52 protein-coding genes (2 of these 52 only partly in view) are annotated in these 57196 nt (G+C 70.8%); 18 read left to right on the top strand and 34 right to left on the bottom strand.

Features of this window, described 5'->3' with window-relative positions; translation table 11 throughout:
* Together AB0N78_RS07775 and AB0N78_RS07770 are read left to right on the top strand one after the other, a co-directional pair.
* Window positions 1-71 carry the end of a YbjN domain-containing protein gene (locus AB0N78_RS07775; protein ID WP_363387944.1) on the top strand. 445 nt of this gene lie to the left of the window's left edge, so 71 of the gene's 516 nt are visible here — the last part of the coding sequence; the start codon falls outside the window, past its left edge; the stop codon is at window positions 69-71.
* On the top strand, window positions 68-565 hold the full coding sequence (locus tag AB0N78_RS07770; RefSeq protein ID WP_363387941.1) for a YbjN domain-containing protein: 498 nt from the start codon (window positions 68-70) through the stop codon (window positions 563-565). Before AB0N78_RS07775 ends, AB0N78_RS07770 begins: the two co-directional genes overlap by 4 nt.
* On the opposite strand, the gene miaB is transcribed toward AB0N78_RS07770, so the two are convergent.
* Complete coding sequence (gene miaB / locus AB0N78_RS07765) at window positions 562-2103, bottom strand: tRNA (N6-isopentenyl adenosine(37)-C2)-methylthiotransferase MiaB (protein WP_363387938.1); 1542 nt, start codon at window positions 2101-2103, stop codon at window positions 562-564. The two genes, AB0N78_RS07770 and miaB, sit on opposite strands and share 4 nt — an antisense overlap.
* A gap of 83 nt (window positions 2104-2186) precedes the next feature.
* Here miaB and AB0N78_RS07760 point away from each other — a divergent pair, with 83 nt between their 5' ends.
* Genes AB0N78_RS07760 through AB0N78_RS07745 form a run of 4 tightly spaced genes read left to right on the top strand, consistent with a single transcriptional unit; the run spans window position 2187 to window position 5403 of the window.
* The gene (locus AB0N78_RS07760; RefSeq protein WP_363387936.1) at window positions 2187-2951 is read left to right on the top strand and encodes an amino acid ABC transporter ATP-binding protein; all 765 of its coding nucleotides are present in this window, start codon (window positions 2187-2189) and stop codon (window positions 2949-2951) included.
* Window positions 2952-2974: 23 nt separating this feature from the next.
* Entirely contained in the window at window positions 2975-3817 is an 843-nt protein-coding gene (locus AB0N78_RS07755) for a glutamate ABC transporter substrate-binding protein (protein ID WP_363387933.1), read from the top strand.
* Window positions 3818-3826: 9 nt separating this feature from the next.
* On the top strand, window positions 3827-4528 hold the full coding sequence (locus AB0N78_RS07750) for an amino acid ABC transporter permease (RefSeq protein ID WP_363387930.1): 702 nt from the start codon (window positions 3827-3829) through the stop codon (window positions 4526-4528).
* Window positions 4525-5403: an amino acid ABC transporter permease gene (locus AB0N78_RS07745; protein ID WP_363387927.1), complete on the top strand. Its 879-nt coding sequence runs from the start codon at window positions 4525-4527 to the stop codon at window positions 5401-5403. The genes AB0N78_RS07750 and AB0N78_RS07745 overlap by 4 nt, the downstream gene beginning before the upstream one ends.
* Window positions 5404-5511: 108 nt before the next feature.
* Here AB0N78_RS07745 and rny read toward each other — a convergent pair whose 3' ends face one another.
* The 6 genes from rny to AB0N78_RS07715 form a co-directional block, all read right to left on the bottom strand.
* Window positions 5512-7026, bottom strand: coding sequence for a ribonuclease Y (gene rny / locus AB0N78_RS07740; RefSeq protein WP_363387925.1), 1515 nt, complete (start codon window positions 7024-7026; stop codon window positions 5512-5514).
* A 78-nt stretch (window positions 7027-7104) separates the two neighbouring features.
* Window positions 7105-8445, bottom strand: a complete 1341-nt coding sequence (locus tag AB0N78_RS07735; protein ID WP_363387922.1) for a RecX family transcriptional regulator — start codon at window positions 8443-8445, stop codon at window positions 7105-7107.
* Complete coding sequence (recA, locus tag AB0N78_RS07730) at window positions 8445-9488, bottom strand: recombinase RecA (protein ID WP_363387919.1); 1044 nt, start codon at window positions 9486-9488, stop codon at window positions 8445-8447. The genes AB0N78_RS07735 and recA overlap by 1 nt, the downstream gene beginning before the upstream one ends.
* A 260-nt stretch (window positions 9489-9748) precedes the next feature.
* On the bottom strand, window positions 9749-10537 hold the full coding sequence (locus AB0N78_RS07725; RefSeq protein WP_363387917.1) for an MBL fold metallo-hydrolase: 789 nt from the start codon (window positions 10535-10537) through the stop codon (window positions 9749-9751).
* Window positions 10534-12720 carry a phage holin family protein gene (locus AB0N78_RS07720; protein ID WP_363387915.1) on the bottom strand — a complete coding sequence of 729 codons (2187 nt, stop codon included), beginning with the start codon at window positions 12718-12720 and terminating at the stop codon, window positions 10534-10536. The genes AB0N78_RS07725 and AB0N78_RS07720 overlap by 4 nt, the downstream gene beginning before the upstream one ends.
* Before the next feature lie 27 nt (window positions 12721-12747).
* Window positions 12748-12981, bottom strand: coding sequence for a DUF3046 domain-containing protein (locus AB0N78_RS07715; protein ID WP_363387912.1), 234 nt, complete (start codon window positions 12979-12981; stop codon window positions 12748-12750).
* Between the two features lie 86 nt (window positions 12982-13067).
* On the opposite strand from AB0N78_RS07715, the gene AB0N78_RS07710 reads away from it, so the two are divergent.
* Both AB0N78_RS07710 and AB0N78_RS07705 read left to right on the top strand, forming a co-directional pair.
* A complete protein-coding gene (locus tag AB0N78_RS07710; protein ID WP_363387910.1) occupies window positions 13068-18035 on the top strand; it encodes an ATP-dependent helicase in 4968 nt (1655 codons plus the stop codon).
* 6 nt (window positions 18036-18041) lie between these two features.
* Window positions 18042-18854: a DNA-formamidopyrimidine glycosylase family protein gene (locus tag AB0N78_RS07705; protein ID WP_363387907.1), complete on the top strand. Its 813-nt coding sequence runs from the start codon at window positions 18042-18044 to the stop codon at window positions 18852-18854.
* A gap of 84 nt (window positions 18855-18938) precedes the next feature.
* Here the strand turns inward: AB0N78_RS07705 and AB0N78_RS07700 are convergent, their stop codons facing one another.
* From AB0N78_RS07700 to AB0N78_RS07685, 4 genes are all read right to left on the bottom strand, one after another.
* Window positions 18939-19274, bottom strand: coding sequence for a helix-turn-helix transcriptional regulator (locus AB0N78_RS07700; RefSeq protein WP_363387904.1), 336 nt, complete (start codon window positions 19272-19274; stop codon window positions 18939-18941).
* A gap of 341 nt (window positions 19275-19615) precedes the next feature.
* The gene (locus tag AB0N78_RS07695; protein WP_363387902.1) at window positions 19616-20107 is read right to left on the bottom strand and encodes a CinA family protein; all 492 of its coding nucleotides are present in this window, start codon (window positions 20105-20107) and stop codon (window positions 19616-19618) included.
* Between the two features lie 51 nt (window positions 20108-20158).
* Entirely contained in the window at window positions 20159-20809 is a 651-nt protein-coding gene (pgsA, locus tag AB0N78_RS07690; RefSeq protein ID WP_363387899.1) for a CDP-diacylglycerol--glycerol-3-phosphate 3-phosphatidyltransferase, read from the bottom strand.
* Between the two features lie 41 nt (window positions 20810-20850).
* On the bottom strand, window positions 20851-23541 hold the full coding sequence (locus AB0N78_RS07685; RefSeq protein ID WP_363387896.1) for a DNA translocase FtsK 4TM domain-containing protein: 2691 nt from the start codon (window positions 23539-23541) through the stop codon (window positions 20851-20853).
* Between the two features lie 84 nt (window positions 23542-23625).
* On the opposite strand from AB0N78_RS07685, the gene AB0N78_RS07680 reads away from it, so the two are divergent.
* On the top strand, window positions 23626-24789 hold the full coding sequence (locus tag AB0N78_RS07680; protein WP_363387893.1) for a crosslink repair DNA glycosylase YcaQ family protein: 1164 nt from the start codon (window positions 23626-23628) through the stop codon (window positions 24787-24789).
* 56 nt (window positions 24790-24845) lie between these two features.
* The gene (locus AB0N78_RS07675; RefSeq protein WP_363387891.1) at window positions 24846-25553 is read left to right on the top strand and encodes a DUF981 family protein; all 708 of its coding nucleotides are present in this window, start codon (window positions 24846-24848) and stop codon (window positions 25551-25553) included.
* A gap of 52 nt (window positions 25554-25605) precedes the next feature.
* Here the strand turns inward: AB0N78_RS07675 and AB0N78_RS07670 are convergent, their stop codons facing one another.
* The 6 genes from AB0N78_RS07670 to AB0N78_RS07645 all read right to left on the bottom strand — a co-directional run bounded on the left by AB0N78_RS07670 (window position 25606) and on the right by AB0N78_RS07645 (window position 32422).
* Complete coding sequence (locus tag AB0N78_RS07670) at window positions 25606-27291, bottom strand: ribonuclease J (protein ID WP_363387888.1); 1686 nt, start codon at window positions 27289-27291, stop codon at window positions 25606-25608.
* Window positions 27292-27302: 11 nt separating this feature from the next.
* The gene (gene dapA, locus AB0N78_RS07665; protein WP_363387885.1) at window positions 27303-28229 is read right to left on the bottom strand and encodes a 4-hydroxy-tetrahydrodipicolinate synthase; all 927 of its coding nucleotides are present in this window, start codon (window positions 28227-28229) and stop codon (window positions 27303-27305) included.
* A 144-nt stretch (window positions 28230-28373) separates the two neighbouring features.
* A complete protein-coding gene (locus tag AB0N78_RS07660; RefSeq protein ID WP_363387883.1) occupies window positions 28374-29117 on the bottom strand; it encodes a glycerophosphodiester phosphodiesterase family protein in 744 nt (247 codons plus the stop codon).
* Window positions 29114-30499 (bottom strand): extracellular solute-binding protein, encoded by a 1386-nt coding sequence (locus AB0N78_RS07655; RefSeq protein ID WP_363387880.1) that lies wholly within the window; start codon window positions 30497-30499, stop codon window positions 29114-29116. Before AB0N78_RS07655 ends, AB0N78_RS07660 begins: the two co-directional genes overlap by 4 nt.
* A 124-nt stretch (window positions 30500-30623) precedes the next feature.
* A complete protein-coding gene (locus tag AB0N78_RS07650) occupies window positions 30624-31409 on the bottom strand; it encodes a carbohydrate ABC transporter permease (RefSeq protein ID WP_363388261.1) in 786 nt (261 codons plus the stop codon).
* Window positions 31410-31537: 128 nt separating this feature from the next.
* Window positions 31538-32422: a sugar ABC transporter permease gene (locus tag AB0N78_RS07645; protein WP_363388258.1), complete on the bottom strand. Its 885-nt coding sequence runs from the start codon at window positions 32420-32422 to the stop codon at window positions 31538-31540.
* Between the two features lie 393 nt (window positions 32423-32815).
* Between AB0N78_RS07645 and AB0N78_RS07640 the strand changes: the two genes are divergently transcribed.
* Complete coding sequence (locus AB0N78_RS07640) at window positions 32816-33550, top strand: AzlC family ABC transporter permease (RefSeq protein WP_363387877.1); 735 nt, start codon at window positions 32816-32818, stop codon at window positions 33548-33550.
* On the top strand, window positions 33547-33879 hold the full coding sequence (locus AB0N78_RS07635) for an AzlD domain-containing protein (protein WP_363387874.1): 333 nt from the start codon (window positions 33547-33549) through the stop codon (window positions 33877-33879). The genes AB0N78_RS07640 and AB0N78_RS07635 overlap by 4 nt, the downstream gene beginning before the upstream one ends.
* Before the next feature lie 4 nt (window positions 33880-33883).
* Here the strand turns inward: AB0N78_RS07635 and AB0N78_RS07630 are convergent, their stop codons facing one another.
* Window positions 33884-34702, bottom strand: a complete 819-nt coding sequence (locus tag AB0N78_RS07630; RefSeq protein ID WP_363387871.1) for a thymidylate synthase — start codon at window positions 34700-34702, stop codon at window positions 33884-33886.
* Between the two features lie 62 nt (window positions 34703-34764).
* Between AB0N78_RS07630 and AB0N78_RS07625 the strand changes: the two genes are divergently transcribed.
* The 3 genes from AB0N78_RS07625 to AB0N78_RS07615 are packed head-to-tail and all read left to right on the top strand — an operon-like array spanning window position 34765 to window position 37526.
* A complete protein-coding gene (locus tag AB0N78_RS07625; protein WP_363387869.1) occupies window positions 34765-35430 on the top strand; it encodes a hypothetical protein in 666 nt (221 codons plus the stop codon).
* 58 nt (window positions 35431-35488) lie between these two features.
* Window positions 35489-36961, top strand: a complete 1473-nt coding sequence (locus AB0N78_RS07620; protein WP_363387866.1) for an NAD-dependent succinate-semialdehyde dehydrogenase — start codon at window positions 35489-35491, stop codon at window positions 36959-36961.
* Between the two features lie 4 nt (window positions 36962-36965).
* A complete protein-coding gene (locus tag AB0N78_RS07615) occupies window positions 36966-37526 on the top strand; it encodes a GNAT family N-acetyltransferase (RefSeq protein WP_363387863.1) in 561 nt (186 codons plus the stop codon).
* A gap of 34 nt (window positions 37527-37560) precedes the next feature.
* On the opposite strand, the gene AB0N78_RS07610 is transcribed toward AB0N78_RS07615, so the two are convergent.
* The 7 genes from AB0N78_RS07610 to AB0N78_RS07580 form a co-directional block, all read right to left on the bottom strand.
* Window positions 37561-38031, bottom strand: coding sequence for a hypothetical protein (locus tag AB0N78_RS07610; RefSeq protein WP_363387860.1), 471 nt, complete (start codon window positions 38029-38031; stop codon window positions 37561-37563).
* Window positions 38031-38786: a 4-hydroxy-tetrahydrodipicolinate reductase gene (dapB, locus tag AB0N78_RS07605; protein WP_363388255.1), complete on the bottom strand. Its 756-nt coding sequence runs from the start codon at window positions 38784-38786 to the stop codon at window positions 38031-38033. The genes AB0N78_RS07610 and dapB overlap by 1 nt, the downstream gene beginning before the upstream one ends.
* A gap of 40 nt (window positions 38787-38826) precedes the next feature.
* Window positions 38827-39615 carry a hypothetical protein gene (locus AB0N78_RS07600; RefSeq protein WP_363387857.1) on the bottom strand — a complete coding sequence of 263 codons (789 nt, stop codon included), beginning with the start codon at window positions 39613-39615 and terminating at the stop codon, window positions 38827-38829.
* 52 nt (window positions 39616-39667) lie between these two features.
* Complete coding sequence (locus AB0N78_RS07595) at window positions 39668-40993, bottom strand: pitrilysin family protein (protein ID WP_363387854.1); 1326 nt, start codon at window positions 40991-40993, stop codon at window positions 39668-39670.
* A gap of 1 nt (window position 40994) precedes the next feature.
* A complete protein-coding gene (locus AB0N78_RS07590; protein WP_363387852.1) occupies window positions 40995-43208 on the bottom strand; it encodes a polyribonucleotide nucleotidyltransferase in 2214 nt (737 codons plus the stop codon).
* Window positions 43209-43412: 204 nt separating this feature from the next.
* Entirely contained in the window at window positions 43413-43682 is a 270-nt protein-coding gene (gene rpsO, locus AB0N78_RS07585; RefSeq protein WP_169165871.1) for a 30S ribosomal protein S15, read from the bottom strand.
* A 96-nt stretch (window positions 43683-43778) separates the two neighbouring features.
* Entirely contained in the window at window positions 43779-44771 is a 993-nt protein-coding gene (locus AB0N78_RS07580; protein ID WP_363387849.1) for a bifunctional riboflavin kinase/FAD synthetase, read from the bottom strand.
* Between the two features lie 92 nt (window positions 44772-44863).
* On the opposite strand from AB0N78_RS07580, the gene AB0N78_RS07575 reads away from it, so the two are divergent.
* The gene (locus AB0N78_RS07575) at window positions 44864-45394 is read left to right on the top strand and encodes an NUDIX hydrolase (protein WP_363387847.1); all 531 of its coding nucleotides are present in this window, start codon (window positions 44864-44866) and stop codon (window positions 45392-45394) included.
* Between the two features lie 24 nt (window positions 45395-45418).
* On the opposite strand, the gene truB is transcribed toward AB0N78_RS07575, so the two are convergent.
* The 6 genes from truB to AB0N78_RS07545 all read right to left on the bottom strand — a co-directional run bounded on the left by truB (window position 45419) and on the right by AB0N78_RS07545 (window position 51913).
* The gene (truB, locus tag AB0N78_RS07570) at window positions 45419-46396 is read right to left on the bottom strand and encodes a tRNA pseudouridine(55) synthase TruB (protein WP_363387844.1); all 978 of its coding nucleotides are present in this window, start codon (window positions 46394-46396) and stop codon (window positions 45419-45421) included.
* Window positions 46386-46847 (bottom strand): 30S ribosome-binding factor RbfA, encoded by a 462-nt coding sequence (gene rbfA, locus AB0N78_RS07565; protein ID WP_363387841.1) that lies wholly within the window; start codon window positions 46845-46847, stop codon window positions 46386-46388. Before rbfA ends, truB begins: the two co-directional genes overlap by 11 nt.
* Before the next feature lie 114 nt (window positions 46848-46961).
* Window positions 46962-49781, bottom strand: a complete 2820-nt coding sequence (infB, locus tag AB0N78_RS07560) for a translation initiation factor IF-2 (protein WP_363387838.1) — start codon at window positions 49779-49781, stop codon at window positions 46962-46964.
* Window positions 49782-49954: 173 nt separating this feature from the next.
* Window positions 49955-50251, bottom strand: a complete 297-nt coding sequence (locus AB0N78_RS07555; protein ID WP_363387835.1) for a YlxR family protein — start codon at window positions 50249-50251, stop codon at window positions 49955-49957.
* 35 nt (window positions 50252-50286) lie between these two features.
* Window positions 50287-51381 (bottom strand): transcription termination factor NusA, encoded by a 1095-nt coding sequence (nusA, locus tag AB0N78_RS07550; protein ID WP_363387832.1) that lies wholly within the window; start codon window positions 51379-51381, stop codon window positions 50287-50289.
* Between the two features lies 1 nt (window position 51382).
* Window positions 51383-51913 carry a ribosome maturation factor RimP gene (locus AB0N78_RS07545; protein ID WP_363387829.1) on the bottom strand — a complete coding sequence of 177 codons (531 nt, stop codon included), beginning with the start codon at window positions 51911-51913 and terminating at the stop codon, window positions 51383-51385.
* 181 nt (window positions 51914-52094) lie between these two features.
* On the opposite strand from AB0N78_RS07545, the gene AB0N78_RS07540 reads away from it, so the two are divergent.
* Complete coding sequence (locus AB0N78_RS07540) at window positions 52095-53156, top strand: DUF4439 domain-containing protein (RefSeq protein WP_363387826.1); 1062 nt, start codon at window positions 52095-52097, stop codon at window positions 53154-53156.
* Between the two features lie 83 nt (window positions 53157-53239).
* Here the strand turns inward: AB0N78_RS07540 and AB0N78_RS07535 are convergent, their stop codons facing one another.
* Complete coding sequence (locus AB0N78_RS07535; protein ID WP_363387823.1) at window positions 53240-55048, bottom strand: proline--tRNA ligase; 1809 nt, start codon at window positions 55046-55048, stop codon at window positions 53240-53242.
* Between the two features lie 338 nt (window positions 55049-55386).
* Here AB0N78_RS07535 and AB0N78_RS07530 point away from each other — a divergent pair, with 338 nt between their 5' ends.
* Complete coding sequence (locus tag AB0N78_RS07530; RefSeq protein WP_363387820.1) at window positions 55387-56265, top strand: DNA-formamidopyrimidine glycosylase family protein; 879 nt, start codon at window positions 55387-55389, stop codon at window positions 56263-56265.
* Between the two features lie 6 nt (window positions 56266-56271).
* Here the strand turns inward: AB0N78_RS07530 and AB0N78_RS07525 are convergent, their stop codons facing one another.
* Window positions 56272-57192: a GNAT family N-acetyltransferase gene (locus AB0N78_RS07525; protein WP_363387817.1), complete on the bottom strand. Its 921-nt coding sequence runs from the start codon at window positions 57190-57192 to the stop codon at window positions 56272-56274.
* Window positions 57189-57196, bottom strand: partial view of a flavodoxin-dependent (E)-4-hydroxy-3-methylbut-2-enyl-diphosphate synthase gene (gene ispG / locus AB0N78_RS07520; RefSeq protein ID WP_363388253.1) — the 3' end only. It continues 1123 nt past the right edge of the window; 8 of the gene's 1131 nt are visible here — the last part of the coding sequence; its start codon lies off the right edge, out of view; the stop codon is at window positions 57189-57191. Before ispG ends, AB0N78_RS07525 begins: the two co-directional genes overlap by 4 nt.

The raw sequence follows: 57196 nt of genomic DNA, 5'->3' as shown, positions 1-57196 counted from the left end.
TGGGCAGCGCGAACAGCTTCTTCGACGCCATCGATGAGATGTACCCGGACCCGGCGGCGGTGGCCCCGTGACCGCGCGCTCCCCCGGGTGGTTGTCCCGGGTGCTCGGCGCACCGGTGGCCCCCGTGCGTCCGGTGCAGGACCGCCCCACCCGACTGACCCAGGATCGGGTGGCTGCGGCGTTGTCCAGCCACGACTACCACTTCCGGGTCGATGACGACGGTGACCTCACCGGGGTGTGGAACCAGAACCGCTTCTGGTTCTTCTTGCTGGGCGATGACAAAGAGCTGTTCCAGGTCCGTGGCCGGTGGCACCGCCAGCTGCCGGTCGAGGCGCGCCGTTCAGGCACGCTGGCGCTGAATGACTGGAACCGGGACCGGATCTGGCCGAAGCTCTACTTGCGCGAGGAGCAGGGCGAGCTCGCGGTGTACGCCGAGGTCTCGACCGACCTGGAGCACGGGGTCACCGCCGAGCAGCTCGACCAGCTGATCTCCTGCGGAATCGGCACCGGGGTGCAGGCATTCGAGGCACTGGACGCGCTGCTGCCGCCTGCCGGCACGGACTAGCGCCGAGTAGGCAGCCCGAGCAGCACCGGACCGGCCTGCCCTGCCCCGGTGCCGCAGGAGTCGCCACCACCGTGGTCGTGCTCGTCGCCGCGGGCCCAGGCGTCACCGGCCCGGGTGCGCCGCACCGCGAAGCTGCCACCGGTCAGAGCCGAGTCGGCGACCAGGTGATGCGGCGCGGCATGGGTGATGTCGACGGTGACCAGATCACCCGGGCGCGGACGGTCGACCTCCGCCAGCGACGGCGGCAGTGCGAAGTGCACCAGACGGTTGTCGGCGGCCCGGCCGGACAGGCGGTGGGTCTCACCGTCCTTGCGTCCCTCACCCTCGGCCATCAGGACCTCGACGGTGCGCCCGGTCTGCTTGCGCATCTCCTCCAGCGCGATCCGGTCCTGCAGGGCGATCAACCGCTCGTAGCGCTCCTGGACGACCTGCTTGGGCAGCTGGTCGGGCAGGTCCGCAGCGGGCGTGCCGGGCCGGATCGAGTACTGGAAGGTGAACGCCGAGGAGAACCGACTCTGCTCCACCACCTGGAGGGTCTGCTCGAAGTCCTCCTCGGTCTCGCCCGGGAACCCCACAATGATGTCGGTGGTGATCGCCGCATCCGGCATCGCAGCACGCACCCGCTCCAGAATGCCGAGGAACTTGGCCGACCGGTACGACCGGCGCATCGCCCGCAGTATCCGGTCCGAACCGGATTGCAGCGGCATGTGCAGGCTGGGCATCACCGTCGGGGTCTCCGCCATCGCGGCGATCACGTCGTCGGTGAAGGACGCCGGGTGCGGGCTGGTGAACCGCAGCCGCTCGAGCCCCGGGGTGGCACCGGCGGCGCGCAGCAGCTTCGCGAAGGCCTGCCTGTCACCGAACTCGACGCCGTAGGAGTTCACGTTCTGACCCAGCAGCGTGACCTCGATGGCACCCTGGTCGACCAGCGCCTGGACCTCGGCCAACACATCGCCGGGTCGGCGGTCGCGCTCCTTGCCGCGCAGGTGCGGCACGATGCAGAAGGTGCAGGTGTTGTTGCAGCCCACGCTGATCGACACCCACCCGGCGTAGACCGACTCGCGCTTGGTCGGCAGCGTGGAGGGGAAGACCTGGAGGGACTCGGCGATCTCCACCGCAGCGTCCTGATTGTGCCGGGCGCGTTCCAGCAACACCGGCAGCACGTCCAGGTTGTGGGTGCCGAAGACGACATCCACCCACGGTGCCCGCTCGACGATGCCGGTGCGGTCCTTCTGTGCCAGGCAGCCGCCCACGGCGATCTGCATCCCCGGACGGTTCCGCTTGATCCCGGCCAGACGACCGAGGTTGCCGTACAACCGGTCGGCGGCGTTCTCCCGCACCGCGCAGGTGTTGATCACGATGACGTCGGCCTCCTCGGCGGCGACTGCCTCCGGGGTCGCCGCGACATAGCCGGCCTGCTCCAGGAGCCCGGCCATGTGCTCGGAGTCGTGGACGTTCATCTGGCAACCGAGGGTCTTGACCAGGTAGGTGCGAGCCTCCTGGCCGACGGCGGATGCGGGGGGCGTCATCGTGCTCATCGCGGACCAGGGTACGTCGAGGTGTTACCTGCCTGTGACCGCACCGAATGGCGCAGGTCACACTCCGCCCCTACCGTCACGGAATGGTTCAGATCGACACAGAGCACGATGGCGTGCCCCTGGTGGTGCTCGACGGCGTACAGAAGCACTTCGGCGACCTGCATGTGCTGCGAGACATCGACCTGACTGTCGCCCAGGGCGAGGTGGTGGTCGTGATCGGCCCCTCCGGCAGCGGCAAATCCACCCTGTGCCGAACCATCAACCGGCTGGAGACCATCGACGCCGGCACCATCACCGTGGCCGGTCGGGAACTGCCCGCCGAGGGCAAAGAACTCGCCCGGCTGCGCGCCGATGTGGGGATGGTCTTCCAGTCCTTCAACCTCTTCGCGCACAAGACCGTGCTGGAGAACGTCACCCTCGGTCCGATCAAGTCCAAGCGGCAGTCCAAGGCCGAGGCCAGGCGGTCCGCGCAGGAGCTGCTGGACCGGGTCGGGGTCGGGAACCAGGCGCACAAGCTGCCGGCACAGTTGTCCGGTGGGCAGCAGCAGCGGGTGGCGATCGCCCGGGCCCTGGCGATGAAGCCACAGGTCATGTTGTTCGACGAGCCGACCTCCGCCCTCGACCCGGAAATGATCAACGAGGTGCTCGACGTCATGACCGACCTGGCCAAGGACGGCATGACGATGATCGTCGTCACCCACGAGATGGGCTTCGCCCGCCGTGCCGCGCACCGGGTGGTCTTCATGGACGGCGGTCAGATCCTTGAGGAAGGCACCCCCGAGCAGTTCTTCACCGCACCGCGCACCGACCGGGCCCAGGACTTCCTGTCCAAGATCCTCACGCACTGACGTCAACCGGAAGGAACCACGCCATGCACCGCATCGCTCGCACCGGAGCGGCCCTGGCCGCCGTGGGTCTCACCCTCGCGGCCTGCTCGTCCGGAGGGGACTCCGGCTCCGACAGCACCAGCTCCGACGGTGGCTCCGACACCCTCACGGTCGGGATCAAATTCGACCAGCCCGGCCTCGGCTTGCAGGAGGGCGGCGACTACACCGGATTCGACGTCGACGTCGCCCGGTACATCGCCGAGCAGCTCGGCTACTCCGAGGACCAGATCGAGTTCCGGGAGGCACCGTCGGCCCAGCGGGAGAACCTGCTGTCCAACGGCCAGGTGGACATGATCGTGGCCACCTATTCGATCACCGACGAGCGCAAGCAGACCGTGGACTTCGCCGGGCCGTACTTTGTCGCCGGGCAGGACCTGCTGGTCGCCGAGGACTCCGACATCACCGGACCCGAGGACCTGGACGGTCAGCTGCTCTGCTCGGTCACCGGCTCCACCCCCGCACAGCGGATCAAGGACGAGTACGCCGGGGACGTGCAGTTGCAGGAGTTCGACGGGTACTCCGAGTGTGTGGAGGCGCTGGCCGCCGGCACCATCGACGCGGTGACCACCGACGACATCATCCTGGCCGGGTTCGCCGCGCAGGACGCCTACGCGGGCACCCTCAAGGTGGTCGGCAACCCGTTCTCCGAGGAGAACTACGGTGTCGGGCTGCCCAAGGATTCGGACATGTGCCAGGACGTCACCGACGCGATCACCGCGATGATCGACGACGGCACCTGGCAGGAGTTGCTGGACGCGAACCTAGGTGACGCGAACTACACGCCAAATGCGGACCTGAACCCGCCGACGCCTGAGGCCTGCGGCTGAGGCCCGCCAATGGGTGACTACTGGGCGCAGTTCACCGAGTTGTTCAGCCAGTACGACGTCCTCGCCGCCTTCCGGACCACCCTGGTGCTCTCCGGGCTGGCGGCGGTGGGCTCGCTGGTCATCGGCACGGTCATCGCTGTGATGCGGGTCTCCCCCGTGCCGAGCATGCGGGCTGCCGGGGCGTTCTACGTCAACACGATTCGCAACACCCCGCTGACGCTGATCATCGTGTTCTGCAGCCTCGGGCTGTTCTACACGATGGGTCTGGCGCTGGCCTCGCGGGAGTCGCCGACCTTCCTGGACGACAACAACCTGCGACTGGCGGTGCTCGGGCTGTCCGTCTACCACGCGGCCTTTGTCGCCGAGGCGTTGCGCTCTGGGGTGAACACCGTGCCGGTGGGGCAGGCCGAGGCGGCGCGGGCGATCGGGCTCGGCTTCGGGCAGGCGATGCGGATCGTCATCCTGCCCCAGGCGTTCCGGGGCGCGGTGGCACCGCTGGGCAACGCGTTGATCGCGCTGATCAAGAACACCACGGTGGCCTCCGCCATCGGGGTGGCTGAGGCCTCCGCACTGATGAAGACCATGATCGAGTTCCGGCCCGATGTGATCTTCGCGGTGTTCCTGCTGTTCGCGCTCGGATTCGTGATCATCGTGCTGCCCACCGGCGTGCTGATCACCTGGGCCTCCCGGCGACTGGCGGTGCAGCGATGAGCGACCTGTTGTTCGACGCCCCCGGACCGCGCGCCCGGCGGCGGATGCTGATCGCGAACATCGTGGCGGCGGTGGTGCTGCTGGCCATCGCAGCGGTGTTCATCAAGGCACTGGTGGATAAGGACCAGCTCACCGCTGCCCGCTGGTCACCGTTCCTCACCGGCGAGGTCTGGCAGTACTACCTGCTGCCGGGGCTGCGCGGCACCCTGGTCGCCGCGGGGATCTCCATCGTGACCTCGCTGGTGTTCGGGCTGCTGTTCGGACTCGGCCGAGTGTCGACCCTCGCGCCGGTGCGCTGGTTCTGCGGGGCGGTGGTCGAGTTCTTCCGCGCCGTGCCGGTGCTGCTGATGATGGTCTTCGGCTGGTTGTTCCTCGGGCAGTTGCAGATTCTGCCGGTGGACCAGCTGCCGCTGGTGGCGGTCGTGGCGGGGCTGACGCTCTACAACGGTTCGGTGGTGGCCGAGCTGATCCGCTCCGGGGTCTACGGACTTCCCCGCGGTCAACGCGAGGCGGGGCTGGCGGTGGGGCTGACCGAGGGTGCCACCCTGCGCTCGGTCCTACTCCCCCAGGCTTTGGTCGCAATGCTGCCGGCGCTGATCAGCCAACTGGTCGTGATCCTCAAGGACTCCGCACTGGGATACCTGATCACCTACGTCGAGCTGCTGCGGCAGGGGCGACAGATCGGGACCACGTACCAGAACCTGATCCCAGCGCTGATCGTGGTGGCCCTGATCTTCATCGTGGTCAACGTGCTGCTGGGCACGGTGGCCCAGAAGCTCGCCGGGCGGTTGCGCGGGCGGACAGCAGGTCCGGTGCGGGCGGGAGCTCCGGGCAACGCCGTGGGGGTCGGCCGGTCGGACGCCACGGCGACCTGAGCGGTCCGGGGCTAATGCCGGTGCTGGCTCCGCTGCCTGTGCTGGCGCTGCTGCTGGGTGCTGGCCCTGGTGCTGGGCGGCAGCCCTGGTGCCGGGTGCTGGTGACGGTCAGCTCGCTGTCGCGGACGCCCGCACCTCGCGCACCACGGTCACCTTGATCTCGCCCGGGTAGGACAGGTCCTTCTCGATGTGCCGGGCAATCTCCACCGCCAGGCGGCCCATCGCCTCATCCGGCACCTCGGCGGGCTCCACGACCACCCGCAGTTCCCGGCCCGCCGCCATCGCCAGTGCCCGGCGCACACCGGCGTGCCCGACCACCAACGTCTCCAACTCGTCCAACCGCTCGATGTGCTGATCGATGTCCTCCCGGCGCGCACCCGGTCGGGCCGCCGACACGGCATCCGCCGCCTGCACCAGCACTGCCTCCACCGTCTCCGGCGGCACCTCCTCGTGGTGCGCGGCTACCCCGTTCACCACCGCGGCTGACTCGCCGTACCGCTCCACCAGCGCCGCGCCCACCTGGGCGTGCGTGCCGGGCTGCTGACCGGTCAGCGCCTTGCCGATGTCATGCAGGAAGGCGGCCCGGCGGGTTACCTGTACGTCGGCACCGACCTCGGTGGCCAGTTGCGCGGCGACCAGGGCGGTTTCCACCAGGTGTTCCAGGACGTTCTGGCCGTAGGAGGTCCGCGTCCGCAACCGACCCAGCGTCCGGATCAGTGCCGGATCCAGGCCGCTCACCCCGGCGCGCTCGGCCGCATCGTGCCCGGCCTCCTCATCACGCTGACCGGCACCCGCCTGCGCGGCGGCGACGGCGGACTCGATCCGCTGCGGATTGATCCGGCCGTCCGCCATCAGCTGGTCGAGGGCGACCTGCGCGATCTCCCGACGCTCAGCGTCGAAGCAGCTGAGCACCACCGACCCGGGCGTCTCGTCCACCAGGACGTTCACCCCGGTCAACGCCTCGAAGGTCCGGATGTTGCGGCCCTCCTTGCCGATGATCCGGCCCTTCATCTCATCCGAGGGCAGGGGCAGCACAGTCACCGTGCTCTGCGCGCTGGTCGCAGCGGCGGTCCGGAACAGCGCGGTGGCGATGATCCGGCGTGCGCGGGCGTCGGCGGAGCGCTTGGCCTGCGACTCGATCCGGCGCACGGTGGCGGCAGCGGACTGGGTGGCGTCGGCGGTCACCTGGCGGATGAGTTCGGCGCGGGCCTCGGAGGCAGTCAGCCCGGAGGAGGCCTCCAGCCGTTCGATGGCCTCCTGCTCGGCTGTGCGAAGCCGGTCGGCCAGGTCGCGCTCTGCCGTGGCGATGCGCTCAGAAGCCTCGCGCTGTGCGGCGGAGACCTGCTCGGTCTCGGCCCGGACGGCGCGCTCACGCCGGGTGACCTCGCTCTCGCGGTCGGACAGGGCGCGTTCCGCGGTGGACACCGCTTGCTCCCGCTCGGTCAGCCGCTCCTCACGCCGTTGCACATCGGCCAGTCCGGCGCGCGCCTCGTCCTTGATCGACTGCACGTCCTGCTGCGCCTGGCGTCGGAGTGCGGTGGCTTCCCGCCGCGCGATCAGAACCAGGATCAGCGCGACCAGGCATGCCGCCAGTAAACCGACGACGATCGCCATGTCGTGCATGAGTCCTCCTGTCGGGCACACCGGGACAGCCATTCTTCCCTATGACCAGGGGTGCGGGAGTCCCGTGGGGTCCGGCGATCAGCTCTCGGACTCCTCCGCTGCCAGTTCTTCCCGCACGACCCGAGACACCAACCCGCCCGCATACCCCTTGCGCCCGAGTGCGCCGTAGGCACGACGCATCCGAACCTCCCGCTCCAGGCCCCGGGTGGCGCGCAGCTTCTTGCGGGCCAGAGCGCGGGCGGCTTCCTCCTCATCGGCATCATCGACCTGATCGAGCGCCGCCGCGAAGTCCTCCGGGGACACTCCTTTGCGCCGCAGTTCTTGGGTCAGCGCCCGCCGGGAGAGGCCACGCTCGGCGTGACGCGAGCGGACCAGCATCTCCGCGTAGGCGGCGTCGTCGATCAGGCCGACCTCGGTGAAGCGGTCCAGCACACGCTCGGCCACGTCCTCCGGTACATCCCGCCGGGCGAGTGCCTCGGCCAGTTGGTGACGGCTGCGCGGTGCGGCAGTGAGCTGGCGCAGGACGATAGCCCGTGCGACGGACTCCTGGTCCGGTTCGGCGTCGACCGCGGCACTGCCGGCGTCGGGGGGTTCGGTCGCGGGCATCCGGCGGGTCGACCGTCGGGACCGCGCGCTGCGCCGCGTGGTCAGGGGCTCAACTGCTTCTGGGGCGTGGGGGTCGGCTGCGTCTGCGAGGTGCGGCTCGACGGTGTCGGGGGTGCGAGGCTCACCCGCACCGGGGAGGGCCGCGTCGCTGGCGGTCTCAGCGACCCGAGCAGCCAACATGCGGGCGACCCGCTCCTGCGCCTCGGTGCGAGCGCGCTCTTCAGCAACGGGGGTGGACCCGGCTCCGGGTGCCGGGCTCAGCGAGGACGCCGGGCGCAGGTGGGCGGCCAGGTCGCTGAGTGAGACTGGGTCGTCAGCTCCGGACCCAGCAGCCCGACCCGCGCGGCGCGACTGCGTCGCATCGCGGTCGGCGACGCGGCTGTCAGCGGCGGGGCCATCGGCGGCGCGGTTGCGGGCGGCGCGGCCATCGGTGGTGCGGTTGCGGGCGGTGCCGCTGCGGTCGGCACGGGTCCGCGACGCTGCGCCCGAGACGACCCGGTCGCTCCGCGTCGTGGGCACGGAGCTCCGGCCGTCATCGGCTGACGTCGCCCGCCGAGACCAGTCCCCCCGCGTCCGGGCTGGGGCCCGCTGGGGCGTGGTCCAGGCCGATCCGGACTCGTCCCCGGGCGGCGCGAAGGAGCCACCGGTCCATGCCGTGTCCCCGGTGGCGTCGTCCCAAGCCGAGCCGTCCTGGTCCGTCGACCAGGCGTCATCCGCCTCGGCGACCTCGACCCAGGGATCCTCTGCGACGGGCACCGGCGCCCAGGGATCGTTCCCCTGAGCGCCGGTGTCCATGCCGTGCTGTGTCGACATCAGAAGTCGACCTTGACCTCCTCGGCCTGGTCGGCCGATGCGGGGGCGACACCGATGCCCAGCTTCTCCTTGATCTTGCCCTCGATCTCGGCAGCGAGCTCCGGGTTGTCCCGCAGGAACGCGCGGGCATTCTCCTTGCCCTGGCCGAGCTGATCGCTCTCATAGGTGAACCACGAGCCGGACTTGCGGACGATGCCGTGCTCGACGCCCAGGTCGATCAGGCTGCCCTCGCGGGAGATGCCGACGCCGTAGAGGATGTCGAACTCGGCCTGCTTGAAGGGCGGGGCCATCTTGTTCTTGACCACCTTGACCCGGGTGCGGTTACCGACCGCGTCCGAGCCCTCCTTCAGCGTCTCGATCCGGCGGATGTCCATCCGGACGGAGGCGTAGAACTTGAGCGCCTTACCACCGGTGGTCGTCTCCGGGGAGCCGAAGAAGACGCCGATCTTCTCGCGCAGCTGGTTGATGAAGATCGCGGTGGTGCCGGAGGCGTTCAGCGCACCGGTGACCTTCCGCAGGGCCTGCGACATCAGGCGGGCCTGCAGACCCACGTGGCTGTCACCCATCTCGCCCTCGATCTCGGCCTTGGGCACCAGAGCCGCCACCGAGTCGATCACGATGATGTCGATCGCGCCGGAGCGGATCAGCATGTCCATGATCTCCAGCGCCTGCTCACCGGTGTCCGGCTGGGAGACCAGCAGCGCATCGGTGTCGACGCCGAGCTTCTTGGCGTAGTCCGGGTCCAGGGCGTGCTCGGCGTCGATGAACGCGGCGATGCCACCCTGACGCTGGGCGTTGGCCACTGCGTGCAGGGCGACGGTCGTCTTACCGGAGGACTCGGGGCCGTAGACCTCGATGATGCGGCCCTTGGGCAGCCCACCGATGCCGAGTGCCACGTCCAGCGCGATGGAGCCGGTCGGGATGACCTCGACCGGGGCGCGACCCTCCTCGCCGAGGCGCATGATCGAGCCCTTGCCGAACTGGCGGTCGATCTGGCTGAGGGCGGCCTCGAGGGCCTTCTCGCGGTCCTGGGGAGCGGGCATGTATTCCACCTCGTCGATTCGAGCAGCGTCTCTCGCTGCGCCTGCGGGGGCTGGTCTCTGATGTCGTGCGACGACGGTATGCCCGACCACCGACATGTCCTGCGGGAGCGTCCACAGGTCGCGGGAACACCCCCGGCTGGGGACGGTCCGACGACCCGCGCGGCCACCCGCCGGCGTCATCAGCGGCCACTGTAGCCGAACATCTGTTCGAGTGATCTGCGCGGCGCGTTCTGCGTGTCGGAACGGTGTCGGTGCGCAGGTCAGGGCGTTCCTTGCCCGCGTGTCGCCTCCACCCGGAGCAGTTCCCCGGGCTCCAGCACGCTGCCCGACAGCCCCCTCCGGGCCAGTGCGGCACCAAAAGCCGGGCCGCCTCGTTCCATCCACCCCGGGGGCAGCCGCCGCGCCGCCGGGGCGTGCAGTGTTCCCCAGTGGATCGGCACCGCATGCCGAGCCCCGACCACCGCGCAGACCTCTGCCGCCTGCACCGGATCGAGATGTCCGCCGGACAGCCGCGGCCCCCATCCACCCACCGGGATCAACGCCAGGTCGATCGGCCCACCCGCTAACTCCGGCAGGTCCCGCATCGCCGGATACGGGGCGGTGTCCCCGGCGAACCACACCCGCACCCCGGGTGCGGCGATCACGAACCCGTTGGCGGCATTGGGCCGGTGTGGCATCGGCCGGTGACCGTGCTCGGCGGTGACCGGGCGGATGCGGACGTCACTGCCCGGTACCGGCCACCACTCGTCCGGTACCACCCCCTGCGCACCACCCACCCCGTGCCCGGCGAGCCAGCGCGCATTCGACGGGGCGGACAGCACCGGGACATCGCCGAGCATCCGCAACGAGCCGATCTCGGCATGGTCGTAGTGCAGGTGCGAGATCAGCACGGCCGTCGGATCGGCCCAGTGCTCGGCGCGGGGCGCGGCCCCGTGACGGCGCAGCACACCGGCGTGCCGACGCAGCAGAGGGTCGGTGAGCACCCGAACTCCGCCCAGGTCGAGGACCACGCTGGCATGCCCGAGCCAGCGCACCGCCACCCCCGTCACGCCGTCTCCCCCTCGATTCCCTCGCGGAGCCCCAGCCGCGCGGCCCAGCGCACCAGTTGACGGTGCACCGCGTCGGCACCGACCAGGGTGCCCGCATCCGGGTCGAGCAGGTCGGGGTCGATCCCGAGTTCGGTCGGGTGCAGCAGCACGGCCGAGTTCTGCGCGCCGCCGATCCCGCCATGGGAGCCCACCTGCCCCTCGAAGGCGTACACCCACCCCTCCGGTGACAGTTCCGACAGCAGCACCAGGTCCCCGACCTCCGCCAAGCGCCCGAGCCGGAGCAGATCCGCCGCCGCATGGGGTCCGAACGGGGCCAACGGGTCGACACCCTCGACAAGCGGACCGCTCCGATGTGCCGTGCGGTCTGCGGTGCCGTCGGCCTGGGTCTGTGCTTGTCCACCGTCGTCGGCGCGTTCCAGCCAGGAGATCCCCTCCGGACCAACCGCCGCGAGTCCGTGCGCCGCGGTGTCGACCAGCACCACCCCCATACCCGGGGTGGCCGCCAGCCCACCGACCAGACCGGGCCAGCGCAGGTCGATCTCCTCCAGTGTGAGCCGCCGAGCGGCCCGCGGGAACCACACCATGCCGAGGTTCCCCGATCCGGTGACGGCCACATCCGGTGGCGGGGCATCGGTGCGCAGCCCGGCCGGTCGGCTGCGGTCCGCATGCCGCTCCCCGGAGCGCTCCTTGCCCTGTGGTCCGAGCACCACCGACCGGTCCTCGCCATGCGGTCGGACCGAGGCGAGGAACGCATTGAGCGGGCCCCACTCCTCGTCACCGGAGGCCTGCACCGTGTCCAGCATCGGGTCGGCCATCAACCGGTGCACGACCTCCGGGAGGGTGTGCCCGGTGACCTGGCGGAATGTCGGCCCCAGCGTCTGCCCGTGATCGGAGAGCACCACCACGCGATAGTCACGGGGGGCCACCTCCCGGACGCGGTCGAGGGTGCCGAGCACCCGGTCCAACCCCTCCAACGACCGCAGCGACTCGGGTCGGGTGGGACCGGCGTGGTGGGCGATCTCGTCGTAGTCGACCAGGGAGAGGTACAGCACCGGGACGCCGCGGACCAGTTGCTCAGCGGTCAGCGAGGTCGCCAGGTCACGCAGCAGCACGTTGGTGATCCCACGCAACAGCACGTACCAGCCTCGGCGCGGGACCCGGGGTCGGACATCGCGCACTCGCTGCCGCCGACCCTGGTACAGCTCCTTGACCACCTCGCCGAGAGTCAGGGACACCGCCCGGGCGAGCACGAACGGACTGGCGAAGAACCGCAGGTACGGGGCGCCGGGCCCGATGCCCCGTCGCGCCTGGCTCATCACCAGGAACTGCCGCTCCGCATCACCGGAGAACATCGTGGCCACCGCCGCTCCACCTCCGGCGAGCAGCCCACGTCCGTCACTGAGCCGCTGTTCGACCATCGCCGCGTCGTCGGGGTGGTTGGTGACCACCAGACGCCCGGCACGACGGTCCCACCAGCGGAAGGAGCAGATCCGGTCCGCAGCACCGTGCAGGATGCCCGCCTGGCTCGCCGGGGTGGTGGAGGGGATGCGCGCCCACCAGCGGTCGGGGCGGTGCGACCCGTCGGCGACCCAGTGCGCCATCGTCGGGACCAGTCCGGCATCGACCGCCTGATCCAGCACCGGCGCGGCCACCCCGTCCAGCTGCACCACCAGCAGCCCGGCTGGCCGCCCCGTGTCCACCCCGTCGCCGGTGACGGTGCCACCCTCACCGGCTCGCCTGGCCCGCGAGCGTGCCCGACGCAGCACATCGCCGACCACATAGTCCGAGTCCCCGGCACCCCAGATCCACCGCCCGAGCGCCATCGCCACCGCGGTGACCAGCAGCACCGCCACCGCGGACCACCCATTGCGCACCTGCACCCCGGGCACCGCCCACAGCGCCAGCCAGGTCACCAGCACCTGCGCGCCCAGTCCTGCCAGCAGCGCCCCCATCGCCCCGCCGACCCGGGCCAGCACACGCAGCGAGGGACGCAGCAGGAGGTCGCCGACACCAACCACCGTCGCGACCAGGAGCACCGAGCCGGGGTTGCTGGCCTTCACTCCGTCGACCAGCGCGATGCCGATCCCGAGTCCCAGCGCGGTGACCACCAGGCTGAGCAGCACATCCCCCAGGTCACTGAGCGTGACCGCCCACCAGCGGCGCAGGGGATGACGTGCGGTCATGGCCTCAGAGTGCCACGCGGGCGGTGGTCATCGACGGGGCGGGGCCTGACGGTGCTTGTCAGTGCCCCAGCGCTGGGCATCGGGCACATCCAACTCATCACAGAGCGCATGCCAGATGTCCCGGGGTTCCACGCCCCGGTCGATGGCCTGCTCGCCGGTCAGACCACCGAGGGTGGGCAGCACCATCTCCCGGACCAGTGTCCGCCCGTGCGCGCTGCCGAAGACCTCGTCGACCAGCTGCCAGAATTCCCGATACCGCACCCGCACACCCTGCCACGCCCACCGGTGCGGCTCACCCGCTGCCCCGTCCCGGCGCGGATGTCGGTGCTCCACGCCACAATGGCCCGGTGAGCCCGAGCAACCGCCCCGCACCCGATGACGTGCTACGACGGTTCTCCCCCGCCACCGAAGACTGGTTCCGTGGTGCCTTCGCCGAGCCCACCGCCGCGCAGGCCGGTGCCTGGGACGCGGTCTCCTCCGAACGCCACGCGCTGGTGGTCGCCCCCACCGGTTCGGGTAAGACCCTGGCTGCCTTCCTGTGGGCGTTGGACGGGATCCTCAGCGGCCGGCACGGAGCCGAGGACGACCCGTTGCAGCGCTGCCACGTGGTCTATGTCTCCCCATTGAAGGCCCTGGCCACCGATGTGGAGCGCAACCTGCGCTCACCGCTGGTCGGCATCCGGCAGGCGGCTACCCGACGGGGGTTGGAACTGCCCGACGTCACCGTGGGTGTGCGTACCGGGGACACGCCGCCTGCCGAGCGCCGGGCCTTCGCCACCAAGCCGCCGGACATCCTCATCACCACACCGGAGTCGCTGTTCCTGGTGCTGACCTCCGCGGCCCGATCCGGGCTGTCCGGGGTGCGCACTGTGATCGTCGATGAGATCCACGCCGTGGCGGGCACCAAACGCGGCGCGCACCTGGCAGCGTCGCTGGAACGGTTGGACGCCCTGCTCGACCGTCCCGGCGGCCCTGGTCCGGCGCAGCGGGTCGGCCTGTCCGCCACTGTGACCCCGGTCGATCGGGTCGCCGGGTTCCTGTCCGGGGCACGCACGCCGGCGGACGGTGGCCGGGAGGTCGTCGTCGTGCAACCCCCGTCGACCAAGGTCATCGATGTCGACGTGGTCGTCCCGGTGCCGGATCTGGCCGACCTGGCCACGGCACCGGACCTCGGCAGCACCGGGGCCGACGCCGACCGCATGCAGCCGCTGCCCGAGGGTGAACGCGATCTGACCGGACAGGCCGCCGGTCCGGGCGGCGCGGTCAGCCGCCCGTCGATCTGGCCGCATGTCGAGGAGCGGGTGGTCGACCTGGTCGCCGCACACCGTTCCACCCTGGTGTTCACCAACTCCCGGCGCGGGGCGGAGCGGTTGACCGCACGAATGAACGAGATCTGGGCCCAGCGGCAGGGCGTGGATCTGGCGGACCACGGCGAGGTACATCCGGCCCAGGCGATGGGCCAGTCCGGCGCGGCGGTGGGGGTGGACACCCGCGAGGCCGAGCAGATCATCGCCCGGGCGCACCACGGGTCGATGAGCCGGGCCGAGCGCACCCGCACCGAGTCGGAGTTGAAGGCCGGACGATTGCCCGCCGTGGTCGCGACCAGCTCATTGGAGCTGGGCATCGACATGGGCGCGGTGGACCTGGTGGTGCAGGTGGGTGCTCCCCCGTCGGCGGCGAGTGGATTGCAGCGGATCGGACGGGCCGGGCACCAGGTCGGTGCGGTCTCCCACGGTGTGGTCTTCCCGGCGTTCCGCGGCGATCTGGTGCCCGCGGCGGTGACGGCCGAGCGGATGCGCGCCGGATTGATCGAGCCGGTGTCGGTGCCGGCCAACCCGCTGGACGTGTTGGCGCAGCAGATCGTGGCGATGGTGGCCACCGAGGACTGGACCGTCGCGGATCTGGCCACGGTGCTGCACCGCTCCGCCCCGTTCGCCACCCTGGGCGAGGGCACCCTGCGCGCGGTGCTCGACATGCTGGCGGGGCGCTACCCCTCGGAGGAATTCGCCGAACTGCGCCCCCGCATCGTGTGGGATCGTGCCGCCGACCTGCTCAGCGCCCGTCCCGGCGCGCTGCGGTTGGCCGTGACCAGCGGCGGCACCATCCCCGATCGCGGGCTGTACGGCGTCTTCCTGGCCACCGGGGCCACCACGGCGGATGTGCCGGTCGATGCCGAGCGCTCCGGTGGCCAGCTGCGCGGCGGCAAACGGGTGGGCGAACTCGATGAGGAGATGGTCTACGAGTCCCGGGTCGGCGACACCTTCACCCTCGGGTCGAGTACCTGGCGGATCGAGGACATCACCCCGGACCGGGTGCTGGTCACTCCTGCTCCGGGGCTACCCGGCAGGCTCCCGTTCTGGAAGGGCGACTCTCAGGGCCGCCCCGCCACCCTCGGCCGGGCGATGGGCGCCTGGTCGCGCGACGTGGTGGCGCTGCCCGAGGAGCAGGCACGTGCGCGGGTCGCCGCAGCCGGTCTGGACACCTGGGCCGGTGACAACCTGCTGGCGTATCTGCGCGAACAGCAGGAGGCGACCGGGGCCCTGCCCAGCGACTCCACCCTGGTGGTGGAGCGGTTCCGGGACGAGCTCGGCGACTGGCGGGTGGTGCTGCACTCGCCGTACGGGGCGCGGGTGCACGCCCCGTGGGCGCTGGTGGTCGGTGCCCGGCTGCGCGAACGCTTCGGGGTGGACGCGGCGGCGATGCACGCCGACGACGGGATCGTCCTGCGTCTGCCGGACATGATCGCCTCCGGCGACTTCTTGGACGACGTGCTCGGCACCGGCGCGACACCCCCCGGGGGCGAGGAGTCCCCGGTCAGTACCGAGGACCTGCTGATCGAGCCGGAGGAGGTCGCCACCGCGGTGCGCGCCGAACTGGGCGGGTCGGCGATGTTCGGTGCCCGCTTCCGGGAGGCCGCGGCCCGTGCGCTGTTGCTGCCGCGACGACGCCCCGACCGGCGTCAGCCCCTGTGGCAGCAGCGGCAGCGCTCCGCCCAGCTGCTGTCGGTGGCCTCGCGTTACCCGGACTTCCCGATCCTGTTGGAGGCGGTCCGGGAGTGTCTACAGGACGACTTCGATGTGGACGCGCTGGTCGAGATCATGCGCGATGTGCAGGCCGGTCGAATTCGCGTGGTCGAGGTGACCACCACCCGGCCTTCGCCCTTCGCCCAGTCGCTGTTGTTCGGCTACACCGCCCAGTTCCTCTATGACGGGGACGCCCCGTTAGCCGAGCGGCGGGCGGCGGCGCTGACCCTGGACCCGGCCCTGCTGGAGGAGTTGCTCGGCGGTGGTGGGGACGCCGCCATCGCCGACCTGCTCGACCCGGAGGCGGTGGAGCGCACCGAGGCTGAGGTCAGCGGGCTCCATCCGGACCGTCAGGCACGTGACCTGGAGGGCCTGGCTGATGTGGTCCGGCGGCACGGCCCTCTGCCGCTGTCCGGTGTGCTGGCGCGGACCCGGGAGGACGTGCGCGACCAGGCCGCCGCGTGGTTGACGGAGCTGGAACACCGCCGACGGCTGATCCGGGTCCGACTGTCTGGGGTCGCCGAGTCCGAACAGTGGGCGGCGATCGAGGATGCCGGACGGCTGCGCGACGCGCTGGGCGTGGCGCTGCCGGTGGGAGTGCCGGAGGCCTTCACCGAGGTGCTGCCCGATCCGCTCGGCGACCTCCTACGACGGCATGCGCGCACCCACGGACCGTTCACCGCGGCCCAGGTCGGTGCACGGTTCGGTCTGGGCACGGCGGTGGTGCAGGCCGGACTGCGCGGATTGGAACGCACCGGGGCGGTGGTGCAGGGCCGGTTGCGACCCGACGCGCTCGGCGGCACCGGCGACGAGTACTGCGACGCCGATGTGTTGCGCACACTGCGACGGCGTTCTCTGGCCGCGCTGCGCTCCGAGGTCGAGCCGGTGCCGCAGCAGGCACTGGGACGCTTCCTCCCCGCATGGCAGCACGCCACCGGTTTGGCGGCCGGTGCCTCGACGCCGGGGCTGCGGGGCATCGACGGCCTGGCCCGTGCCGTGGAGCAGCTGGCCGGTGCCGTGCTACCCGCCTCCGCTCTGGAACAGCTCGTGCTGCCCGCTCGGGTCCGGGACTACCGCCCGGCGATGCTGGACGAGCTGACCGCCGCGGGTGAGGTGCTGTGGGCCGGACACGGCACTCTGCCCGGCAAGGACGGCCTGATCAGCCTGCACCTGGCAGCCACCGCCGACCTCACCCTGCCGCTGCCCCCCGAGGAGCTGCCCAGCACCGTCGACACCGACCTGCATCGTGCCGTGCTCACCGCGTTGGCCGGAGGCGGGGCGTACTTCCTCGGGGCGCTGGCTGATCGGGTCGCCGACCTCCTGGACCCAGAAGGGACCCCACCCACCCAGAGCGCGCTCACCGAGGCGCTATGGGACCTGGTGTGGGCCGGGCTGGCGACGAACGACGGTCTGGCTCCGTTGCGCGCCCGGCTCGGCGCGGGCAAGACCACCCACCGCACACCGGCCGCCCCGCCGCGGGCGCGCACGATGGCGGCCGGGCGCTACGGCGGTGCGTTGGGGCTGCGCGGCGGTATCCGGCCGCCCCGCCCGGTGGTCACCGGTCCGGATGCCGGTGGCCGTTGGTCGCTGTTGCCCCGTCCGGAGACCGACCCGACCCGGCGCGCGCACGCCCTGGCCGCTCAGCTGCTCGACCGGCACGGGGTGCTGACCCGTGCGGTGGCCCCGGCGGAGGGGGTCACCCGACAGTTCGCCGGGGTGTACCGCGTGCTGTCCGCGCTGGAACAGTCCGGGCAGGTGCGCCGCGGCTACTTCACCGAACACCTCGGCGGCTCACAGTTCGCCCTGCCCGGTGCGGTGGACGAGCTGCGCGGCGAGGCCCGCCGGATCGAGCAGATCACGCAGACCACACAGCCCGCCGACGCCGACCGCGCCGTGGTGCTGCTCGCCGCCACCGACCCCGCCAACCCCTACGGTGCCGCGCTGGCTTGGCCGTCCTCCCCCACCTGGGCGCAGGACGCCACCGGCCACCGACCCGGTCGCAAATCCGGGGCGGTGGTGGTGCTGGTCGATGGCGCGTTGGCGTTCTATCTGGAGAAGGGTGGCCGGACCGTGCTGACCTTCACCGACGACGTCGACGCCCTCCGACTGGCCACCGCTCGGTTGGCGGATGCAGTGCGCGAGGAGCGGCTCGGCCGGATCACGCTGGTCCGCGCGGACGGGGTGGACCTGCTCGCCGCCGCGGGCTCCGACCCGACCCCGTTGAGCCGTGCACTGGCCGAGGCCGGATTCGTGCCGACGCCCCGGGGTCTGCGCCTGCGCGGGGCACGGTGAGCCCGGGTGCCTGAGGGCGACATCCTGCGCCGGACCGCGACCCGGCTGGACGAGGCGTTGGCCGGACGGGAGCTGGAACGCGCCGATCTGCGCTGGCCCACTGCGGCCACGGTCGATCTGGTGGGCCGCACCGTGCTGGGAACGGTGCCCTACGGCAAACACCTGCTGACCCGGTTCGACGACGGCCGCACCCTGCACACCCACCTGCGGATGGACGGGTCCTGGCGGATCGCCCGCACCGGCTCCCCCGGTGCGGCAGCGGGCTCGCCGGTGGTGCGGGCCGTGCTGGCCAATCGGACCTGGACCGCCGTCGGGGAGCTCCTGGGCATGCTCGACGTGCTGCCGACCAGCCAGGAACACACCCTGATCGGACACCTGGGGCCGGACATCCTGGCCGACGACTTCGAGTCCGACGGGTTACCCGAGGTGCTGCGGCGCTGGGCGGAGCGCGGCAGCACCCCGGTGTGCGAGGTGCTGCTGGACCAGACCGTGGTCGCTGGCATCGGCACCATCTACATGGCGGAGTCGCAGTTCCTCGATCACCTGTGGCCATGGACGCCTGCCGACCAGGTGCCTGACCCGATTCGGCTGCTCCGGGTGGCGCGGGCGCTGATGCAACGCTCGGTGCGCACCCCCATGCCGACCAGCACCGGTGACGTCACCCGGGGCCGGGGCAGTTGGGTGCACTCCCGCCGGGGCGAGCCCTGTCGACGCTGCGGCACCCCGATCCGGCGTGGCACCGCCCGGCAGCCACCGCAGGAACGGCCGGTGTTCTGGTGCCCCCGCTGCCAGCCCGCACCAACGTCCACCACGGTCTAGCTCAGCGCAGACAGCGAACAGCCCCGCGACGCGGTGGCATCGCGGGGCTGTTCGAGGTTCTGGTGGTCGACCTGCCGACCGGGTTCAGCCGATCGGGGCGAGCTCGGGACGTCGCCGCCCCCAGGTCCCCTCCGGGCCGTCCCAGGCGGTGAGGTCGGCCGGCACGGTGTCCGGGATCAGCAGACCCTCGGCCACGGCGATCCGGTCACTGACCTCACGCAGGACGAGCGACATCGGGATGTCCAGGGCGTCGCAGATGCTGGCGAGCAGCTCGGACGACGCCTCCTTCTGGCCGCGCTCGACCTCACTGAGATACCCCAGTGAGACCCGGGCGGCGGAGGACACCTCACGCAGGGTGCGACCCTGCCGCTGGCGGGCATCCCGCAGCACGTCACCGATCTCACGGCGCAACACGATCATCTGGTGTCCCCCTCTCGTTCCTCGTTCATCCTGCCGCACCGTCGGGACCGGTCGACCCGGACGGGTCGGGCGGTTCCGCAGCACGGTTCCCTGGTGGCCCCGCTGGGGCAGGCTTCCACCGTACAGGTCGCCGCCCCCAGGGGCAGCGTCACGACGGGTGCTCGGCCGGGTGTTCATCACGGTGGTCACAACGCCCAAGGCCCGCCCCGTGTTCCCCAGGTCGTGGCTCACACCCGCCGAGCACCGCATATTCACCCGTCGCGCACCGACGCAGGCACCGCTCGAAGGCACCGCCCAGGACGCCCAGCGGTCGGCACGCACCGAACCACCGGCACCGCGCACTACCCGCCGCTGACCGCCAACCCCAGGGCCAGCACCGCGTCACGACTGACTGCGCGCACCTCTCCCCGGTCGCCGTCCACCGACAGCTCCCGCACCCGTTCCCCGTCGCGGGTGGACGCCGCGACATAGACCGTGCCGGGTGCACGGCCGTCCTGCGGGTCCGGTCCGGCCACCCCGGTGGTGGCGAGCCCCACATCCGCCCCCAACCGCTCGCGCACCCCGCGGGCCATCTGCCGTGCGACCTCCGGGTGCACCGCACCGTGGTCGGCGAGCAGGGCGGGCTCGACGCCGAGCAGCTGCGCTTTGAGGTCGGTGGCGTAGGCCACCACGGCACCACGGAACACCCGCGAGGCACCGGGCACGTCCACCAGTGTGGCCGCCACCAGTCCCCCGGTCAGCGATTCGGCCACCGCCAGCGTGCGGTCCTGGGCCGCCAACAGGTCCAGGAGTTCAGCGGCCAGCGCCGTCCCGTCGTCCAGCTCATGCGTCATCTCATTCCCCCTTGCGCTGCATCCAAACCGTCAGGGGGTGGTGCGGCAACTTCACTCGGTGAGGCCGTCCGGCGCGGTGGTGCCGGTGGCTGCGGCATGCCGGGTGGCCTCGTTGCCGCTGGCCAGGCCGCGCCGGTGCTCACCGTGCACCCGCACCGCAGTGCGCACGTAGTCAGCCCCGGTCAGCACCGTGACCACCACCGCGGCAACCATCAGCACCCACGCCACCACGGCGACGAATCCGGGTAGGTGGTCCAGCGGGAGCAGGAACAGCGTCAGCGCCGCGATCTGCAACACCGTCTTGATCTTGCCGCCGCGCGAGGCCGGCAACACCAGGTACTTGAGCAGGAAGAACCGCATCACGGTGATGCCGAGCTCGCGGGCCAGGATCACCGCCGGGACCCACCAGGGCAGTTCGCCTAGCACCGCCAGCAGCACCAGCGCCGCACCGACCAACAGCTTGTCCGCGATCGGGTCCAGCAGCTTGCCGAGGTCGGTGATCAGATCCATCCGGCGGGCCAGATGACCGTCGACCTGGTCGGTGATCGCCGCCAACACGAACAGACCGGTGGCCACCAGACGCCAGGTGACCGACTCACCACCGTCCACCACCAGGGCCCAGCCGAAGAACGGCACGACGACGATGCGCAGCACCGTCAGCACGTTCGCGACATTGAGCACGGGGGGTCGGTGGTCCACCACCGGACCAGAGTACGTGCCAGCGGGGCGGTCGATTCTCACGGTCAGCGCAGGTCGTCCGCGTCGTCGTAGTAGTCGACAGCCTCCGGCGGCTCACCGGGCATCTGACCGGCTGGCGCGGCATAGCGGTCGCCACCGGCGGTGGACTCCACCGGGCCGTCCTCGCCGCGCAGCATCGCCAGGGTGCCGGGCAGGTCGTCCGGTTGCACCAGCACCTCGCGCGCCTTGGACCCCTCGGACGGCCCGACGATCTCCCGAGACTCCAACAGATCCATCAGACGCCCGGCCTTGGCGAATCCGACCCGCAACTTGCGCTGCAGCATCGACGTCGAGCCGAACTGACTGGTCACCACCAGCTCCGCCGCCTGCAACAGCAGGTCGAGGTCGTCGCCGATGTCCTCGTCGACCTGCTTCTTGGCCGCCACCACGGTGACGTCATCCCGGTAGTTCGGCTTGAGCTGCTGCTTCACATGCTCGACAACAGCGTGGATCTCCGACTCGGCCACCCACGCACCCTGGGTACGCATCGGCTTGGCGGCACCCATCGGCAGGAAGAGCGCGTCACCCTGGCCGATCAGCTTCTCCGCACCGGGCTGGTCGAGCACCACACGCGAGTCGGTCAGTGAGGAGGTGGCGAAGGCCAGTCGGGACGGGACATTCGCCTTGATCAGACCGGTGACCACATCCACCGACGGACGCTGGGTCGCGAGCACGAGGTGGATACCGGCAGCACGGGCCAGCTGGGTGATGCGCTGGATCGAGGCCTCCACGTCGCGCGGAGCGACCATCATCAGGTCAGCCAGCTCGTCCACGATCACCAGCAGGTACGGGTAGGTGGCGATCTTGCGCTCGGAGCCCGGCAGCGGCTTCACCTTGCCCGCGCGCACGGCGGCGTTGAAGTCGTCGATGTGCTTGAAACCGAACATCGCCAGGTCGTCGTAACGCGCCTCCATCTCCCGCACCACCCATTCCAGGGCCTCCGCAGCCTTCTTGGGGTTGGTGATGATCGGGGTGATCAAGTGCGGGATGCCCTCGTAGATGGTCAGCTCGACGCGCTTGGGGTCGACCAGCACCATCCGGACCTGATCCGGGGTGGCCCGCATCAGGATCGAGACGATCATCGAGTTCACAAAGCTCGACTTACCGGCACCGGTGGCACCGGCGACCAGCATGTGCGGCATCTTGGCCAGGTTCGCGGTGACGTAGCCACCCTCGACGTCCTTGCCGACGCCGATCACCATCGGGTGGTCGCTGCGCCGGGCCACCGAGGAGCGCAGCACGTCGCCCAGCGACACGGTCTCGCGGTCGGTGTTCGGAATCTCGATACCGATCGCGGACTTGCCGGGGATCGGCGACAGGATGCGCACGTCGGCGCTGGCCACCGCATAGGCGATGTTCTTGCTCAGCGCGGTGACCCGCTCGACCTTGACGCCCTTGCCCAGCTCGACCTCGTAGCGGGTGACCGTCGGGCCGCGGGTGAACCCTGTGACCTTGGCGTCGATGCCGAACTGGTCCAGCACACCGGTCAGCGCCTCGACCACCCGGTCGTTCGCGGCGGAGCGGACCTTGTGCGGGGCGCCCTTCGCCAGCATGTCCTCGGTGGGGAGGATGTAGACGACATCGCCCTCGAGCATCGGCTGCTCGCCCGCGGGGACGCCGGTGGTGGGCGGGGCGGTCAGCTCCCGGGGTTCAGCGGGGTCCGTGGGTGCCACCGCGGTGACCGCCTGGGTCGGCGCGGTGGGCGCGGGCTCGACGGTCTCGTACTCATCAACCTCGGGGTCGAAGATCTCCGTGGCGTCGTCATCGGCCGGGGCGACGGCAGCCGCACGGGTGAAGGCCTCGTCCGCCTCGTACTCGTCCAGCAGGCGGGTGTCGTCGTCGCGCTCGCGGTCCTTGCGACGCCGGCCGAACAGTCGCTTCTTCTCCTTGACCGGCTCCTCATCGAAGGCGGTATGCCCGGCGTTGATCACCAACGGGGCGTCGTCGTCCTCGACCTCCTCCTCGCGGTGGTTGCCGGTCAGACGGTCGTAGACAGCGCGCAACCGCGGCACAATCTGGTTCACCGGGGTCGCGGTGACCACCAGGACCCCGAAGAACGCCAGCAACACCAACACCGGCACCGCGGCCCAGGCCGTGATCAGGGCGACCAGCGGGGCACCGACCAGGTAGCCGATGATGCCTCCGGCGTCGCGCACCGCCTCGAAGCCACCGGCGGGGGCGGGCAGATCGGCGGAGATGTGCACCAGTCCGCAGGCGGCCAGGGTGATGGCGGTCAGTCCGATGGTGATCCGGCCATTCGCCCCGTTGCGGTCCGGGTGCCGCATCAGCCGCACCGCCACCGCCACCAGGGCGACCGGCAGTGCGACCGCGACCCGACCGAAGGTGCCGGCGGAGACCACGTGCACCGCGTCGGCGGCCATCCCGTCCAGCCCCCACCACTCGCGGACCGCGACGACGACCGCGAGCGCCAGCAGCAGCAGCGCAGCACCATCCCGACGCAACGCGGGGTCAAGATCACGGGCCCCGCTGCCCACCTTGCGCGCACCGCCACCGATCATGTGCGCGATCCCCATCCAGGTGCCGCGGATCATCCGCAACGGGAGGGCGGGTCGACGCTCGGCGGGTGCGGCGGCGGAACTGCCACTGCCCCGTCCTCGGTTGGTGGCGTTCTTGGCCGCGGCACCCTTGGCACCACCGGTCGAGCGGGTGGCGGGGCTGGAGGCACGCGGGGACATGAGATCCACGGTAACTGTCAGGCCGCGCGTGGCCGGGGATCTGGCCGATCGCGGGGGCGTGTCGAGACGTGCCAGAGTGGGCCGATGACGACGGTGACCAGGGCACAGGCGCTCCGGTTCCGGGCCCGGGTCCAGCAGCTCGACCGCGAGTCGGTGCCGGACCGCGCGCTGACGGATGCGGCGGTGCTCGATCTGGGGGTGCAGGCGACGGGGCAGTCCGCCCACACCTGGGCGCTGGTGAACCGTGGTGTGCCGATCCACGACGATCCGGCGGCCTGGGGCGGGCAGCTGGCGCTGGCCTGGACGGTCCGGGGCGCGCCCCATGCCTACCGACGCGTCGATCTGCCGGCCGTGGAGCTGGCCACCCGGCCGTTCTCCGAGGCGGATGCGGGCAAGCGGATCTTTGACGCGAACCGCCCGCTGAAGCAGGCCGGTATCCCCGCCGTCGAGGCGCTGACCCGGGTGGCGTCCCTGATGCGCGAGCTGGTGGTGGACCCGCTGCCCAAGGGTGATCTGTCCACCGCGCTGAGTTCCGCACTGCCGGAGCCGTACCTGCGCTGGTGCCGCAGCTGCGGGGCGAGACACACCTATGAGCAGCCGTTCCGGATCGCCGCGCTGCACGCCGGGCTGGAGCTGACCCCGCAGACCTCACCGCCAGTGCTGCGCCGGGTGCCGGACTGGGACATCGACGCGCCGGAGTTGAACGCGCCGCCGGTGCCCGACCCGTGGGTGCCGGACGCCCGACTCGATCTGGTCCGCGCCGGGGTACACCTGTTGGGGCCGACCACCCCCGAACATGTGGCGGCGTATCTGGACGCCCCGGTGCGCGATGTGCGGGGTCGTTGGCCGGCGGACGCCGTGCAGGTGGTGGTCGTGGACGAGAACGCCGAGGCCTCCCCCGCCTGGGTGTTGTCCACCGACCTCGACGCGTTGGAGGGAGCCGTGGAGCCTGGGGACAGCCCCGTGGTGCGCCTGGTCGGCCCCCATGACCTGATGCTCCAGGTCCGCGACCGTGAGCTCCTGGTCCCCGATCCCGAGCGACGCAAGGAGCTGTGGCCCGTGCTCGGTCGCCCCGGCGCGGTGCTGGTGGACGGCGCACCGGTCGGGGTGTGGCGTCCACGTGCCACCGGCAAGAAGCTCCAGGTGCGCACCGACGCGTGGGGACCCTGGGGCCGGTCCGTCACCGCACGGGTGCGCGCCCAGGCCAGGCTGCTGGCCCGGCACCGTGGCTTGACACTCGCAGAGTGACTGACGAGACAGCTTCCTGTGTGCCCGGGACGTAAGTCCTGTGAGAGTGTCTGTATATGGCAACTGAAGCATTGGTGATCGATTGGGCGCAGATGCCCACGTACAACACGATCATGTCCGTCGCCGCCGGAGCCGGACTCCTGCTGGTGGTCGGACTGGGCCGGGCGGTGCTGCACCGTCCCAAGGAGGTCGCGGTCGAGGGCTGGGCGCTCGCCTTCGGCGTACTCGGTGTCCTGCTCACCACGACCGGACTGCACATGACCCTGACCTGGCCGCTGGCCGCGGGCGGGTTCCCCTTCGACAACGTGATCTTCGGTGAGCCGGCGCTCGGCTTCGGCGTGCTGCTGCTGGCCGCGGCGTTCTGGCTGTGGAAGCGCGGACGCGCCGCACTGGACGCCCCGGAGCCGCTGGCCGTGCTGCGTCGCACCGCCGGTCCGATGTCCGTGCTGATCCTCGGACTGGGCCTGGCGTGCTTCGCCATCGCCGCCGCCGGGGTCGGGTACGAGTTGTTCGCCGCTCCCCCGGAAGAGCCGATCAGCGGTGAGTTCGCCGACTACCCGATGATCGAGGCGGTCTTCATCTCCGGCCTGTACGTGCTGGTCGGGGTCGGCGCGGTGCTGTTCCCGGTCGCCCTGGCCAAGCCTCGCCGCTGGGTGCACCGCGTGATCGGGGTGGTGTGGGGGCTGGCCGGTCTGGCCTTCCTGCTGTTCGGCGCGCTGAACTACTTCACCCACATCGGGCTCATCGTCAACACGATGGGCTGAACACGACCGAAGCCCCCGGGGAACGAATTCCCCGGGGGCTTCGTCATGTCACTCAGGCCTCGACGACCACCGGCAGGATCATCGGTCGGCGACGCAGCCGGTTCGACACCCAGCGTCCGACCACCCGGCGCATGATCTGCTGCAGCTGGTGGGTGTCCACCGCGCCACCGCGCAGCGCCTCCTCCAGCGCGGCGGTCACCTCGGGCAGGATCGTCTGGAAGACGGCGTCGTCCTCGGCGAAGCCCCGGGCCTGGATCTGCGGCGGGGCCAGCACCGTCCCGTCCGCGGAGGACACCACCGCGAAGATCGAGATGAAGCCCTCGTCGCCGAGGATGCGACGGTCCTTGAGCTCGGCCTCGGTGATCGACCCGACGCTCGACCCGTCGACGTAGACATAGCCACAGGGCACGGCACCGACCACGGAGGCCTTCCCGTCCACCAGGTCGATCACCACACCGTCCTCAGCCAGCACCACGCGGTCGGCCGGAACGCCGGACTTCACCGCGAGGGCACCGTTGGCCACCAGGTGCCGGACCTCACCGTGCACCGGCATCACGTTCTTGGGACGCAGGATGTTGTAGCAGTAGAGCAGTTCACCGGCCGACGCGTGCCCGGAGACGTGCACCTTGGCGTTACCGGAGTGCACCACGCGGGCACCCAGCCGGGTCAGGCCGTTGATCACCCGGAAGACCGCGTTCTCATTGCCCGGGATCAGCGAGCTGGCCAGGATCACGGTGTCACCGGGGCCCACCGAGATCTTGTGGTCGTTGTTGGCGATCCGACTCAGCGCAGCCATCGGCTCACCCTGCGAGCCGGTGCACATCAGCACCAGCTCGTCGTCGCGCACGTCATCGATCCGCTTGGCGTCCACCAGGATGCCCGCCGGAACCTTGAGGTAGCCCAGCTCGGCGGCGATGGTCATGTTGCGCACCATCGAGCGGCCGACCAGCGCGACCTTGCGACCGTGGGCGTGCGCGGCGTCCAACACCTGCTGCACCCGGTGCACATGCGAGCTGAACGAGGCCACCACGATTCGGCGGGTGGACTCGGCGAACACCGAGTCCAGCACCGGGCCGATCTCCCGCTCCGGGGTGACGAAGCCCGGCACCTCGGCGTTGGTGGAGTCGACCATGAACAGGTCGACGCCCTTCTCCCCCAGCCGGGCGAAGGCGCGCAGATCGGTGATCCGACCGTCCAACGGCAGCTGGTCCATCTTGAAGTCACCGGTGTGCAGGACCGTGCCCGCCCCGGTGGTGACCGCCACGGCCAGCGCATCCGGGATCGAGTGGTTGACCGCGACGAATTCGCAGGAGAACGCGCCGATCTGCTCGGTCTGCCCCTCCTTGACCGCCAGGGTCAGCGGGGTGATCCGATGCTCCTTGAGCTTGGCCTCGACGAACGCGAGGGTGAGCTGCGAGCCGATCAGCGGGATGTCCGAGCGCAGCCGCAGCAGGTAGGGCACCGCGCCGATGTGGTCCTCGTGACCGTGGGTCAGCACGATCCCGTCGACCAGGTGCATCCGGTCCTTGATGTACTCGAAGTCCGGCAGGATCAGGTCGACGCCGGGCTGGTGGTCCTCGGGGAACAGGACACCGCAGTCGATGATCAGCAGGCGACCGTCGTACTCCAGCACGGCCATGTTCCGACCGACCTCACCGAGACCGCCGAGGGCGACGATCCGCAGCGCTCCCTTCGCGAGGGTCGGGGGCAGCGTCAGATCGGGGTGGGGATGGGACATGCTTCTCCTGGTCAGTGCTGCAGTGCCCGCGCCGGGGCGTCCACGTCGATCCCGGCGGCGCGCAATCCCGCGCGTACCTCCTGGACCTCAGCGTCGGACGCGGCGACCAACGGCAACCGCAGATGGCGGGATGGGATCAGACCGAGCGCCTGCACGGCGGCCTTCGCGGCCACTGCCTGGAACCCCCGGCCGTTCAACGCGTCGACCGCCGGTGCGATCGACAGGAAGATCTGGAGTGCGCGGGTGTGGTCCCCCGCGTCGTGTGCCGCGATGATCGCGGCCAGCTGGTCACCGACTACGTGCCCGGCCACACTGACGATGCCGACGGCACCATGCGCCAGGAACGGCAGCAACAGGCTGTCATCGCCGGAGTACCAGGCCAGCCCGGTGCGGGCGGCAGCGGTGGCGGCGGCGTAGACGTCACCGGTGGCGTCCTTCATGGCCACCACCCGGTCGTGGGCGGCCAGCGCGTCGATGGTCGACGGGGCCAGGCGGACGCCGGTGCGGCCCGGCACGTCGTAGAGCATCACCGGGCGGTCGGTGGCGTCGGCCACCGCCGAGATGTGCCGGATCACGCCCTCCTGGCTCGGGCGGGAGTAGTACGGGGCGACGACCAGCAACCCGTCGGCACCGGCCTCGGCGGCCTGCTCGGCCATCCGCACCGCGTGCAGGGTGTCATTCGATCCGGCACCGGCGACCACACTGGCGCGGTCGCCCACCGCGTCAACCACAACCCGGATCAGATCGGCCTTCTCCGGGGCGTGCGTGGTGGGTGCCTCACCGGTGGTGCCGTTCAGCACCAGACCGTCGTGCCCGTGGTCGACCAGATGCGTCGCCAGCGCAGCGGCCGCGTCCAGATCGAGCTTCCCGTCCTCGGTCATCGGGGTGACCATCGCGGTGAGCACCGCTCCGAACGGACGAGAAGGCGTGACGGACATGGCCCCCACCGTACCGCTCCGTGCCCCTACTGGAGGCCCGCGGTGGTGCGAACCCGGTGCCGAGTTCGGTGCTCCGGCGCTCACGTACGCACCGGCGCCCCCGAACTCGGCACCGGAGCACCGAACTCGCGCGCGGCGGATCGGTCAGGGCGCGGCCAGGTAGCCCAGCAGACGATCGGGACGGTCGGTGATGATCGCATCGACGCCGAGCGTGCGAGCTTGGGCCCAGTGCTCGGGCTCGTCCAGGGTCCAGACCATCGTCTGCAGCCCGGCCCCGTGCAGCCGCTCCACCAGATCCGGGTACTGCACCAGCAGTGGTCCGGCCGGGTTGCAGGTCACCACGCCGAGCGCGGCGCACTGGTCGAGCAGCTGATCCACGGACTCCACCCCGAAGACCAGCAGCCCCCGGCGCAGCGACGGGGCGGCCTCGGCCAGCGCCGCCACCGTCTCCGGCCAGAAGCTCTGGCCGATGACCCGGTCGAACAGCCCGGCGTCCGCCAGCGGATCGGTGACCAGGCGGACCTGCTCCACCGTCCAGGAGCCCTTGATCTCCAGCAGCAGGTCGATGTCCGGGCGGCGGAGCAGAAAGTCCACCACCTCGGCCAGGGTCGGGACCCGCTGACCGGCGTACGCCGGGGAGAACCACGATCCGGCGTCCAACTGCCGCACTCTGGCCAGGTCCATCGCGCTGATCGGACCCGTCCCGTCCGTGGTGGCGTCGGCGGTGTCGTCGTGGATGATCACGACCTGGCCGTCGGCGGTGAGCTGGACGTCGAGTTCGATGCTGCCGGCCCCCGACCGCCACGCCGCCTCGAAGGCTGCCAGCGTGTTCTGGGGTGCCACGGAGGAGTTCCCGCGGTGGGCGATGACGGTCGGGGTCTGACTCACAGGTAGGGCTCCACGTTCTCGCGGTAGGCGGTCTCCAGCTGCGGGGTGATCGAGTCGAAGGCCTCGGCCGGATCGGTCCCCTCCAACACGATCTGCTCGATCGCCGTGTTCAGCAAGGCGTCCGCACCCGGTACGAACACCCGGATGTAGTCCTGCGAGCGAGCCTTCTCCCCCAACTGGTCGACCGCGGTGCGGAACTGCGGGAACTGCTCATAGACGGCCTGCATGGTGTCGGATTCGACCGCCGAGGTACGCACCGGCATGTACCCGGTGGCCTGAGAGAACGTCGCGGTGTTGTCCGTGTTTGTGAGGAACTCCAGGAACATCGCCGCGGCCAGCTGCTTCTCCGGCGTCGAGGAGGAGGAGATCGCCACGCCGGTGCCACCAGTGGGCGAACCGCCACCATCGGGACCGTCGGGCAGGAACGCGGTGCCGACCTCAAAGGAGGCCGAGTCCAGCGCGCCCTTCAGCGAGCCAGTGGAGCCGATGGTCGAGGCGATCAGGCCGCTGGAGAAGTCCGCCATCGAGTCGGTGGCCGACACGGTGGCGACCGGCGCCCCGTTGTTCACCCCGTCGACCCCGTGGAACAGGTCGGACAGGAACTGCCCACCTGCCACGGCCTCCTCCGTGTCCAGGGTGACCTCGAAGCCGTCGGAGTACTCCCCGCCCTGACCCCAGATCATGTTCTCGAACCACCAGGCACCCCAGGAGGGCCCGGTGGACAGACCGAAGGGGCTGCCCCCGTCCGGCACCTGCGCGGCCAGCTGGGTGCTCCAGTCCTGGAGCTCCGCCCAGGTCTCGGGGCCCCGGTCCGGCAGCCCGGCGGCGGTCCACATGTCCTTGTTGTAGTAGAACAGCGGCGTCGAGCGGGCGTACGGCACCGCCCAGTGCTGGTCCTCGTACTCGTAGTCGCCATAGAGCGCGGGCTGGAAGTCGTCGGCGTCGGCCTCGAGGTAGTCGAGCACGCCGTCCAGCGGCATGATCTGGTCGTTCAGGTGGTAGCGGAACCACCACACGTCGGAGGCGATCACTGCATCGGGCATCTCGTCGGACTGGGAGGCGGCCTGGAAGCGCTGGGCGACCTCGTCGTAGTTGGCCCCGGCGGTGACCAGGTTGACCTTGATCCCCGACTCCGCGGTGAACTGGTCGATCAGCTCCTGCTCGACCTCCTGGGACTGGCCCGGGTGGTTGGACCAGAAGGTGATCTCGTCAGCGGGCTCGACCTGGGACCAGTCGGTGCTCTGGGCGGAGGCGCTGGCATCGGAGCTGGTGCCACCGACCGCCGGCCCACCGCAGGCGGTGAGGGCGAGGGCGGCGACGGCGGAGAAAGCTCCGGCGAGGACGACGCCGCGGGGGCGACGTCCAGGCAAGGCGTGGGACACGGGTGTGCTCCTTCGGGTCGTGCGCCCGTCGATTCGGGCGCGCGGGGGTGACCCGGGCCGTGCAGGGGACGCCCGGGAGTTCAGGGGTGACGGGGGGTCGACGGGGCGCGTGCCCCGTGGCGGATCAGCCGGTGACGGCCCCCGCGGTGAGACCGTCGACCAGTCGGCGCTGCAGCACCAGAAAGACGATCAGGATCGGCAGGGTCACCACGACGGTGGCGGCCAACAGCACGCCCCAGTTGGTCATGCCGTCGATGTTCTGCAGCAGGGTCAGGCCCACCGGCAGGGTCATCTTGTCCGGGCGGTCGATCACCAGGAACGGCCACAGGTAGTCATTCCACTCGGTGACCACCGACACCAGCGTCACTGCGGCGATGGTCGGGGTGGACATCGGCACCACGAACCGCCACAGCTTGCGCCAGTGCCCCGCCCCGTCCAGCTCCGCGGCTTCCAGGATCGACCCGGGCAGCGTGAGGAAGTGTTGGCGGAACAGGAAGGTGCCGAAGGCCGACGCCAGACCGGGCACCAGGATCCCCTGGTAGGTGTTCAGCCAGCCGAGACCGGCGACCAGGGTGTAGTTCGGGATGATCGTGATCTGCGGCGGGATCATCAACGTGGCGATGACCAACCCGAAGATCACCTTCTTGAACGGGAAGTCCAGGAACACCAGCCCGTAGGCGCAGCCCAGACCGAGCAGCACCTTCAGCCCGGCTCCGACGATGGTCAGGCCCACGCTGTTGGCCAGCAGCCGGCCGAGCGGGACGGTGTCCGCGGCCTGCTGATAGTTGGCGGTGTCCAGGGAACCGGGCAACCACTGCAACGGCAGGCTGTACAGCTCCCCCGGCGTCTTGAACGAGGCCAGTGCCAGCCAGATCAACGGGGCACCGAGCACGATCGTCGCCAGGATCATCGTCGCGTACCCCACCACTGGTGGGCGGCGTCGACTCCCGGAGCGACCGGGTGGTGTGGGGCGCACCGGGGCGGCGGGACGCAGGGTGTTCTGCGGCAGCGCGGTCGGTCGGCGCGGGGTCAGGACGCTCACGAGTAGTGCACCTTCCGCTGGATGAAGCGCATCTGCACCGCGGTGACGGCCAGCAGCACCAGGAACAGGACCGTCGCCACCGCCGAGGCGTACCCGGCGCGGCCGTTGACGAAGCTCTCCTCATAGATCGAGTACATGAGGGTGGTGGTCGAACCGAGCGGGCCGCCGCTGGTCATCGCCTTGATCAGGTCGAAGGACTGCAAAGAGGCCAGCATCATCGTCACCAGCAGGAAGAACGTGGTGGGGGTCAGCAGCGGCAGCACGATGGCCCGCAGGGTCCGACTCGGGGACGCCCCGTCCAGCGCCGCCGCGTCCTTGAGGTCCTGCGGCACCGATTGCAGCCCCGCCAGGTAGATCAGCGCGACGTAGCCCAGGTTCTTCCACAGGTAGACCACGGTGATCATCACCAACGGCCAGGGACGCTGGGTGTACCACTGCGGCGAGTCCAGGTTCACCAGGCTGAGCAGCTCGGACATCAGCCCGTAGCGCGGGTCGAAGATGAACAGCCACAGAATCCCCACCGCGAATCCGGAGAGCACGTAGGGCGCGAAGGCCACCGTCCGGGCAAATCCGCGGCCCCTCAGCTTCCGATTCAGCAGCAGCGCCAGGCCGAGACCCAGCACCATCGACCCGCCCACCGTCAGCACGGTGAAGACCACGGTGGTGCCGATCACCCGACCGGTGCCGGCGGCGGTGAACCACTCGACGTAGTTGCCCAACCCGACCTGCCGGGCCACGGGCGAGCCCAGGTTCCATTGCAGGGTCGACAGGTAGAAGCTCTGGATCAGCGGCCGGTAGACGAACACCAGCAGCAGGGCGATGTTCGGACCGGCGAGCAGCAGGAACCAGAGCATGGCGGTGCGGCGACGGCGCGCGCTCAGGCCGCCGCGGCGGGCGGTCCTGGGGGCCGGTCCGCCGTGCGCGGCACCACCGGTGATGGGCGACGCGAGGACATCAGAGGTCACGGGGAGAAACTTCCGCTCGGGGTGTCACGGGGCTGCCGTGCTGGCGGCCCGAGCCACTGTAGGAACGGGATTTCGACGATTCGGTCGATGTCGGGAAGCCTTCGGGCTCAGTTCGCCGGGAGTTCATTGCGGGCACCGTCCCGACGCTCACCGGACAGTCTGCGGTCGCGGATCAGTCAGCTCCCGGCCCTCTCTGATGCCCAGAGGCCCGGGTCGAGACGGGGCGGCACGGGCGGTCGGGCGGCACGGGGCAGTCGAGACGGGGCGGCACGGGGTGGTCGGGGCGGTCGGGGCGGTTACTCTCGCCGGGTGTCCGCCCGCACCAGCGATCCCGCCGTGCGCTCCGCCGTCCGCACCGCACTGTCGGTGTCCGTGGCCACCGGGCTGTACGGGGTGTCCTTCGGGGCGCTCGCGGTCGCGGCCGGGCTGGATCTGGCCCAGACCATGGTGTTGAGCCTGGTGATGTTCTCCGGCGGCTCACAGTTCGCCGCCATGGGAGTGATCGGTGCCGGTGGTGGTGCCGGTGCGGTGGTGGCCACCGCCGGGCTGTTGGGCGCACGCAACGGGCTGTACGGGGTGCAGGTCTCCGGCTTGCTGAATGTGCGCGGCTGGCGACGGCTGCTGGCCGCCCACCTCACCATCGACGAGTCCACCGCCGTCGGCACCGCCCAGCCCTCCCCCGCCGCCGCCCGCGCAGGGTTCTGGTGGACCGGTGTCGGGGTCTTCGTGCTGTGGAACGCCTTCACCCTGGCCGGTGCCCTGCTCGGTGACGCGCTCGGCGACCCGCGCACCTATGGCCTGGACGCGGCAGCGGCGGCCGCGTTCCTGGCACTGCTCTGGCCCCGGGTGACGGGGCGGGACTCGGCGGCGCGCACCGGCCGGTGGGTGGCGTTCGCGGCGGCGGTGTCGGCCTTGGCCCTCACCCCGGTGGTGCCCGCCGGAGTTCCAGTGCTGGCCGCGGCGGTGCTGGCGGTGGTGGTCGGGGTGCTCTCCCCCGGCGACGGCAGCCCCGCCCCAGTCGACCGACCGGAGGTCACCCCATGAACGCCCTCGACCGGGCCGCGACCTGGATCGCCGTCGTGGCGTCCTCGGCGGTCGTCTACGCCATCAAGGTGGCCGGTCACCTGGTGCCCCGTCGGCTGCTGTCCCACCCCCGGGTCACCCGCACCGCTGCCTGGGTCACGGTGGCCCTGTTGGCCGCTCTGGTCGCGGTGCAGACGGCCACCAGTGGCGCAGCCGTGCAGATCGATGCCCGCGCCGCCGCACTGGTGGTGGCCGCGGTGGCACTGCTGCTGCGCGCACCGTTCATCGTCGTGGTGGTGCTGGCAGCCGCGAGCGCCGCAGTCCTGCGCGCCCTGGGCTGGATGAGATGAGCTCTCAGACCGCGATCGGTGCCTTGATCGTCGGATGGTGCTGGTAGTCGACGACCTCGACGTCCTCCAACGTGTAGTCGAACAACGAATCCGCCTGGCGCAGCTTCAGGGTCGGGAACGGGTAGGGCTCCCGGGACAGCTGCTCGCGCACCTGGTCGACGTGGTTGTCGTAGATGTGGCAGTCCCCGCCGGTCCAAATGAAGTCTCCGACCGCCAACCCCACCTGCTGGGCCACCATGTGCGTCAGCAGCGCGTACGAGGCCAGGTTGAACGGCACCCCCAGGAACAGGTCCGCCGACCGCTGGTATAGCTGGCAGGAGAGCTTGCCGTCCGCCACGTAGAACTGGAACAGCGCATGGCACGGTGCCAGCGCCATATTCGGGATCTCTGCGACATTCCACGCCGAGACGATGTGTCGACGTGAGTCGGGGTCCTGACGCAGGTTGGTCAACAACTCGGACAACTGGTCGATGTGCCGACCATCGGGTGCCGGCCACGACCGCCACTGCACCCCGTACACCGGGCCGAGTTCACCGTTCTCATCCGCCCACTCGTCCCAGATGGTCACGTTTCGCTCCTGGAGCCAGCGGACATTCGAGTCCCCGCGCAGGAACCACAGCAGCTCCTGGACGATCGAGCGCATGTGCACCCGCTTGGTCGTGACCAGCGGGAAGCCCTGCGCCAGGTCGAAGCGCATCTGATGCCCGAAGACACTCCGCGTGCCCGTACCCGTGCGATCCGACTTGGCGGAGCCGGTCTCCATGACCAACCGGAGCAGGTCCTCGTAGGGGGTGGTCCGGGTGGCGTACGACGGGGCGGTCATGGGGCCCATCGTATGCGCCGGTGTCGCGTACCGGTGGTGCAGCCCAGCGCTACGATCCGGCGATGGCGGACTTCTCCCACCCTCGGGTCACCGACCCGCTGTATCAGCTGCCCGAGGCGCTTCACCTGGTCCCCGACGTTCCGGTGCCGCCGTTCCGAACCCGGGAGGAGCACACCCGGTTTCATCGGGCCTTGGCCGAGTATGTCGCCGAGGTCGGTCGGGCCTGCGGCGGTCAGCACCTGGAGGATCTGCTGCTCGCCGCTCTGGTGTCCGAACAGGTGACCCCCTGGCGGCCGCTGGTCTCTGCCTACCCCACTGCGACCGTGCTGCAGATCGCCCTGCGCTTGTTCTTCCCTGCCCCGTGGACTCCGGTCGGTGTGGTGACCACATGGAATGAGGTCATGACCGCGCAGTACCCCCATTGGCACCTGACGCGGCGGGACCACATCGCTTATCAGTACGACCCCGACTTCTCCGCACGCCGTGACCCGGACGGGCGGTGGACGGTCATGCTCATCGAGCGTGGCCGACCCCGGACCGAGGCCCAGCTCGACAACGACGGTCTGATGGTGCTGTACCTGATGCAGCACCTCACCGCCGCGCTCCCCTACCCCTACGCGCACGCCGGAACCGCAGCCGACCGGATGGTCCCCGGTGCTCGCGCCGCGGTAGCCGCGTGGGCGCGACAACGGCAGTTCCCCGTGTACGACCACTGGAACGCGCGCTAACCCGGTCCGCCTCGATCTCCGCCGCGCGCCGCGCCCTGCATCGCGTGACACTGGCCGCATGCCCACCGCCGTGCTCCCGCCCACCGTGGCCGCCCATCTGCCCACCGGTCTGTTGATCGACGGCCGGTGGCGTGCGGCTGCCGGCCGGGGCACCTTCACGGTCGAGGACCCGGGCACCGGCGAGGTGATCTTCGACGTGGCGGATGCCACCGCTGAGGACGCCGTGGCCGCCCTGGATGCAGCCGATCGCGCGTTCCCAGCGTGGCGGGAGGTGGCACCGCGCACCCGGTCGGATCTGCTGCGCGCAGTCTTCGACGCGATGGTCGCGCGGACCGAGGACATCGCCGCGCTGGTCACCGCGGAGGGTGGCAAACCACTGGCGGAGTCCCGTGCCGAGGTGCAGTACGCCGCGGAGTACGTGCGCTGGTACTCCGAGCAGGCGGTGCGGTGGGAAGGTCTGGCCCGACGGGCCCCGGCGGGCACGCACCACCAGATGGTGTTGCGCCGCCCGGTCGGCCCGGCGCTGGCGATCACCCCGTGGAATTTCCCGATCGCGATGATCGCCCGCAAGGTGGCACCGGCGCTCGCCGCGGGGTGCCCGATCATCGTCAAACCGGCCCGGTTGACCCCCTTGACCACCGCGTTCTTCGCGGAGCTGATCCGCGAAGAGCTGGAGGCCCGCGATCTGCCCGCCGGTGTCATTTCGGTGATCCCCACCGCTTCCTCCGGACAGGTCACTGGCCCGGTGATCGCCGATCGTCGTCTGCGCAAGCTGTCCTTCACCGGCAGCACCGAGGTCGGTCGCACCCTGCTGGGGCAGGCCGCACAGCAGATCCTGCGCACCTCCATGGAGCTCGGCGGCAACGCCCCGTTCCTGGTGTTCGCCGACGCCGATCTGGATGCCGCGGTGGAGGGCGCGGTGGCGGCCAAGATGCGCAACTCCGGGCAGACCTGTGTGGCGGCGAACCGGTTCTTGGTGCAGGAGTCGGTGGCGGCGGAGTTCGCCGACCGGTTGACCGCCGCCTTCACGGAGCTGCGGGTGGGGCACGGGGCGGAGGCGAGTGTCACCGTCGGGCCGCTGATCGAGTCCTCGGCGGTGGAGCATGTGGCGGGGCTGGTCGCGCGGGCGGCCGATGACGGGGCACGGGTCCGCACTGGCGGCGAGCCGATCGCCCGCCGCGGGCACTTCTACCCGCCGACGGTGCTGGACCGGGTCCCGGCGGACACCCCGGCTGTCACCGAGGAGATCTTCGGTCCGGTGGCACCGATCACCGCCTTCGGCACCGAGGAGGAGGGCCTCACGCTGGCCAATGGCACCGATTTCGGGCTGGTGGCCTACGCCTACACCCGTGACCTGTCCCGGGCGCTGCGGCTGACCGACGCGTTGGAGGCCGGGATGGTCGGCATCAACCGGGGCATGGTCTCGGATGCCAGCGCACCATTCGGCGGGGTCAAACACTCCGGTATCGGCCGGGAGGGCGGCGAAGCCGGGATCGAGGAGTACCTGGAGCCGGTGTACGTGGCATGGTGAGCCCATGACCAGCCCCCTGGCCCCCACCGCCGATGTCTCCGTCCGTCCCGCCATCCCCGGCGACGAGCACGCGGTCGCCGGGGTGCAGCTCGCCGCCTGGCAGGACACACTGGCCGAGACCCTGGGCGAGGGTGTGCTGGACCGGATCGACGTGGCACAGCTGGCGGCCCAGTGGGCGCAGGCGATCACCGCGCCGCCCGGTCCGGGGTTCCGCGTGTTGGTGGCGATGCACGGGCCACGGCTGGTCGGCTTCGCCTCGGTGGCCCCGGTGACCGCTCCGCCGGAGGCCGGTGACGACGTACCCGGTGGGGAGATTCTGGCGCTGGAGGTGCTGCCCGAGGCCCGTCGACTCGGTCACGGCTCGCGCCTGCTGGCCGCCGTGGTCGATCTGCTCCGCGACGAGGACCGGGCCGGCAGTGTCCAGACCTGGGTGCTCACCGGTGACGCGATCCGCGAGCAGTTCCTGGGCGCTGCCGGGCTGGACGATATGGGTGCGCAACGTCGGCTGGGCACCGAGGGCGATCCGCGCGAGCTCACCGAGCGGCTGTGGGCCGCCGCGATCTGACCAGGCGCCATCGCACGATGACGAGCTTGGCCTGTCAGTTCGCCGGGCTGCGCCCACGGTGGATGCGGGAGGCGGTGCGCAGCGTCGCCCGCGCCCGGCGCCGATCACCGGCAGCGTCATAGGCGAAGGCGAGCCGGTACCAGGCACCCCAGTCGTCCGCCGCGGCCTGTTCCGCCTCGGCCCGCGCCCCGTCGAATGCCGCCACCGCCGCCGCCCGGTCGATCCGACCACCCGGTGAGCGCGGCAGATCGTCCACCGGCAGTTCGTCACGCTCAGCCAGGGTGTCCGCCATCCGTTGCACATCGATGGCCAACAGCCACTCGCGGGCCACCAGCACCAGCACCAGCAGCGGCAGCACGGCGAACGCGATGCCCAGCCCGATGCCGACCGGCTCGCCGGTGCGGATCAGCGAGACCGCCCGCCCGACCACCAGCCACAGGTACAGCCCGAGCAACGCGGTCAGGGCGACCGCCGCGATCAGCGACGTGCGACGACGACCGTTCATCAGTCCAGGTCCATCAGCTGGTCCAGCCCCACGGTCAGACCCGGCCGGTCGCCAATGGTCCGGACCGCGTGCAGCACACCGGGCATGAAGCTCACCCGGTCGAAGGAGTCGTGCCGGATGGTCAGCTGCTCCCCCGCGTTGCCGAGCAGGATCTCCTCGTGAGCGACCAGCCCGCGCAGCCGCACGGCGTGCACCCGCACCCCGTCGACATCAGCGCCGCGCGCGCCGTCCAGCCCCGTGCTGGTCGCATCCGGGATCGGCCCGAGCCCCGCGACGGCCCGGGCCTGGGCGATGCCCTCGGCGGTGTGCCGGGCGGTGCCGGACGGCGCGTCGACCTTCTCCGGGTGGTGCAGCTCCACCACCTCGGCGGACTCGAACCAGCGGGCAGCCATCGACGCAAACCGCATCGCCAGCACCGCCCCCAGCGCGAAGTTCGGTGCCACCAGCACACCGACCTGCGGGTGCTCGGCAAGCTGGGTGCGGACGCGGGCCACAGAGTCCTCGGTCCATCCGGTGGTGCCGACCACGGCGTGGATCCCCTGGCGGATCAGCGCGGTGACATTCGCCTCGGTCTGCGAGGGCACGGTGAAGTCCACCGCGACCTGTGCACCGGTGCGGGACAGCTCGGTGGGGTCGTCGTCACGATCGAGCGCCGCCACCAGCTCCAGGTCGGGGGCACTGTCCACCGCCTCGACCACGGTCCGGCCCATTCGTCCCGCCGCGCCCAGCACGGCCACTCGCAGAGTCGTCACGATCGGCCACCCTAGTCGCGACGATCGGCCCGCCGCAGCACGGTCACCTCCGGTCGGTGACCAGCCCGGCGCCGCGGCGCAGCACGAGGTCCAGCCCGGCGTGGTCCAGTCCCAGCCGTTCCAGCTCCCGGGGTGCCAACGCGGTCAATTCGCCCAAGCCCGCCAGCACACGCTGGAGGCTCGCCCCGGAGGGCACCGTCCGCCGCACCGCGCGCCGCAGTCGTTCGGCCGCGGCCACCCGCTCTGGGTCGAGGCCCAGCGCGTCGTCCAGGAGCAGGAACAGTTCCGACGGTGGCAGCTGCGCGGCCCGGGCCATCTCCACCGTGGAGACCACGCCGCCGTGTGCCAACACCAGCCCGACCGCCGCACCGACCCGCTGACGCAGCACGTCGTCGACCGGGGTCGCCACCTCGCTCAGGGCCCGGTCGAGTGCGGCAGTGTCCCGGTCCCCGGCATCGACCCCCGCAGCACCGCCCAGCCGCAGCCCCCACACGTCGAGGTCGACGCAGCCGTCCACCAGCTGAGGCACCGGCGCACCGAGCCGTACCAACGCCTCCGGTCGCAGCCGCAGCACCGTCACCCGCGATCCGGGCTCCTCGCGCACCGCCCACGGTCGCGTGCTCGGCCCGCACAGGACGCTGCCCATCCGCGCGCGGGCCCCGGTCAGCAGGTCGACCCGCTCCGCGCTGCCCGACCGCAGGACCAACGTCGGCAGGCACTGCGGCAGCACCAGATGCACACCCGGCAGACCGACGGTCAGCTCGGTGAGGTCGTGCACCAGATCACCGCGGACCAGGACGCGACGCCGGGCGCGAACGGGGCTGTGGCTCATTGCCCCATTCTGACCGCTGCCCCGGGGACGCATCAGGTCCCGAAGGCCCGGTTCAGTCCCCGAAGGGTCCGACCCGCACTACCGAGCGCGGGCGGGACGCCAGCTCCGCGGCCAGCTCGCGGACCTGCTCGGCGGTGACCGACCGAAGCCGGTCGAGCGCTTCTCCCGTGGACAGCAGCTCACCGTGCACCAGCTCGGACTTGCCCAGCCGACTCATCCGCGACCCGGAGTCCTCCAGGTTGAGCACGAGGCCGCCGGACAGCTGCCCGATGGACCGCTGAAGCTCGGCCTGGGTGATGCCACCGTCGGCCAGCTGCTCCCACTCGGCGATCAACAGCTCGGTGACCTGGTCGACCTTGGCCGGGGTGCATCCGGCGTACAGCCCGAAGACCCCGGTGTCGGCATGCCCGGAGGCGAAGGAGTAGGTGGAGTACGCCAGGCCGCGCTTCTCGCGGATCTCCTGGAACAGCCGGGAGGACATGCCGCCACCCAGCACCGCGTTCAACACGGACAGCGTGAACCGGCGGGGGTCGGTGGCGGTGATCCCCACGCCGCCGACCAGGACATTCGCCTGCTCGGTGCTGCGGGTGACAGTGATCCGGGTTCCCCCGGTCGGAATGACGGCCTGGGCAGCGGCCCGGCGACCGGCGGGGGCGAATCCGGCGGGCAGCTCCCAGCCGCCGTCGGTCAGGGCCCGCACCACCTGGTCGGCCAGCGCGTCGTGGTCCACCCCACCCGCGGCGGTGACCACCAGGGTGTCAGGGCGGTAGTGCTGGCGGTAGTGCTCCCACACCGCCTCGCGGGGCACCGCACGGATCGTGTCCGGCGTGCCACCGATCGGGCGGCCCAGCTCGTGGTCGCCCAGGACGACCTGAGCGAAGCGCTCGTGCGCCACGTCGCTGGGGTCGTCGTCGTTCATCGCGAGCTCTTCGAGGATGACCCCGCGCTCGGTCTCCAGCTCATCGGCGTCCAGCCGGGCGGAGGTGACCATGTCGGCGATCACGTCGGTCGCCATGGTCAGGTCCTCGTCGAGCACCCGCGCGTAGTAGCAGGTGTGCTCCTTGCCGGTGGCCGCATTGGCCTCACCGCCGACCTCGTCGAAGGCCTCAGCGATGTCCATCGCGGTCCGGCGTGCGGTGCCCTTGAACAGCAGGTGCTCCAGGAAGTGCGTCGAGCCGTGGTGCCCGTCGCTCTCGTCCCGGGAGCCGACACCGACCCAGGCACCCACGCTCACCGAGCGCATGCCGGGCACACGCTCGGTGAGCAGGCGGACCCCGCCGGGCAGGACAGAACGACGGATGTCGTCACCGTCCTGCCCGGCCGAGGTCAGCTCGGCCCCGGGCTCACCCGAGGGCACGAGCGGGAGAAGCAGCGACACCTCAGGCGTCGGCCTTCTCGTCGTTCTCTGCGGCCTCGTCGACCACGGCGTGCAGCGACAGCTTGCCGCGCGGGTCGATCTCGCCGATCTCGACCTGGACCTTCTGGCCGATCTTCAGCACGTCCTCGACGTTCTCCACCCGCTTGCCGCCGACCAACCGGCGGATCTGCGAGATGTGCAGGAGGCCGTCCTTGCCCGGGGACAGCGAGACGAAGGCACCGAAGGTCGTGGTCTTGACCACGGTCCCAACGAAGCGCTCACCGATCTCGGGCATGTGCGGGTTGGCGATCGCGTTGACCGCCGCCCGCGCGGCCTCCGCCGACGGACCGTCGGTGGCGCCGATGTAGACCGTGCCGTCGTCCTCGATGGAGATGTCGGCGCCGGTCTCCTCCTGGATCTGGTTGATCATCTTGCCCTTGGGGCCGATGACCTCGCCGATCTTGTCGACCGGCACCTTCACGGAGATGACGCGCGGGGCGTTCGGGGACATCTCGTCCGGGACGTCGATGGCCTCGTTCAGCACGTCGAGGATCGCCAGGCGAGCCTCCTTGGCCTGGGTCAGCGCGTCGGCCAGCACGGAGGCGGGAATGCCGTCGAGCTTGGTGTCGAGCTGAATGGCGGTGACGAACTCGCGGGTACCGGCGACCTTGAAGTCCATGTCACCGAAGGCGTCCTCGGCACCGAGGATGTCGGTCAGCGCCGCGTAGCGGGTCTCACCATCCACGGTGTCGGAGACCAGGCCCATGGCGATGCCGGCGACCGGGGCACGCAGCGGCACACCGGCGTTCAGCAGCGACAGGGTGCTGGCGCAGACCGAGCCCATCGAGGTCGAACCGTTGGAGCCCAGCGCCTCGGAGACCTGACGGATCGCGTAAGGGAACTCCTCGCGGCTGGGCAGCACGGGCATGAGCGCCCGCTCCGCCAGCGCGCCGTGACCGATCTCGCGGCGCTTCGGCGAGCCCACCCGGCCGGTCTCACCGGTGGAGTAGGGCGGGAAGTTGTAGTTGTGCATGTACCGCTTGCGGGTCTCCGGCGACAGCGTGTCCAGCTGCTGCTCCATCCGGAGCATGTTCAGCGTGGTGACACCCATGATCTGGGTCTCGCCGCGCTCGAACAGCGCCGAACCGTGCACGCGGGGCAGGACCTCGACCTCGGCGGACAGGGTGCGGATGTCCCGCAGGCCACGCCCGTCGATCCGGAAGCCGTCGGTCAGGATGCGCTGGCGGATGACCTTCTTGGTCACCGCACGCACCGCGGCGGACAGCTCCTTCTCGCGGCCCTCGAACTCGGCGGCCAGCTCCTCCAGGACCTCGGCCTTCACCTCGTCCTGACGGTTCTCGCGGGTCTGCTTGTCCGCGATGGACATCGCCTCGTGCAGCTTGGCCTCAGCGGCCTTCTCCACCGCGGCGTACGCGTCGGGCTGGTAGTCCGGGAAGGTCGGGAACTCCCGCACCTCCTTGGCGGCCTGCGCGGCGAGCTGCTGCTGCGCCTCGACCAGAACCCGAATGAAGGGCTTAGAGGCCTCGAGACCCTGGGCCACGATCTCCTCGGTCGGCGCGACGCCGCCCTCGTTCTTGATCAGGTTCCAGGACTTCTCCGGCGCCTCGGCCTCGATCATCGCGATGGCGACGTCGTCACCGACGACCCGACCGGCCACGACGATCTCGAAGGTGGCACGCTCCCGCTCGGTGTACCGGGGGAAGGCCACCCACTGGCCGTCGATCAGGGCGATCCGCACCGCACCGACCGGGCCGGAGAACGGCAGGCCGGAGATCTGGGTGGACACCGACGCGGCGTTGATCGCCAGCACGTCATAGGCGTCGTCCGGGTGAATCGCCAGCACGGTGATGACGACCTGGACCTCGTTGCGCAGGCCCTTGACGAACAACGGGCGCAGCGGACGGTCGATCAGCCGGCAGGCCAGGATCGCCTCGGTCGAGGGGCGACCCTCACGACGGAAGAACGAGCCGGGGATCTTCCCAGCGGCGTACTGCCGCTCCTCGACGTCCACCGTCAGCGGGAAGAAGTCGAACTGGTCCTTGGGGTGCTTGCCCGCCGTGGTGGCGGACAGCAGCGCGGTCTCGCCGTCGAGGTAGGCCATCGCCGAACCGGCGGCCTGCTTGGCCAGACGGCCGGTCTCGAAGCGGACGGTGCGCTTGCCGAACGTGCCGTTGTCGATCACGGCCTCGGCGAACTGGATCTCGGGACCCTCCACGGGTGCCCTCCTTCGGGTTCGTGAGCCCCCGGGCCGCGGCGGTCTTCGATCGAGGTCCACGGAACCGTGTTCCGTGACCCACTACCGAGGACCGGACGAGGCCGGACAGGGTGCTCGGGGTATTTCGTGTGATGCGCCGGGGGTATCCGACCCCTGACGCAGGACCAGCCCGGACCCCAGTCAGGGTCCGGGCTGGTCAGGCGATCATCGCCGCAGGCCGAGGCGCTCGATCAGCGCGCGGTAGCGGGTGATGTCGGTCTTCTGCAGGTACGCCTGGAGCCGACGACGCTGGCCGACCAGCAGCAGCAGGCCGCGCCGGCTGTGGTGGTCGTGCTTGTGCTCCTTGAGGTGCTCGTTCAGGTCGTTGATGCGCCGGGTCAGCAGCGCGATCTGGACCTCCGGGGAGCCGGTGTCGCCCTCGTGGGTGGCGTACTCGGCGATGATGGACTTCTTGGTGTCGATGTCGAGGGGCACGACTCTCCTTGAATGTCGTTGCGCGGTGCTCCGGGGCAGGTCCACCCGGGCGCTCTCTGGTCCGCGGCCGTTCTGACGGCGAGGCAACCCTATCAGTTAGGCATCGAGGACTTCGCGGACACCGGCCACGTCGATGTGCATCTGCGAGATCAGCGCGTCGATGTCGGTGAACCGCAGGGTCGGCCGCATTCGTGCCACGAACTCCAACACCACCTGCGCGCCGTACAGGTCCAGATCGGTGCGGTCCAGCACATAGGCCTCCACCCGGCGCTGCGCCCCGTCGAAGGTCGGATTGGTGCCCACCGAGATCGCCGCGGGCAGCGGTGCGCACTCCGGCACCGGCACCCGCTCACCACCCTGCGGGCGCACCACCCGCAACCACCCCGCGTACACCCCGTCCGCCGGGACCATGCCCTCGGACTCCGGCTCCAAGTTCGCGGTCGGGAAACCGAGCTCCCGGCCGCGAGCGTCGCCGTGCACGACCAGCCCCCGGATGCGGTGCGGGTGACCGAGCACGGTGCTCGCCGCGCGCACGTCACCAGCCGCCAACAGCTCCCGCACCCAGGTGGAGGACCAGCGCCGGTCCCCCTCCTCCGCGGCGGTGACATCGGGCGCACCGGTGACGTCGTCGATCACCTGCACCGTGAAGCCGTACCGAGTGCCCAGCTCCCGCATGGTCGACAGGTCACCGGTGTTGTCCCGCCCGAAGCGCACGTCGCGCCCCACGACCACCGAGCGGGCGTGCAGTCCGTCGACCAGATAGGTCCGCACGAACTCCTCCGGCGACTGGCGGGCGAAGTCCAGGGTGTACTCGACCAGCAGCACCGCGTCCAGCCCGGTGCCGGCCAGGAGCTCCAGCCGGTCAGCGTCACCGGTGAGCAGCGGCGGGGCGGCTTCCGGACGGTGCACCTGTTGCGGATGCGGGCTGAACGTGATCGCCACCGTCGCCAGTCCCCGGTCCCGGGCATCGGCGACCATCCGGGACAGCACGCTGGCGTGGCCACGGTGCACACCGTCGAAGTTCCCGATGGTCACCACCGACGGTCCGAAGCCCTCCGGCACCTGTCTGACCTCAGTCCAGCACTGCACGAATGCGTCCCGTCCCCTCAATCTGTTCCTCTTCCACCGTCGAGTCGGCGTAAGCCTGCCACGATGCACAGGTCACCCCTACCATCTGCGCCATGACGTGGCAGACATACGGTGAGCGCACCGTTTATGACAGTCCCTGGGTCAAGGTCGACCTGGTCGATGTCGACATTCCCGGGCACGGCCGGGTCGACCACCACGCCCTGCGATTCCCTCGTCCTGCGGTCGGGGTGATCGTGCACGACCCCTATCGCGGTCTCCTGATGATCCACCGCCACCGGTTCTTGACCGGCACCCGCGGTTGGGAAGTGCCCGCCGGCGGGGTGGATGAGGGTGAGACCCCCGAGCAGGCGGCGGCCCGCGAGACCCTGGAGGAGACCGGGTGGCGACCGGGCCCGCTGCGGCACCTGCTCAGCTACCACCCGTCCAACGGGATCTCGGATCAGGAGTTCCAGATCTGGCAGACCGATTCCGCAGAGCTGGTCGGCGACCCCGATCCCGCCGAGGCCGACCGGGTGGACTGGCTGCCGGTGGCGCGACTACGGGAGATGGTCACTGGCGGGCTGATCACCGACGGCATGTCACTGACCGCCGTGATGCGGTTCCTGGTCACCCGCGGACGCTGAGGTCAACACCGCCGACCGCTGCGGTCACGACCCGCTGAAGACCAGCACCGGCCAAGCCTGCGGACCACGGTCCTCGATCAGCGCCACCAGCACGCCATCGGGTCCGAGTGCAGCGACCGTCCGCTCGGACCCGTCCACCCCGCTGGGCGCGATGCGTTGACCGTGCCCGAGCGCCCGCGCCTCCTCGGCGGTCAGGTCCCGCACCGGAAAGGTCGCGCGGGCGGCGTCGGCCAGCGGCAGCGTGTCCAGCGGAATGTCCACCGGCCAGGCCTCCAGTTCGGCCATCGACCGGGCTTCGGACAGCGGGTAGCCGCCCACTCGGCTGCGCCGGAGCATGGTGAGGTGCCCGCCCACGCCGAGCCGCTCCCCCAGGTCCCGGGCCAGCGCGCGGATGTAGGTCCCCGAGGAGCAGACCACCCGCACCGACAGATCCCAGGCCATCAGCCCGGAACCATCCGCATCCGGCACGACCTGCTGGTCATTCACCTCGAAGGCATGCACGGTCACCGGGCGCGCCGCCAGCTGGACGTCCTCCCCGGCCCGAACCCGGGCGTAGGCGCGCTGCCCGTCCACCTTGATCGCGCTCACCGACGACGGCACCTGCTGGATGTCGCCGGTCAGCTCGGCCACTGCGTCCGCGAGCCGGACCTGCAGCTCGGGCCAGGGGTGCACCCCCACATCCGTCCTGCCGGTGACCTCACCCTCGGCGTCGTCTGTGCTGGTCGACACCCCGAGCCGGATGGTGGCCAGATACTCCTTTTCCGCGCCCACCACGTAGGTCAGCAACCGGGTGGCCCGACCGATCCCCAGCACCAGCACGCCGGTGGCCATCGGGTCCAGTGTCCCGGCGTGCCCGACCTTGCGGGTGCCCGCCAGCCATCGGGCCTTGGCCACCACATCGTGGCTGGTCCACCCGGCGGGCTTGTCGATCACCAACAAGCCGTCGGCTGCGGTCGGTCGGCGGGGACGACTCGCGCGCTGCTCCCGCTGCTCAGCGGTCATCGTCGGCAGTGCCGTCAGCGTCGTCCTCGTCGTCGGCGGGCTTCTTGTACGGGTCGGCGTCCCCGGCGTACTGGGCGGCTGAGGCCAGCTCGGAGACCTCACGGTCGCGGCGGGCGGCCTCCAACAGCGCGGCGTCCAGGTGTGCGGCAGTCTCCGGCACGGCGTCCAGGACGAACTCCAACGTCGGGGTCAGCCGGACGCCCAGCTGCTTGCCGACCTCGGAACGGATCATGCCGGTGGCGCTACGCAGAGCGGCGGCGGTGCCCTCACGTGCCTCGTCGTCACCGAAGACGGTGTAGAAGACGCTGGCGTGCTGCAGATCGCCCGTCACCCGCACATCGGTGACGGTGACGAACCCGAGCCGCGGGTCCTTGATCCGGGTGTCGAGCATCTGCGCGACGACCTGCTGGATCCGGTCGGCGACCTTGCGGGCCCGGGGGTGATCCACCATGACTGCTCTCTCTTTCGGCATGTTGTTGCTGATCGGAGGATCATCCCCCGAACGGCGGTGGGCCCGCACCTCACGCCGTGATGGCGCGGGTGCGGGCCCACCGTGAGGTCCAGATCAGACGCGCGGCTTCTCGCGCATCTCCCAGGTCTCGATGACGTCACCCTCGCGGATGTCGTTGTACGACCCGAGGCCGATACCGCACTCGTAGCCCTCACGGACCTCGGTGGCGTCGTCCTTGAACCGCTTGAGCGACTCGATGGTCAGGTTGTCCCCGATCACGTTGCCGTCGCGCAGCACACGGGCCTTGCTGTTGCGGCGGATCTCGCCGGAGCGGACCAGCGAACCGGCGATGTTGCCAGCCTTGGAGGAGCGGAAGACCTCGCGCACCTCGGCGGTGCCGAGCTGCACCTCCTCGTACTCCGGCTTGAGCATGCCCTTGAGGGCCGCCTCGACATCGTCGATGGCCGCGTAGATGACCGAGTAGAACTTGACCTCGACACCCTCGCGGTCGGCCAGCTCCTCGACCCGCTCACCGAACTTGACGTTGAAGCCGATGATCACGGCGTTGTCCACCGTGGCCAGGTTCACGTCGTTCTGGGTGATCGCGCCCACGCCGCGGTGGATCACACGCAGGTCGACCTCGTCGCCCACGTCGATCTTGAGCAGCGCGTCCTCCAGGGCCTCGACGGCACCGGAGACGTCACCCTTGATGACCAGGTTGAGAGTCTCGACCTTGCCCAGCTCGAGTGCCTTGGTGAAGTCCTCGAGGCTGATCCGCTTGCGGCGCTTGGCCAGCAGGGCGGCACGCTCGGCGGCCTCACGCTTCTCGGCGATCTGACGGGCGGTCCGCTCATCCGGCGCTACCAGGAAGGTGTCACCGGCGCTCGGCACCGAGGCCAGACCCAGCACCTGCACCGGACGGGCCGGACCCGCCTCGGTGACCGTGTTGCCGTGCTCGTCGAACATGGCGCGCACCCGGCCGTGAGCGGTGCCGGCGACGATCGCGTCACCGACGTGCAGGGTTCCGGACTGGACCAGGACGGTGGCCACGGAACCGCGGCCCTTGTCCAGGTTGGCCTCGATGGCCACACCACGGGCGTCCTTATTCGGGTTCGCCCGCATGTCCAGCGCCGCGTCGGCGGTCAGCAGGACCGCCTCCAGCAGGCTGTCGATGCCCATCCGCTGCTTGGCCGACACGTCGACGAACATGGTGTCGCCGCCGTACTCCTCGGCCACCAGGTTGTACTCGGTCAACTGCTGGCGGATCTTCGCCGGGTTGGCGTCCTCCTTGTCGACCTTGTTCACCGCGACCACAATCGGCACACCGGCCGCCTGGGCGTGGTTCAGGGCCTCGACGGTCTGCGGCATCACGCCGTCATCCGCCGCGACCACCAGGATCGCAATGTCCGTCACCTGGGCACCACGGGCACGCATGGCGGTGAACGCCTCGTGACCCGGGGTGTCGATGAAGGTGATCGGACGCTCGACGCCCTCGTGCTCGGCCCGGACCTGGTAGGCACCGATGTGCTGGGTGATGCCACCCGCCTCGCCGGCGACCACGTCGGTGGAGCGGATCGCGTCCAGCAGCTTGGTCTTTCCGTGGTCGACGTGACCCATGACGGTGACCACCGGCGGACGCGGCAGCAGCTGCGAGTCGTCCTCCTCGGCCAGCTCGGCCTCCAGGTCGATGTCGAAGGCCCCGAGCAGCTCGCGGTCCTCCTCCTCCGCGGAGACCATCTCGACCACGTAGCCGAGCTCAGCAGCCAACGTGCCGAAGGTGTCCTCGTCCAGGGACTGCGTGGCCGTGGCCATCTCGCCCAGGTGGAACAGCACGGTGACCAGCGAGGCCGGGTTCGCGTCGATCTTGTCCGCGAAGTCGTTCAGCGACGCGCCGTGACGCAGGCGGATGACCGTGGAGCCATTGCCCCGGGGCACCTGCACGCCGCCGAGCGACGGCGCCTGCATCTGCTCGAATTCCTGACGCTTCGCGCGCTTCGACTTCCGTCCCCGGACCGGGCGACCACCAGCGCGCCCGAAGGCACCCTGCGTGCTGCCACGACCACCGGCACCGCGGGGGCCACCACCGGGACGACCGGCGAAGCCACCGCCACCGCCGCCGCCACCGGGACGACCACCGCCGCCGCCGTAGCCACCGCCGCCACCGGGACGGCCACCGCCACCGGGACGGGCCGGACGCTCACCCGGACGCCCCACACCACTGGTGGAGCGACCCGGCATCATGCCCGGGTTCGGACGCGGGCCACCGCCGGGACGCGGAGCCGCGGGACGGGGACCACCAGGACGGGGGCCGCCGGGACGCGGGCCGCCCGGACGCTCGCCGCCACCGGCCTGCGCGGCCGGGGCCTCGGCATTGCGCCGCTCCCCCGGACGAGGCATGCCTTGGGAGGAGGCGAAGGGGTTGTTGCCCGGACGCGGACCACCCGAGCGAGAGCCGCCACGGCCCTCGCCGGAGCGCGGCATGCCCTGGGAGGAGGCGAACGGGTTGTTGCCCGGACGCGGACCGCTGGGGCGCGGTGCACCCGGACGGGGCGCCTCGGCAGCCGGAGCGGCGGCCGGGGTCGGAGCCTGCGCTGCCGGGGCCGGCTTCGGGCCCGGTGCGGGCTTGCTCGCAGCAGCCGGGGCGTCCGCGGGCTTCTCAGCCGTAGCGGGCTCAGCGGCCGGAGCCTGCGCCTCGGGGGCGGCAGCCGGCTTCGCGGCAGGCTTGGGTGCCGGCTTCGCAGCGGGCTTGGACTCGGCCTTGCTGTCGCCACCACCGGCGGCGGGGTAGGTGTCCCGCAGCTTGCGGACCACCGGCGGCTCGATCGTCGAGGACGCCGAGCGCACGAACTCACCGAGTTCGTTCAGCTTGGTCATGAGGGTCTTGCTATCGACTCCGAGCTCCTTGGCGAGCTCGTAGACGCGGACCTTGGCCACATCTCTCCTGTCTCGGTCCGCCCGGACAGGGTCGGACCGTCGTTAGTGCTGGGTACTCATCGCTGGGTACTCATCGGTGCGTGCTCATCGGGTAGCCATCGGCTTCTTCAACCCGCTTCCCATGTCGACGGTTTCCGTGCTGACCACCGGAGGTCTCCGGCGGCCGGTCCCCCTCATCCTCCGAGGTGGCCACGCACCGTACTGACGTCCACCGGTCCTGCGATCCGCAGTGCCCGGGGGAACGCACGACGGCGTTCGGCAAGCTCACAGCAATGAAGTTCGGGGTGCAGCCACGCTCCCCGACCCGGCAACGACCGCCGCTCGTCCACCGTCAGCACCCGGGGCTCTGCCTCGGTGACGACGGACGATGCGACGACCCGCAACAGGGCCGACCTCGGGCCGGTCTGACGGCATCCCACGCAGGTGCGGACAGGATTCGACCTGCTGCGCTCACGGGGGATGTCGGGCATGACCTGCCCAGCTCCAGCCAGTCTAGCGCGCGAGGTCAACGGCTGAGACCGTCGGCCCCCGCGGCGGCGTCGGTGGACTCCCCCGCGCCCGGCCCGCTGTCGGCCGCATCGGAGCGGATATCGATCCGCCACCCGGTGAGCTTGGCCGCGAGTCGGGCGTTCTGGCCCTCCTTGCCGATCGCCAGGGACAGCTGGTAGTCGGGGACGATCACGCGCGCCGCACGGGCATCGGGATCCACCACCGTGACCGACACCACCCGGGCCGGAGACAGGGCATGCGCCACCATCTCAGCCGGGTCGTCCGAGTGGTCGACGATGTCGATCTTCTCGCCCTGCAGCTCGGCCATCACCGCCCGCACCCGCGCGCCCATCGGGCCGATGCAGGCACCCTTGGCACCCAGACCCTGCACCCGGGAGCGCACGGCCATCTTGGTGCGGTGCCCGGACTCACGGGCCAGCGCGGTGATCTCCACACTGCCCTCGGCGATCTCCGGCACCTCCAGCTCGAAGAGCTTGCGGACCAGGTTCGGGTGGGTGCGCGACAGCGTGATCTGCGGACCCTTCGGACCCCGGGAGACATCCAGCACATAGGCACGAATCCGGGCACCGTGCGGATACTCCTCGCCGGGGACCTGCTCGTGCTGCGGCAGCACGGCCTCGGTGCCGCCGACATCCACCAACACCACCCGCGGGTCGCGGCCCTGCTGGATGACGCCGGAGAGCACCTCACCCTGCTTGTCCCGGAACTGCCCGAGCACTTGATCGTCCTCGGCATCGCGCAGCCGCTGCACGATCACCTGGCGTGCGGTGGCGGTGGCGATCCGACCGAAGCCGGACGGGGTGTGCTCGAACTCGTAGCCCAGCTCGGTGCGCGGCGGCGGGGTGACCGTGATGGTCTGGCCGTCCTCACCGACGGTCTCCACCGGGTCCTGGGCGACGGTGATCCGCTCACGGGCCCAGACGGTGACGTGACCGGACTTGCGGTCCAGCTCCACCCGGGCGTCCGGATAGGCGTCCGGGGTGCGGTGGTACGCGGAGAGCAACGCCTGCTCGATCGCGGACACCAGCACGTCCAGGCTGATCTCGCGCTCCCGCTCGATCAGCCGCAGTGCCTGCATGTCGATGTCCATGTCAGTCCTCCTCGTCCGGGCCGCCGCGCAGCTCCACCTCGACCACACCCGCGCGCACCGCCGACAGGGGGATGCGCACCGGGTCACCGATCTTGGGCGGGCGTCCCTTGACCCCCGCCTTCTCCGGGACGACGACCAGCGTCGCCTCCACACCCTCGCCGGGCTCCACCTCGACCAGGCGGCCACGCAGCGGCTCCCCCTCGGCGAGTTCCAGCACCACCAGGCGACCGATCGCCCGGCTGAAGTGCCGACGCGCGGTCATCGGGGCGGTGGCACCACGGGTGCCCACCTCCAGGGTGTAGCGCTCGGGCAGGCGGTGATCCACGCCGTCCAGTGCCTCGGAGATCGCCCGGGTCACGGTGGCGACCGCATCCAGGTCCACCGAGTCGTCGGCGTCCTCCGGTGCGTCGACCACGACCCGCAGCACGTGGCGCCCGCTCTCGCGCAGCAGCTCCACATCCTCCAGCCACAGTCCGGCGGCGGACACCAGGGGTTCCACGAGCGGGCGGATCTCGCTGCTCGACGCGGACATGAGTCCTCCTGAAGTCGGCTGTCATCGGACGGCGCACACCGGCGATGCGAGAGCTGACGTTGTGCGGTTGTCATGCGTGGTGCGTCATCCGGCATCGGCACGGCGGGCGAACCGTCCACATTGCTGGGGGTCAGCCTACTGACTCCGGGGCGTGATGCGGTTCATGGCAGGATCGGCCGTGATGAGCACCACGTCCGCGCCCCGTCCGCGCCACCGTCTCGCGGCGCTGGTCGCCGTCGCCGCCCTGGCCCTCAGCGGCTGTGGGCTGCGACTGGAATCCCCTGCACCGACCGAGCCGACACCGGATGCCGCCGAGTCGGTACGCCGTAATGCCGTGCAGGACGCGCTCGCCCTCGCCGACTCGGCCGCGGGACTGGCTGACGGTGCCGAACCGGCGCTGGGCACCGTGCTGACCCTGATCGAGGATGCCGCCGCCGTGCAGGTGGACCAGCTCGGCGGGGTCTACGACTCCGGACTCGAGACCCCCACGGCCTCCCCCAGCCCGAGCAGCACCCCGGCGGCCACCTCGACGGCGGAGCTCCTGGCACTGCTGGGCTCGACGGCCTCATCCGCTCGGAGCGCAGCGGTGCAGGAGTCCGACCCGCAGATGGCCCGGTTGCTCGCCGCTATCGCCGCCGCCCGGTCGCAACAGGCGGTGCAGCTGGCCAGCACACTCGGAGCGGAGGTCCCCGGCCTGGCAGCTCCGGACGAGGTAGCTGCGGAGGCAGCCGTTACCGACACCGGATCGCTCACCAGCACCCCGGGTGCCGCGGATGGCTCCGGTTCCGGTGACGGCTCCGCCACCGACGCCCCCGCCACCCTGCCCGCCGCGACACTCACCGCCCTGGTAGTGGCCGAGGACCAAGCCGGATATGGCTACGAGGTCGCCGCAGCCCGACTGAGCGAGGACGCCCGCACCACCGCGCTCGCCGATGCCCGGACGCATCGCGCGCGGGCGGAGTCCTGGGCACAGGTCGCCGGGATCGCGGGCACAGGTCAGGACCCGCGCCAGGTGGCCTACGACCTGGGCAGCACCCCCACGGAGGCCGACGCGGTGCGGACGTTCTGCGCTGGGCTGGAGCGCCAGCTCACCGATGTGTACGCCGACGCGCTGCTGGAGACGGGGGCCGACTCCGGCGACCGCGTCGAGCTGGTCGACCGGCTGCGGGAGGCCGCGCTGGACCTGCTCACGTGGGGCGGCACCGCCACCGCGCTGCCGGGGATGGACAGCGTCGTCTCCTGACCGGCGTGCAGCAAGGCTTCTCCTGACGCAGCACGGCCCGGGCAGGGATCCCCGCCCGGGCCGTGTGCTGTGTCATAGCCGGCTCAGCCCAGCATCGCGTCGACCAACTCGGCCACGCGGTCCGCGGCCTGCGCCACCGGCACCTGCTCGGACTGCGGTCCCTCGGCGGTGACCACCCGGGGGCGCACCTCGACCACACCGTCGGCCAGACCGCGACCGACCACGACCACCAGCGGCACACCCAGCAGCTCCGCGTCGGCGAACTTCACGCCGGGAGAGACCTTGGGACGGTCGTCGTAGAGCACCTCGATGCCACGAGCGTCCAACGTGGTGGCCAGCGCCTCAGCGGCCTCGAACACCGTGGCGTCCTTGCCGGTGGCCACCACATGCACCTGTGCCGGGGCGACCTGCGCAGGCCAGGCCAGGCCCTTGTCGTCGTGATTCGCCTCGGCCAACGCGGCGAGCACCCGGCTGACCCCGATGCCGTAGGAGCCCATTGTGACGACCTGGGACTTGCCGTTCTGGTCCAGCACAGTCAGACCGAGCGCCTGCGCGTACTTGCGACCCAGCGCGAAGATGTGGCCGATCTCGATGCCGCGGGCCAGCTCCAGCGGGCCGGAGCCGTCCGGGGCGGGGTCACCGGCGCGCACCTCGGCGGCCTCCACGGTGCCGTCCGCGGTGAAGTCGCGGCCCGCCACCAGATCGAAGACGTGCTTGCCGGGCTGGTTGGCACCGGTGATCCACCGGGTGCCGGGGACCACACGCGGGTCGAGCAGGTACCGCACCGCAGTACGACCCTCCTCGTCGACCGCCTTGCCCTCCGGGTTGGGGCCGAGCGCGCCAGGGCCGATGTAGCCCTTGACCAGCTCGGGGTGCGCGGCGAAGTCGGCCTCGGTGGCAGTCTCCACCTCCGCCGGGCTGACACCGGCCTCCAGACGCTTGAGGTCGACCTCACGGTCACCGGGCAGGCCGACGACCAGGAGCTCACGCTCACCGGTGGGGTGTACCAGGGCCAACACCACGTTCTTCAGGGTGTCGGCGGCGGTCCACGCCCGGTCCGCGCGCGGGTGCTGGGCGTTGGCCACCGCGACCAGCGAGTCGATGGTCGGGGTGTCCGGGGTGTCCTCCACATGCGCGGCCGGGGCATCGGAGGCGTCCACCGGCTCCGGGGCCACGGTGGTGACCGCCTCGACGTTGGCGGCGTAGCCACCGGGCGACCGGACGAAGGTGTCCTCGCCGATCGCGGTGGGGGTGAGGAACTCCTCGGACCGCGAGCCCCCCATCGCACCGGAGGTAGCCGCCACGATGACGTACTCCAGCCCCAACCGCTGGAAGATCCGCTGGTAGGCGTCACGCTGCCGCTGGTAGGAGGCCTCCAGCCCGGCGTCGTCCAGGTCGAAGGAGTAGGCGTCCTTCATGATGAACTCGCGGCCACGGATCAGACCGGCGCGGGGACGTGCCTCATCGCGGTACTTGGTCTGGATCTGGTAGAGCGCCAGCGGCAACTCCTTGTAGGAGGAGTACATGTCCTTGACCAGGAGGGTGAACATCTCCTCGTGGGTGGGTGCCAGCAGGTAGTCCACCTCTCGGCGGTCCTGGAGCCGGAACAGGTTCGGGCCGTACTCGGTCCATCGACCGGTGGCCTCATAGGGCTCCCGGGGCAGCAGCGCCGGGAAGTGCACTTCCTGCGCGCCGGCGGCAGCCATCTCCTCACGCACCACCTGCTCGACCTTGGCCAGCACCCGCAGGCCCAGCGGCAGCCAGGTGTAGATGCCGGGGGCGGCACGGCGGATGTACCCGGCGCGGACCAGCAGCTTGTGGCTGGCCACCTCGGCGTCGGCGGGGTCCTCCCGCAACGTGCGGAGGAAGAGCGTGGAGAGGCGTAGCAGCATGGGGTGCAGCCTAGTGCGGGGCGCGGGGTGGAGGCAGTGAGCTGATCGGCGGCGGGGACAGGACACCCTCGCAGGCCGTCGGGTACAACCTGCGAGGGCGTGCCCGGCGAGGTCCCCTGTGTCTTCCCCGCCGGGCGTCCCTGCATGTCGGCGACGACCACAGCCGGCACCGACAGCTCCCACACCGGCCCGAGGGCCGGCCCCTGCTGTGGGAGGCGACTCCCGTGTGAGGAGCGCAAAGATGACTCTAGTCATGATTGCTATGACTGGAGTGCACGACAGGCTGTGACTGGGTGGTCGCAGGCACGATGACAGTGGTGTGCGCCACCATGTGGGGTATGCCGGAGCTGCCAGAGGTGGAGTCATTGCGGGCCTTCCTGTCCGAGCGAGCAGTCGGCAGAACGGTGACCGCAGTCGAGGTCGGGGCGATCAGCGCGCTGAAGACCTTCTCCCCCGGGCCCGATGCCCTGGTCGGTGGCACGGTGGAATCCGCCGCGCGGCACGGCAAGTGGCTGGACCTGCAGGTGTCGCCCTCGCTCCACCTGGTGTTCCACCTCGCCCGAGCCGGCTGGCTGCGCTGGTCGGAGACCATGCCGACGACCACGGTGCGACCGGGGCGCTCCCCGTTGGCCCTGCGGATACGTCTGGACGACGGCTCCGGGTTCGATCTGACCGAGGCGGGCACCCGCAAACGTCTGGCGGTCTCTGTGGTGCATGATCCCGCACAGGTGCCCCAGATCGCCTCACTGGGCGTCGAGCCGCTGTCCGCGGACTTCACCATCGATCGACTCGCCGCACTGATGGCGGCGAAGAACCAGCAGATCAAGGGTCTGCTGCGCGACCAGGGCACCATCGCCGGGATCGGCAACGCCTACTCCGACGAGATCCTGCTGGTCGCCCGCACCAGCCCGTTCGCCCTCACCCGCTCCTTCGACGCCGAGCACATCGCACGCCTGCACGCTGCGGTGCTGTCCGTGCTCGGCGAGGCGATCAGCTCCGCTGCGGGGCGTCCGGCCGCCGAGCTCAAGGACGCCAAACGACGTGGCATGCGGGTGCACGGGCGCACCGGAGAACTGTGCCCCGGGTGGAACGGGGTCCCCTGCGGGGACACGGTGCACGAGGTGTCCTTCGCGGACTCCTCGCTGCAGTACTGCCCCACCTGTCAGACCGGGGGCAAGCCACTGGCCGACCGGCGGATGTCCCGGCTGCTGCGCTAGGTCGGATCAGAACAGCACGGTGGCGTAGGTCCCCACCTGACGGAAGCCGACCCTGCGGTAGGCCGCGAGCGCGCGCTCGTTGTACCCGTTGGCATACAGCGACACCACGGGCGCGACCTGGCGACGAGTCGCGGTCACCACCGCCGCCATCCCAGATTCGGACAGTCCTTCACCGCGCCGGTCCGGGCGCACCCATACCCCCTGGATCTGGGCGACGCCACCGGCCACCGCCCCGAGTTCGGCCTTGAACACCACCTGCCCGGACCGATCCATGCGGACGAAGGAGCGCCGATCACGGATCAGACCACGCACCCGGGCCTCGTAGGCGCCACCCGATCCGGCCAGCGGGGAGTAGCCCACCTCCTCAGTGAACATCTGCACGCAGGCAGGCAGCACCGCGTCGAACTCCTCCGGGCGGCTCAGGCGCACCGTCGGGTCCGGTTCCACCGCCGGATCGTGGTCCACCACCATCGACGGCTGGTCATCCCGGACCTCGCGCACCCGGCCCCATGCCGGTCGCAACCGGTCCCAGAGCCCGAGCGCGGCCGGAGCCTGGCCGACGATGGACGAGCACCGCCGCCCCTGCGCACGACCGAAGGCACCGAACGTCTCCAGCGCGTGGTCAGTGATCGCCGCCGACCGCACCGCATCGGTGTCCGGCAGGGTCGGGATCACCGGGACCAGATTGGCCCCGGACCAGCAGATCGCCACCAGCAGCCCGTCGACCTCGTACCCCCACAGATGCCCACCGGTGCGACGCAGCCCGACCCGGGTCGCCTGCTCGAGCCGGACGGTGGCCAGCACCGAGGCCACCGGGTCCAGCGCGCATACGGCCAACGCGGCGGGTAGGTCGTCGTCACCGAGAACCCGACCATGTCCCGGACCGCTCCGGACACCGATGCCCGCCGCGGTCACGACGTCCCTCATGACA

Source organism: Cellulomonas sp. NPDC089187, assembly GCF_040685135.1.
Lineage (GTDB): Bacteria > Actinomycetota > Actinomycetes > Actinomycetales > Cellulomonadaceae > Cellulomonas.
Note: the sequence above shows the minus strand (reverse complement) of the source record. Positions and strands in the feature narration are given on the sequence as shown.

Excerpts from the sequence above, each read along its gene's own strand:
- miaB (WP_363387938.1), bottom strand. The coding sequence starts at position 2,103 with ATGAGCACGATGACGCCCCCCGCATCCGCCGTCGGCCAGGAGGCTCGC.
- AB0N78_RS07760 (WP_363387936.1), top strand. The coding sequence starts at position 2,187 with ATGGTTCAGATCGACACAGAGCACGATGGCGTGCCCCTGGTGGTGCTC.
- AB0N78_RS07755 (WP_363387933.1), top strand. The coding sequence starts at position 2,975 with ATGCACCGCATCGCTCGCACCGGAGCGGCCCTGGCCGCCGTGGGTCTC.
- AB0N78_RS07750 (WP_363387930.1), top strand. The coding sequence starts at position 3,827 with ATGGGTGACTACTGGGCGCAGTTCACCGAGTTGTTCAGCCAGTACGAC.
- AB0N78_RS07745 (WP_363387927.1), top strand. The coding sequence starts at position 4,525 with ATGAGCGACCTGTTGTTCGACGCCCCCGGACCGCGCGCCCGGCGGCGG.
- rny (WP_363387925.1), bottom strand. The coding sequence starts at position 7,026 with ATGCACGACATGGCGATCGTCGTCGGTTTACTGGCGGCATGCCTGGTC.
- AB0N78_RS07735 (WP_363387922.1), bottom strand. The coding sequence starts at position 8,445 with ATGTCGACACAGCACGGCATGGACACCGGCGCTCAGGGGAACGATCCC.
- recA (WP_363387919.1), bottom strand. The coding sequence starts at position 9,488 with ATGCCCGCTCCCCAGGACCGCGAGAAGGCCCTCGAGGCCGCCCTCAGC.
- AB0N78_RS07720 (WP_363387915.1), bottom strand. The coding sequence starts at position 12,720 with ATGACCGCACGTCATCCCCTGCGCCGCTGGTGGGCGGTCACGCTCAGT.
- AB0N78_RS07700 (WP_363387904.1), bottom strand. The coding sequence starts at position 19,274 with ATGATCGTGTTGCGCCGTGAGATCGGTGACGTGCTGCGGGATGCCCGC.
- AB0N78_RS07695 (WP_363387902.1), bottom strand. The coding sequence starts at position 20,107 with ATGACGCATGAGCTGGACGACGGGACGGCGCTGGCCGCTGAACTCCTG.
- AB0N78_RS07685 (WP_363387896.1), bottom strand. The coding sequence starts at position 23,541 with ATGTCCCCGCGTGCCTCCAGCCCCGCCACCCGCTCGACCGGTGGTGCC.
- AB0N78_RS07680 (WP_363387893.1), top strand. The coding sequence starts at position 23,626 with ATGACGACGGTGACCAGGGCACAGGCGCTCCGGTTCCGGGCCCGGGTC.
- AB0N78_RS07675 (WP_363387891.1), top strand. The coding sequence starts at position 24,846 with ATGGCAACTGAAGCATTGGTGATCGATTGGGCGCAGATGCCCACGTAC.
- AB0N78_RS07670 (WP_363387888.1), bottom strand. The coding sequence starts at position 27,291 with ATGTCCCATCCCCACCCCGATCTGACGCTGCCCCCGACCCTCGCGAAG.
- dapA (WP_363387885.1), bottom strand. The coding sequence starts at position 28,229 with ATGTCCGTCACGCCTTCTCGTCCGTTCGGAGCGGTGCTCACCGCGATG.
- AB0N78_RS07650 (WP_363388261.1), bottom strand. The coding sequence starts at position 31,409 with ATGATCCTGGCGACGATCGTGCTCGGTGCCCCGTTGATCTGGCTGGCA.
- AB0N78_RS07635 (WP_363387874.1), top strand. The coding sequence starts at position 33,547 with ATGAACGCCCTCGACCGGGCCGCGACCTGGATCGCCGTCGTGGCGTCC.
- AB0N78_RS07630 (WP_363387871.1), bottom strand. The coding sequence starts at position 34,702 with ATGACCGCCCCGTCGTACGCCACCCGGACCACCCCCTACGAGGACCTG.
- AB0N78_RS07625 (WP_363387869.1), top strand. The coding sequence starts at position 34,765 with ATGGCGGACTTCTCCCACCCTCGGGTCACCGACCCGCTGTATCAGCTG.
- AB0N78_RS07620 (WP_363387866.1), top strand. The coding sequence starts at position 35,489 with ATGCCCACCGCCGTGCTCCCGCCCACCGTGGCCGCCCATCTGCCCACC.
- AB0N78_RS07615 (WP_363387863.1), top strand. The coding sequence starts at position 36,966 with ATGACCAGCCCCCTGGCCCCCACCGCCGATGTCTCCGTCCGTCCCGCC.
- AB0N78_RS07610 (WP_363387860.1), bottom strand. The coding sequence starts at position 38,031 with ATGAACGGTCGTCGTCGCACGTCGCTGATCGCGGCGGTCGCCCTGACC.
- AB0N78_RS07600 (WP_363387857.1), bottom strand. The coding sequence starts at position 39,615 with ATGAGCCACAGCCCCGTTCGCGCCCGGCGTCGCGTCCTGGTCCGCGGT.
- AB0N78_RS07575 (WP_363387847.1), top strand. The coding sequence starts at position 44,864 with ATGACGTGGCAGACATACGGTGAGCGCACCGTTTATGACAGTCCCTGG.
- truB (WP_363387844.1), bottom strand. The coding sequence starts at position 46,396 with ATGACCGCTGAGCAGCGGGAGCAGCGCGCGAGTCGTCCCCGCCGACCG.
- rbfA (WP_363387841.1), bottom strand. The coding sequence starts at position 46,847 with ATGGTGGATCACCCCCGGGCCCGCAAGGTCGCCGACCGGATCCAGCAG.
- AB0N78_RS07555 (WP_363387835.1), bottom strand. The coding sequence starts at position 50,251 with ATGCCCGACATCCCCCGTGAGCGCAGCAGGTCGAATCCTGTCCGCACC.
- nusA (WP_363387832.1), bottom strand. The coding sequence starts at position 51,381 with ATGGACATCGACATGCAGGCACTGCGGCTGATCGAGCGGGAGCGCGAG.
- AB0N78_RS07545 (WP_363387829.1), bottom strand. The coding sequence starts at position 51,913 with ATGTCCGCGTCGAGCAGCGAGATCCGCCCGCTCGTGGAACCCCTGGTG.
- AB0N78_RS07540 (WP_363387826.1), top strand. The coding sequence starts at position 52,095 with ATGAGCACCACGTCCGCGCCCCGTCCGCGCCACCGTCTCGCGGCGCTG.
- AB0N78_RS07535 (WP_363387823.1), bottom strand. The coding sequence starts at position 55,048 with ATGCTGCTACGCCTCTCCACGCTCTTCCTCCGCACGTTGCGGGAGGAC.
- AB0N78_RS07530 (WP_363387820.1), top strand. The coding sequence starts at position 55,387 with ATGCCGGAGCTGCCAGAGGTGGAGTCATTGCGGGCCTTCCTGTCCGAG.
- AB0N78_RS07525 (WP_363387817.1), bottom strand. The coding sequence starts at position 57,192 with ATGAGGGACGTCGTGACCGCGGCGGGCATCGGTGTCCGGAGCGGTCCG.